Here is a 54,154-nt window from a genome sequence, read left to right as displayed (position 1 = left end):
TGACTGCTGTTGTAGTCCGCACTCGTCACGGCGTACGTCGTGCTGATGGCTCCATTATCCGCTTTGATGGCAACGCTGCTGTTCTTCTGAACAACAAGCAAGAGCCGATCGGCACCCGTATCTTTGGGCCAGTGACCCGTGAACTTCGTACTGAGAAGTTCATGAAGATCGTCTCGCTCGCCCCAGAAGTGCTGTAAGGAGATCCGACATGCAAAAGATTCGTCGTGACGACGAGATCATCGTGATCGCCGGCAAAGACAAAGGTAAGCGCGGTAAGGTGCTTAAGGTTCTCGCCAATAACCGTCTGGTTATCGGTGGTCTGAACCTGGTCAAGCGTCATACCAAGCCTAACCCGATGTCGGGCGTGCAGGGCGGTATCGTCGAGAAAGAAGCTCCGCTGGACGCTTCTAACGTCGCCATCTTCAATGGCGAAACCAACAAGGCTGACCGCGTTGGTTTCAAAGTAGAAGACGGTAAGAAAATTCGTGTCTTCAAGTCGACCCAAAAAGCGGTTGATGCTTGAACACTGCTAGGTAGATTAGACCATGGCACGACTACAAGAGATTTACCGGAAGGAAATCGCCCCTAAGCTTAAGGAAGAACTTAAGCTCGGGAACGTGATGGAAGTTCCGCGCGTCACCAAAATCACCCTGAACATGGGTCTGGGCGAAGCGATCGGCGACAAAAAAGTCATCGAGCACGCTGTTGCTGACCTGGAAAAGATCACCGGTCAAAAAGTCGTTGTGACTTACGCTCGGAAATCCATCGCTGGCTTTAAAGTCCGTGAAGGTTGGCCGATCGGCGTCAAAGTGACTCTGCGCCGTGAGCGTATGTACGAATTCCTGGATCGTCTGCTGTCGATCTCCCTGCCTCGGGTCCGCGACTTCCGCGGCCTGAATGCCAAGTCCTTCGATGGTCGTGGTAACTACAGCATGGGCGTGAAAGAGCAGATCATCTTCCCGGAAATCGACTACGACAAGATCGATGCTCTCCGCGGTCTGGACATCACCCTGACCACCACTGCCAAGAACGATGATGAAGGCCGCGCTCTGCTGCGTGCGTTCAAATTCCCGTTCCGCAACTGATTGGAGTAGGACCATGGCCAAGATGAGCATGAAAAACCGCGAGCTGAAGCGTCAGCTCACGGTTGCCAAGTACGCCAAGAAGCGTGCAGCACTGAAAGCAATCATCGTTGATCTGAACGCAAGTCCAGAAGCGCGTTGGGAAGCTACAGTTGCTCTGCAGAAGCAGCCACGTGACGCAAGCGCTTCGCGCATGCGTAACCGCTGCCGCCTGACCGGTCGTCCACACGGCGTTTACCGCAAGTTCGGCCTCGGCCGTAACAAACTGCGTGAAGCGGCAATGCGTGGTGACGTACCAGGTCTGGTTAAAGCCAGCTGGTAAGTACTTTCAACGTCCAGGTGGTCGGAATCGCAAGATACTGACCGCCGGTGACCTTGAATCTGGATCAAGCCCCTTTTGGGGCTTGTTTCATTTCTGGAGTATGTCTAAAATACGCGGCTCGCCTGAGCCCGTGTTTTTTGTGCTCGGAGATTCTCGGCGACATATGTAGCCGCAAGGCTAATTTTTTTGTATTAGGAGCGTCTAGCCCATGAGTATGCAGGACCCGTTAGCGGACATGCTAACTCGTATCCGTAATGCCCAGATGGCTGAAAAGTCCGTCGTAAGCATGCCATCTTCCAAGTTGAAGGTAGCTGTTGCCAAAGTCCTGAAAGACGAAGGCTACATTGCGGGTTATCAGATCAGCAGCGAAATCAAACCACTGCTGTCCATCGAGCTGAAGTACTTCGAAGGCCGTTCGGTCATCGAGGAAGTGAAGCGCGTTAGCCGTCCAGGCCTGCGTCAGTACAAGTCCGCTGAAGATCTGCCGAAAGTTCGTGGCGGTCTGGGCGTGTCTATCGTCTCCACCAACAAAGGTGTGATGACGGATCGTGCTGCGCGCGCTGCCGGTGTCGGCGGCGAAGTTCTTTGCACTGTGTTCTAAGGGGGGATAAGCATGTCTCGCGTCGCTAAGAACCCCGTTAAGCTGCCAGCCGGTGTCGAAGTCAAATTCGCAGGCCAACAGCTTTCGGTGAAGGGTGCCAAGGGTACTCTTGAACTGAACATCCATTCGTCCGTTGAGATCGTTGAAGAAGCTGGTGAGCTGCGTTTCGCTGCTCGCAATGGCGATCAACAAACTCGCGCAATGGCCGGTACCACGCGTGCGTTGGTAAACAACATGGTCCAAGGCGTAAGCCAAGGCTTCGAGCGTAAGCTCCAGCTGGTCGGTGTTGGTTACAAAGCGCAAGCAAAAGGCACGGTTTTGAACCTTGCCCTTGGCTTCTCGCACCCAGTGGATTACGAACTGCCAGCGGGCATCACTGCTGAGACTCCTAGCCAGACCGATATCCTGATCAAGGGCATCGACAAGCAGCTGGTAGGTCAAGTGGCCGCTGAGATCCGCGACTTCCGTCCACCAGAGCCGTACAAAGGCAAAGGTGTGCGCTACGCGGACGAAGTCGTCCGTCGTAAAGAAGCCAAGAAGAAGTAGGGCATAGCAAATGACCGACAAAAAAGTTACTCGACTGCGTCGCGCTCGCAAAGCACGCCTGAAAATGCACGAACTCGAAGTCGTGCGTCTCTGCGTGTTCCGCTCGTCGCAGCACATCTACGCCCAGGTCATCTCGGCCGACGGCAACAAAGTCCTGGCAAGCGCCTCGACTTTGGATAAAGAACTGCGTGATGGTGCCACTGGCAACATCGACGCGGCCACAAAGGTTGGCCAGCTGGTCGCTACGCGTGCTAAGGCCGCTGGCGTCTCGCAAGTGGCTTTCGACCGCTCTGGCTTCAAGTACCACGGCCGCGTGAAAGCGCTGGCTGATGCTGCTCGTGAAGCTGGGCTGGAGTTCTAAGTTATGTCAAATAACGACCAAAAGCGCGACGAAGGCTACATTGAGAAGCTGGTTCAAGTTAACCGCGTAGCCAAAACCGTTAAAGGCGGCCGTATCTTCACTTTCACCGCGTTGACCGTGGTGGGTGATGGTAAAGGGCGTGTTGGCTTCGGCCGTGGCAAGTCACGTGAAGTGCCTGCCGCGATCCAGAAGGCAATGGAAGCTGCTCGTCGCAACATGATCCAAGTTGATCTGAACGGCACCACTCTGCAGTACGCAATGAAGTCCGCTCACGGCGCTTCGAAGGTGTACATGCAGCCTGCTTCTGAAGGTACCGGTATCATCGCTGGCGGCGCTATGCGTGCTGTCCTCGAAGTTGCTGGCGTTCAGAACGTTCTGGCCAAGTGCTATGGCTCGACTAACCCGGTAAACGTGGTTCACGCCACTTTCAAGGGTCTGAAGGCTATGCAATCTCCTGAGTCCATCGCTGCCAAGCGTGGTCTGACTGTCAAGGAGATCTTCTGATCATGGCTACCGTTAAAGTAACGCTGATCAAAAGCATGACCGGCCGCATCCCTAACCACAAATTGTGCGTTAAAGGTTTGGGTCTGCGTCGCATCGGTCACACTGTAGAAGTCCAGGATACTCCCGAGAATCGCGGGATGATCAACAAGGCTTACTACATGCTGCGTGTAGAGGGTTAATCGATGAAACTCAATGATCTGAGTCCAGCGCCGGGTTCCCGTCGCGAAAAGCATCGTCCGGGCCGTGGTATCGGTAGTGGTTTGGGTAAGACCGGTGGCCGTGGCCACAAGGGTCAAACCTCCCGCTCCGGTGGCACCATTGCTCCAGGCTTTGAAGGCGGTCAACAGCCGCTGCATCGTCGCCTGCCTAAGTTCGGTTTCGTATCCCTGAAAGCCATGGATCGCGCAGAAGTGCGTCTGTCCGAGCTGGCTAAAGTGGAAGGCGACATCGTTACTGTGCAGACCCTGAAAGATGCCAACGTGATCAACGTCAACGTACAGCGTGTGAAAATCATGCTGTCCGGTGAAGTGACTCGCGCTGTCACTATCGGCAAGGGAATCGGCGCCACCAAAGGTGCGCGTTCGGCTATCGAAGCAGCTGGCGGCAAGTTCGAGGAATAAATGGCTAAGCAAGGTGCTCTCTCAGCGCTCGGCAAAGGCGGTATGTCTGAACTTTGGGCTCGTCTGCGTTTTCTGTTCCTGGCGATTATCGTCTACCGAATAGGCGCACACATCCCGGTTCCAGGTATCAACCCGGACCGACTCGCAGACCTGTTTCGACAGAATGAGGGGACCATTCTTAGCTTGTTCAACATGTTTTCCGGCGGCGCGCTGGAGCGCATGAGCATCTTTGCACTGGGGATCATGCCGTACATTTCGGCATCGATCATCATGCAACTGATGACAGCCGTCAGCCCGCAGCTGGAGCAGTTGAAGAAGGAAGGTGAAGCTGGCCGTCGCAAGATTAGCCAGTACACCCGCTACGGCACTGTCGTCCTCGCCCTGGTTCAAGCTATCGGCATGTCCGTTGGCCTGGCGGGGCAGGGCGTTGCGTTCACTGGTGACTTTGGCTTCCATTTCGTCGCGGTATCCACGTTTGTGGCTGGTGCGATGTTCATGATGTGGCTGGGTGAGCAGATTACTGAGCGTGGTGTTGGCAACGGTATCTCGATGTTGATTTTCGCAGGTATCGTCGCCGGTCTTCCGAGAGCAATCGGGCAGTCTTTCGAGTCTGCGCGTCAGGGTGATATCAATATCTTCGCCTTGGTTGCCATCGGTTTGCTGGCAGTAGCGATTATCGGTTTTGTGGTGTTCATTGAGCGTGGCCAGCGTCGTATTGCTGTTCACTACGCCAAGCGTCAGCAGGGCCGTAAGGTCTTCGCTGCGCAGACCAGCCACTTGCCGCTGAAAGTGAATATGGCCGGTGTTATTCCGGCAATTTTCGCGAGCAGCATCTTGCTGTTTCCGGCTTCGTTGGGTACCTGGTTTGGTCAGTCTGAAAATATGGGCTGGCTGCAGGACCTCTCTCAGTCGATCGCTCCTGGTCAGCCGTTGAATATTCTGCTGTTTAGTGCAGGGATTATTTTCTTCTGCTTCTTCTATACGGCGTTGATGTTCAATCCGAAAGACGTAGCGGAAAACCTGAAGAAGTCCGGTGCCTTTATTCCGGGCATCCGTCCAGGTGAGCAGTCGGCACGCTACATTGATGGCGTTCTGACTCGTTTGACCCTGTTCGGTGCTCTATATATGACGGCCGTGTGCTTGTTGCCCCAGTTCCTGGTGGTTGCAGCAAACGTTCCGTTCTACCTTGGCGGGACCTCGTTGCTGATCGTGGTCGTGGTTGTGATGGACTTCATGTCCCAAGTACAATCGCACCTCGTTTCGCACCAGTACGAATCCCTGATGAAGAAAGCCAACCTGAAGGGCTACGGCAGCGGCATGTTGCGCTGAGTACCCCATAAGGTTCGAGGAGTTGGTGATGAAAGTTCGTGCATCGGTGAAAAAGCTGTGCCGTAACTGCAAGATTATTCGCCGCGAAGGTGTTGTTCGAGTAATTTGCAGCGCGGAACCGCGTCACAAACAGCGCCAAGGCTGAGTGTGATCCGCTTGAAGCCCGGCAGCTAGTGCGCTGCCGGGTTGATTATTTGTTATTACAGCGATATTATCTCGCGCCCTATTTCTTGGCTTCCGGGGCGTAGGTAGCTGTCAATTGGAGTCCCACTGAATGGCCCGTATTGCAGGCGTTAACATTCCAGATAACAAGCACACTGTTATCTCGCTGACCTACATCTATGGTGTTGGTCGCACTACTGCGCAGAAAATTTGCGCAGTTGCTGGGGTAAACCCAGCCGCTAAGATCAAGGATCTGAGCGACGAGCAGATTGAACAGCTGCGTGGCGAAGTGGCGAAGTTCACCACTGAAGGTGACCTGCGTCGCGAAATCAACATGAAAATCAAGCGTTTGATGGACCTCGGTTGCTATCGCGGTCTGCGTCATCGTCGTGGTCTTCCAGTACGCGGTCAGCGTACCAAGACTAACGCGCGTACCCGTAAAGGTCCGCGTAAGCCGATCCGCAAGTAATCGCCCCAGCGAATCGACAGGAAAATTATCATGGCAAAACCTGCTGCTCGTCCTCGTAAAAAAGTTAAAAAGACAGTGGTTGATGGCATCGCCCACATCCATGCATCTTTTAACAACACAATCGTGACCATCACCGACCGTCAAGGTAACGCGCTTTCTTGGGCTACCTCCGGTGGTTCGGGTTTCCGCGGTTCCCGCAAGTCCACCCCGTTTGCTGCTCAAGTAGCTGCTGAACGTGCTGGTCAAGCTGCGCTGGAATACGGCCTGAAAAACCTCGACGTTAACGTCAAGGGTCCAGGTCCAGGTCGTGAGTCTGCTGTCCGTGCTTTGAACGGCTGTGGCTATAAGATCGCCAGCATCACCGACGTGACGCCAATCCCGCACAACGGGTGCCGTCCGCCGAAGAAGCGCCGCGTGTAATCCAGGAGATTGTAAAGAATGGCTCGTTACATTGGTCCAAAATGCAAACTCGCTCGTCGCGAAGGCACCGATCTCTTCCTGAAGAGCGGCGTGCGCGCGATCGAATCGAAGTGCAACATTGAAGCAGCACCTGGTATCCACGGCCAACGCCGCGGTCGCCAGTCCGACTACGGCACCCAACTGCGTGAAAAGCAGAAGGTCCGTCGTATCTACGGCGTTCTCGAGCGTCAGTTCAGCGGCTACTACAAAGAAGCTGCTGGCAAGAAAGGTGCAACCGGTGAAAACCTGCTGCAACTGCTCGAATGCCGTCTGGACAACGTTGTATACCGTATGGGCTTCGGTTCGACTCGTGCCGAATCCCGTCAGCTGGTATCGCACAAGTCGATCAGCGTTAACGGTCAGACCGTAAACGTTCCGTCCTACCAGGTTCGTGCTGGTGACGTGGTCGCAGTTCGCGAGAAAGCAAAAAACCAACTTCGCATTGTCCAAGCTCTCGATCTGTGTGCCCAACGTGGCCGCGTAGAATGGGTAGAAGTAGACACTGAGAAGAAGTCGGGCGTTTTCAAGAACGTTCCTGCTCGCAGTGATCTGTCCGCCGACATCAACGAAAGCCTGATTGTCGAGCTCTACTCCAAGTAAGGGCTAGAAAATAGGTGCATCCATGCAGATTTCGGTAAATGAGTTCCTGACACCCCGCCACATTGATGTGCAGGTTGTCAGTCCAACCCGCGCCAAAATTACTCTCGAGCCTCTCGAGCGTGGTTTTGGCCACACCCTGGGCAACGCGCTGCGCCGCATCCTGTTGTCCTCAATGCCCGGCTGTGCAGTAGTCGAGGCCGAGATTGACGGTGTGCTCCACGAGTACAGCGCCATCGAAGGTGTACAGGAAGACGTAATTGAAATCCTGTTGAACCTTAAAGGTCTGGCTATCAAGCTGCACGGCCGTGACGAAGTTACGCTGACCTTGTCGAAGAAGGGTTCGGGGGTGGTTACCGCTGCCGATATTCAGCTGGATCATGATGTCGAGATCGTTAACCCCGATCACGTAATCGCTAACCTGGCGTCTAACGGCGCCCTGAACATGAAGCTCACTGTAGCTCGTGGTCGTGGTTATGAACCGGCCGACTCGCGTCAGAGCGATGAAGACGAAAGCCGCAGCATTGGTCGCTTGCAGCTTGACTCTTCGTTCAGCCCGGTTCGCCGTATCGCATACGTGGTGGAAAACGCCCGTGTCGAGCAGCGTACTAACCTGGACAAGCTGGTTATTGATCTGGAAACCAACGGTACCCTGGATCCTGAAGAGGCTATCCGCCGCGCTGCAACCATTCTGCAACAGCAGTTGGCTGCGTTCGTCGACCTCAAAGGTGACAGCGAACCAGTGGTAATCGAGCAGGAAGACGAGATCGATCCGATCCTGCTTCGCCCGGTTGACGATCTGGAACTGACTGTACGTTCGGCTAACTGCCTTAAGGCGGAAAACATTTACTACATCGGTGACCTGATCCAGCGCACCGAAGTAGAACTGTTGAAGACTCCGAACCTGGGCAAGAAATCCTTGACTGAAATCAAGGACGTTCTGGCCTCCCGCGGTCTGTCCCTCGGCATGCGCCTCGACAACTGGCCGCCTGCAAGTCTTAAGAAGGACGACAAGGCGACTGCCTGATCGTCGTAATCACCGAACGTGAGTTTGGTAAGGAATGAACCATGCGTCATCGTAAAAGTGGTCGTCACCTGAGCCGTACCAGCTCGCACCGCAAGGCCATGTTCCAAAACATGGCGGTGTCGCTGTTCGAGCACGAGCTGATCAAAACTACACTGCCGAAAGCTAAAGAACTGCGTCGCGTTGCTGAGCCGCTGATCACTTTGGCCAAGACAGACAGCCTGGCTAACCGCCGTCTGGCTTTCGACCGTACTCGTTCGAAAGCTATCGTTGGTAAGCTCTTCAACGACCTGGGCAAGCGTTACGCTACCCGTGAGGGTGGCTACCTGCGCATCCTCAAGTGCGGTTTCCGCGCTGGCGACAACGCGCCTATGGCGTACGTCGAGTTGGTTGATCGTGCTACTGCCGGCGAAGCTGTAAGCGCCGAGTAAGACGACAAGCTGCAACGAAGAACCGGGCCTAGTGCCCGGTTTTTTGTGCGCGTAACAAAAGCGCAACTTATACAAGCTTCCATAGGCCGGGCGCTGCACTATAGCGAACGGAGTGTTGTTAGTTATTCTCTATCGATGCCTGCAATTTAATGAATTTGTAGGCGTGGTGTTGATGATCAATACTCCCTCCAAGCCGATTAGCCGGCAGTTCCAAGTCCGACCTGAGGAAGATTGAGCATGAGCCAGAATAAAGTCCTTACCACCGCCAGCGGTGCTCCCGTTGCGGATAACCAGAACTCCCGTTCCGCGGGCCCTCGTGGTCCGTTGTTACTCGACGATTTCCACCTGATCGAGAAGCTCGCTCACTTCAACCGTGAAAACATCCCTGAGCGTCGCGTGCACGCCAAAGGATCGGGCGCCTACGGTACGTTCACAGTCACCCGGGACATCACCCAATACACCAGCGCCAAGCTGTTCGAATCTGTTGGCAAGCAAACGCCGACATTCCTGCGATTCTCCACTGTAGGCGGTGAGCGCGGTTCTGCTGACACTGAACGTGATCCACGTGGCTTTGCCCTGAAGTTCTATACCGAAGAGGGTAACTGGGACATCGTGGGTAACAACACTCCCGTGTTCTTTATTCGTGATCCGCTGAAATTCCCGGATTTTATCCACACCCAGAAACGCCTGCCGCAGAGCAACCTGAAAAGCGCGCAGATGATGTGGGACTTCTGGTCGCACTCACCAGAGGCGCTGCATCAGGTCACCATTCTGTTTTCGGACCGTGGCATCCCGGACGGCTATCGCCACATGCATGGTTTCGGCAGCCACACTTACAGTCTGATCAATGCCCAGGGTGAGCGTCATTGGGTGAAGTGGCACTACAAGACTAAGCAAGGCATCAAGAACCTGGCGCCGGCCGAGGCCGCCCGCTTGGCGGGAACCGATCCTGATTACGCCCAGCGTGATCTGTTTGGTGCAATCGAGCGCGGTGACTTCCCCAAGTGGCGCGTGTGCATCCAGATCATGACCGAGGCACAGGCGAACGCCCATTACGAGAACCCGTTTGACGTGACCAAGACCTGGTCGCAAAAAGAATTCCCGTTGATTGAAGTGGGTGAGTTGGAGCTCAATCGTAATCCGCAGAACTACTTCGCCGAAGTCGAGCAGGCCGCATTTGGCCCAAGCAACATGGTCCCAGGCGTTGGCCTGTCGCCGGACCGTATGCTGCAAGGTCGGGTTTTTGCCTACGCCGATGCGCACCGCTACCGTGTGGGCACCAACCACCAGCAACTGCCGGTGAACGCACCACGTAGCCCGGTTAACAGCTACCAGCGTGACGGCTCCATGGCTTTCGGTAGTAACGGCGGTGCGGCTCCGAACTACGAGCCAAACAGCTATGCCGATGCGCCCAAGCAAGCCCCGCAGTATGCAGAGCCAGCATTGACCCTGAGCGGCGCGGCTGATCGCTACGATCATCGCGAAGATACGGACTACTACAGCCACGCCGGTGCGCTGTTCCGTCTGATGAATGATGAGCAGAAAGCCCTGCTCACCAATAACATCGCGGGCGCTATGGCTGGGGTTTCCAGCGATGTGGTCCAGCGTCAACTGCAGCACTTCTATAAGGCCGACCCGGCTTATGGAGAAGCAATCGCAAAGGCACTGGGTGTATCGCTTAACTGACTCTAAACGATAAGCAGAACCGCCCTCATTTGGGCGGTTTTTGCGTTATTTCAGCTACTTTTCTCCGGAAATCTTCACTTTTCTGCCGTTTGTCCCGTGACCTTCAAGTCAGCATGGTTCAAACTACAGTCTTTCAAGCAGGGAGATGTAGGGCGATGCAAGGTCACCCCGACGTAATCGATTACCTCAACACGTTGCTGACGGGCGAACTGGCAGCTCGTGACCAATATTTCATCCATTCGCGTATGTACGAAGACTGGGGCTTTACCGAGCTCTACGAGCGTATCAACCACGAAATGGAAGAAGAGGCACAGCACGCTGATGCCCTGATGCGCCGCATTCTGATGCTCGAAGGCACGCCGCGTATGCGTCCTGATGATCTGGACGTGGGTACCACAGTGCCTGACATGCTCGCTGCCGATCTTCGCCTTGAGTACAAGGTCCGTGCTGCACTCTGTAAGGGCATCGAGCTTTGTGAGCAGCACAACGACTATGTCACCCGGGAAATACTGCGGGTGCAGTTGAATGACACCGAAGAAGATCACACCTACTGGCTGGAAAAGCAGTTGGGCCTGATCAAGCTGATCGGCCTGGAGAATTACCTGCAATCGCAGTTCTGATTCCCGGCTATAAAAAAGCCCCTGTCACCGCAAAGTGGCAGGGGCTTTTTATTGGACGATGAAAAGATCAGGCCCGATCGCGTTCCAGCAATGGTTTCAGGTAGTAACCGGTGTGCGACTGCGGCATTTCGGAAACCTGCTCTGGCGTGCCCACTGCGATGATCTGGCCACCCTTCGAACCACCTTCCGGCCCCAGGTCTACCAACCAGTCGGCCGTCTTGATCACATCAAGGTTGTGCTCAATCACCACCACGGTATTGCCGTGGTCCCGCAAGCGGTGAAGTACGTCCAGCAACTGCTGGATATCCGCGAAGTGCAGGCCAGTGGTCGGCTCATCGAGGATGTACAAGGTTTTGCCGGTATCACGCTTGGACAGCTCGCGAGACAGCTTGACCCGCTGCGCTTCACCACCCGACAGCGTGGTCGCTGATTGCCCCAGCTTGATGTACGACAGGCCTACATCCATCAGCGTCTGCAGCTTGCGCGCCAACGCCGGCACCGCGTCGAAGAACTCGCGAGCTTCCTCGATTGTCATCTCCAGGGTTTCATGGATGCTCTTGCCCTTGTACTTGATCTCCAGGGTCTCGCGGTTGTAGCGCTTGCTCTTGCACACATCGCACGGCACGTAGATGTCGGGCAGGAAGTGCATCTCCACCTTGATCAGGCCGTCGCCCTGGCAGGCTTCGCAGCGCCCACCCTTGACGTTGAACGAGAACCGGCCCGGCCCATAACCTCGTGAGCGCGACTCGGGTACGCCAGCGAACAGCTCGCGGATAGGCGTAAACAGCCCGGTGTAGGTGGCTGGGTTGGAACGCGGTGTGCGTCCAATCGGGCTCTGGTCGATGTCGACGACCTTGTCCAGATGCTCCAGGCCTTTGATGCTGTCGTGGGCCGCAGCTTCCAGAGTGGTCGCGCCGTTCAGGGCGGTGGCACTCAGTGGGAACAAGGTGTTGTTGATCAGCGTCGACTTGCCCGAACCGGAAACACCGGTCACGCAGGTCAGCAGGCCCAGCGGAATCTCCAGGTCGACATTGCGCAGGTTGTTCCCGCGCGCGCCCTTGAGGTGCAGAGCCATCTTTTTGTTGCGCGGCGTACGCTTGGCGGGCACTTCGATCTTCACCCGGCCAGACAGGTACTTGCCGGTCAACGAGTCCGGATGTGCCATCACTTCGGCAGGCGTGCCCTCGGCAACGATATGGCCACCATGCACACCCGCGCCGGGGCCGATATCGACCACGTAGTCCGCCAGGCGGATAGCGTCTTCATCATGCTCGACCACGATCACGGTATTGCCGATATCGCGCAGGTGTTTCAGCGTGCCCAGCAGGCGGTCGTTATCCCGTTGGTGCAAGCCAATCGACGGCTCATCGAGGATATACAGCACGCCCACAAGGCCCGCGCCAATCTGGCTGGCCAGACGGATTCGCTGTGCTTCACCGCCCGACAAGGTATCGGCGCTACGGTCCAGCGACAGGTAATCCAGGCCAACGTTGACCAGGAACTGCAGACGCTCGCGAATTTCCTTGAGGATCTTGTCGGCAATTTCCCCGCGTCGCCCGGTGAGCTTGAGTACGCCAAAGTATTCACACGCATCGCCGATTGGCAGGTTGGTTACTGCTGGCAGGGTCTTTTCGCCTACCCACACGTGACGTGCCTCACGACGCAGGCGGGTGCCACGGCAATCCGGGCAAGGCTGAGTACTGAGGAATTTTGCCAGTTCTTCACGCACGCTTGCCGATTCGGTCTCGCGGTAGCGACGCTCCAGGTTCGGCACGATGCCTTCGAACGGGTGCGAGCGCTTGACGATGTCGCCACGGTCGTTCAGGTACTTGAAGTCGACATTCTGCGAACCGCTGCCATGCAGAATGACCTTCTGCTGGTCTGCCGGCAGCTGGTTGAACGGCACTTCCAGGCTGAACTTGTAGTGCGAGGCCAATGACCCGAGCATCTGGAAATAGTAGACGTTACGCCTGTCCCATCCGCGTATCGCCCCCTCGGCCAGGGTCAGGTCACCATTGACCAGGCGCTTGATATCGAAAAACTGCTTCACACCCAGGCCGTCGCAAGTCGGGCAGGCGCCGGCCGGGTTGTTGAAGGAAAACAGCTTGGGTTCCAGCTCACTGATGGCATGGCCACAGATCGGGCAGGCGAAGCGCGCGGAGAAGATGATCTCTTCGCCCGGCTCGTCGTCCATCGGCGCTACGAGGGCAATGCCATCGGCCAGCTTCAGCGCGGTTTCGAACGATTCCGCCAAACGCTGCTGCAAGTCGGCGCGCACCTTGAATCGGTCGACCACCACATCAATGGAGTGCTTTTTCTGCTTGTCCAGCTTCGGCGCTTCGTCCAGCTCATAGAGCTTGCCGTTGATGCGCGCCCGCACGAAGCCCTGGGCACGCAGTTCTTCGAAGACCGACAGGTGTTCACCCTTGCGCTCGCGAATGACGGGCGCCAGCAGCATCAGCTTGGCGCCCTCTGGCTGGGCCAGTACCAGGTCGACCATCTGGCTGACGGTCTGGGCTTCCAGGGGAATATCGTGGTCCGGGCAGCGCGGAATGCCCACGCGCGCATACAGCAGGCGCAGATAGTCGTAGATTTCGGTAATGGTACCCACGGTGGAGCGCGGGTTGTGGGACGTGGATTTCTGCTCGATGGAAATAGCCGGCGACAGGCCTTCAATGGTGTCGACATCGGGCTTTTCCATCATCGACAGGAACTGCCGGGCGTAGGCCGACAGGGATTCCACATAGCGACGCTGACCTTCGGCATACAGCGTGTCGAACGCCAGGGACGATTTGCCGGAGCCGGACAAGCCGGTGATGACGATCAGTTTGTCCCGGGGCAGGGTCAGGTCGATGTTCTTCAGGTTGTGGGTTCTAGCCCCACGAATCAGGATCTTGTCCAAGATGGCCTCGCACGGCGGGCGTAAATGATGCCGGAGTATACGGCTAAAGACTGGATGAATATACACTGTCAAAACGCCGCTTGCAGCCTTACATGAAAGCTGCGCGGCAAAGCGCCGCATATACCCTCTCAATCGATGGGACTGGTAGAATCGCCGCCGGTTCACACGAGGTTTTTCCATGCACGATCCCCACAGCGAACGCATGAGTAGCGGCGAGACCCGAGCGGCAAGCGGTCTGGCCCTGGTGTTCGCCTTCCGTATGCTGGGCATGTTTATGGTGTTGCCGGTGCTGGCCACCTATGGGATGGATCTCGCAGGGGCGACCCCCGCCTTGATCGGCCTGGCGATTGGCGCCTATGGCCTGACCCAGGCAATTTTCCAGATTCCGTTCGGGATTATTTCCGACCGCATTGGCCGTCGCCCGGTGATCTATCTCGGGCTGATCGTATTCGCCCTTGGCAGTGTGCTAGCGGCCCAGTCCGATTCGATCTGGGGCGTGATCGCCGGACGCATCCTGCAGGGCGCCGGTGCGATTTCCGCCGCCGTGATGGCGCTGCTGTCGGACCTGACCCGCGAACAACACCGCACCAAGGCCATGGCGATGATCGGCATGACCATCGGCCTGTCTTTTGCCGTGGCAATGGTGGTCGGCCCCTTACTCACGCGCGCGTTCGGCTTGCATGGGCTATTCCTGGCCACGGGCGGCATGGCGTTGTTCGGCATCCTGATCGTGGCTTTTATGGTGCCGCGCTCCACCGGCACCCTGCAGCATCGTGAATCGGGCGTCGCACGCAAGGCGTTGCTGCCGACGCTCAAGCACCCGGACCTGCTGCGCCTGGATTTAGGTATCTTCGTATTACACGCCATGCTGATGTGCAGCTTCGTCGCCTTGCCCCTGGCCCTGGTGGAAAAAGCCGGCCTGCCCAAGGAACAGCACTGGTGGGTCTACCTCACTGCGCTGTTGATTTCGTTCTTCGCCATGATCCCGTTCATCATCTATGGCGAGAAGAAACGCAAAATGAAACGAGTTTTACTCGGCGCCGTCGCGACATTGATGCTCACTGAACTATTCTTCTGGCAGTTCGGCGACAGCCTGCGAGCATTGGTGATTGGTACGGTGGTGTTTTTCACCGCCTTCAACCTGCTCGAAGCGTCGTTGCCGTCACTGATCAGTAAAGTTTCACCGGCAGGCGGTAAGGGCACGGCCATGGGGGTGTATTCCACCAGCCAGTTCCTGGGTTCTGCGTTGGGCGGCATCATGGGCGGCTGGATGTTCCAGCATGGCGGTTTGTCGGTTGTGTTCCTCGGATGCGCCGGGCTGGCTGCACTTTGGCTGGTCTTTGCTGTTACCATGCGCGAACCTCCCTACGTCACCAGTCTGCGTTTGCCGCTATCGCCCGAGGCGATCCGCGAAGCCGGCCTGGTAGAGCGCCTGAAGGCTGTCGTAGGGGTAACGGATGCAGTCGTGGTCGCTGAAGAGGCGGCCATTTACATCAAATTGGACACCGAATTATTGGATCGCGCGACGCTCGAGCAACTGGTCAACCCAGTGCCGACAGCGCGCCCAGCCTAGGAGAACGTTATGGCCCGTGGGGTTAACAAAGTCATATTGGTCGGTACTTGCGGCCAGGATCCCGAAGTTCGCTACTTGCCTAACGGTAACGCCGTGACCAACCTGAGCCTGGCGACCAGCGAACAGTGGACCGACAAGCAGACCGGCCAGAAGGTCGAGAAGACCGAATGGCACCGCGTGTCGATGTTCGGCAAGGTCGCAGAGATCGCCGGTGAATACCTGCGCAAAGGTTCGCAGGTCTACATCGAAGGCAAACTGCAAACCCGTGAGTGGGAAAAAGACGGCATCAAGCGTTACACCACCGAAATCGTGGTCGACATGCAAGGCACCATGCAACTGCTGGGCGGCCGTCCACAGGGCGACCAACAGGGCCAGGGCGGCATGTCCAACTCGGCACCGCGCCCACAGCAGTCGCGTCCGCAGCCAAGCCAGCAGCCACAGCGTGAGTCGCGCCCAGCACCACAACAGGCTGCTCCGCAACCGGCTCCGGATTTCGACAGCTTTGATGACGATATCCCGTTCTAAGGTCCAAGACCGACCCTGAACAAACAAAACCCCCGATAGCGAAAGCATCGGGGTTTTTTTATGGGCGATGAACAGGCGTCGGTGCACGCGCTGCCTTTTTGCAGGCAGCACACCAACCCCAGCATTTGTTCTCATGGCTCACAAGATTTAGGCTGTCGCCACCTCTAAGAAAGAAGGAAGGCTGTGATGACCTGGTCCGCCAAGCAGTACACGATGTTCGAACAGCAGCGCACTCGCCCTGTCCGTGACCTGATTGCGGCAATTCCCAACACCGACGTGGGCACCGCAGTCGACCTGGGGTGCGGGCCGGGAAACTCCACCGAAGTGCTGGCCGAGCGTTTCCCCCAAGCGCACGTCACTGGCATGGACAGCTCCGATGACATGTTGGTAGACGCCCGCAAGCGCCTGCCCAGGTTGAACTTCGAGCTGGCAGATATCGGCGCCTGGCATCCTGCGCAACGCTTGGATGTGATTCTGGCCAATGCCTCGCTGCAATGGCTGCCCGACCACGCCACGCTCTACCCGCACTTGGTCCACCAACTGAACCCAGGCGGTACGCTGGCGGTGCAAACCCCGGACAACCTTGACGAGCCCGCCCATCGCCTGGCCCGTGAAGTTGCGGCCGATGGCCCGTGGTCGGCGAAGATAGGGGCGGTCAAACACAATGAGCGGCACACCGCCAGTTACTACTACGAACTGTTGAGCAAGTATTGCAGTACCGTGGATGTATGGCGCACCACCTATCACCACCCGTTGGCGGACCACACGGCGGTGGTGGAGTGGTTCAAGGCTTCGGCATTGCGGCCTTTTCTTGCGCCGTTGACCGACGATGAAAAAGCCGCCTTCCTGCAGCAATACCAGGCGCGAATTACCCAGGCTTATCCCGCCCTGGCCGATGGCACGGTGTTGTTGCCCTTTCCGCGCCTGTTCATCATCGCCACACGCTAAAGCGATCGGCCTGATTGGCGGTCACGCGGCCGCTGCTTGGGCCTTCAAATATTCCTCTGCCGACACCACACCCGCATAGCCAAAGGCCAGGGAGGCCATGTACGCCCCGTGCACCTGCGCCGCCGGAATCACCTGCCCGTTGAATTCCTGGTCGCGGGTCGCGCAGGCATCATGGATCACCGTAACCTTGTAGCCCAGGTCCGCCGCCGCCCGTACCACGGCGTCAATGCACATATGGCTCATGCTGCCTACCACCACCACGTCGGTGATGCTGCGCTGTTCCAGCAGTTCGCGCAGGTTGGTTTGGCGAAACGCATTCACGAAGTGTTTGAGCACCACCGGTTCCTCGCCCTCGTTGAGCACCTTGGCATGCAAGTGCGCGCCTTCGGAGCCCGGTGTGAAGAACGGTGCGTCGTCGCCAGCGAACTCATGCCGTACATGAATCACCGCATCGCCTGCTTGTCGAAACGCCTGTAGCACCTGCGCTGCCTTGTCCGCTGCGGCTTCCACGCCGTCGAGCGGCCACTTGCCCTGGGGGAAGTAGTCGTTCTGGATATCGATTAGGATGAGCGCCTGCTTGGCCATGTGTGTTGCCTCGTGATGGGTTGATGGGCCTAGTATCTTAGCTGGCGATCACGCCGAGAATTGGCCGCACCGACAATAACAGGGGGAAAACTGACAATGGCCGCGCAACGCAGCACTGTCGAGCTGGGTGTGTTGATCTACCAAGGTGCGCAACTCGCCGCAGTCCACGGGCTGACTGACCTGTTCGGGGTCGCTAACCGCATCGCCGCCGAGCATGACTCTGCGCAACTGCCGCTGCTGCGGGTCAGCCACTGGCAGGTAGATGCCCACGGCACGCCCGCGCGCACGTTCGACAGCCACCCAGGCCCCGAGCAACCGATGATGGCCGTGTTGGTGCCGCCCTCGATTGCAGAATTCACCGAAGACCAGGCGCCGCCTGCGCTGCTGGAATGGCTGCGCCTGCAACATGCGGGCGGCACCGTGCTGGGCGGCGTGTGCATCGGCTCGATCATGCTGGCGCGCAGCGGCCTGTTGGATGGCCGCAGTGCCACCACCCACTGGTCCTCCGCGAAGTCTTTTGCGGCCTGTTACCCGGCGGTGCGACTGGAAGCGGATAAACCTATTGTCGATGACGGCGACCTGATCACCTCCGCTGGGCTGATGGCCTGGTCGGAACTGGGCCTGCGCCTGGTCGACCGGCTGATGGGCCCGAGCGTGGCGGCCGATACGGCGCGTTTTCTGGTGATCGAACACAGCGCCAGCGCCAGCCAATGTGGGAGTAACTTTGCGCCGCTTCTCAGGCACGGTGATGGTGCGGTCCTCAAGGTCCAGCATTGGCTGCAAGCCAGTGGCGCGGTGGACGTGTCCGTGGCAGCGATGGCGCAGGAGGCGAACCTGGAAGAGCGCACCTTTCTACGGCGCTTTCGCAACGCCACCGGATTGAAACCCACCGAGTACTGCCAACACCTGCGGGTCGGCAAGGCGCGGCAGATGCTGGAGTTCACCAACGGCACCATCGATCACATTGCCTGGACCGTGGGCTATCAAGACCCCGGTGCCTTTCGTACCATTTTCAAGAAAATCACCGGCCTGTCCCCCAGCGATTACCGCAACCGCTTTGGGGTTTGAATCGTGCAGAACGCCGCAGGGTTCGCCCCGGGTCGTGCAGAATAAAACAGGCTAACGGCCATCACTTTTTGCGCAACTGATTGATTTAACAACTATCCGCTCAATCACAGCGTTGGCCTGATCCATGCAACCTCATTGCTACACAAAGGTTGATGGAAAAGGGGACCGCATGACCCCCATAAGTCGCAAGAAGTTGGTGGTCGCCCACTCCATGCGAGAGGGGGCGCCCCTGCATGAAATCGAAACCAACCGCGCCCTCGCACGCTGGCTGGCGCAGATCCTGGGGCTCAAGTTCGGTGGCAGTTACGACCCGGCCCTGCATGCGGGTCGGGAATTGTATCTGCTGCCCACGCAAACCCTGGTCGGGCCAGCCCAAGCGCGCCAGCTCAATATCAAGGGGCCTGGCGATCTGTGGGGCGGCTATGTCGATCACGCTTTTATCTGCACCAAGGCCATCACGCATGGCCTGCTGAGTCCCGAGGCCAAGGCGCCCGAAGGCTGGTCGCCGACATTCTGCGAGCGCGTGCGTGACGTAGTGTTGGACGGGGTGAGTGTGTTCGCCCTTGAGGACGCGCGGCCTGCCGCGACCCGCTTGCTCTACAGTGGCCCGATTCGTCTGAAACCCGTGAACGCCTGTGCAGGGCGCGGGCAGGAAGTTATCCACAGCCTGGATGAGTTCGACGCGATAGTGGCGCGCCCGGAAGCGGCCCGAATGTTCAATGAAGGCGTGGTGCTGGAACAAGACCTGCACGCGGTGGTCACCCACAGCGTGGGCCAGAGTTTTATTGGCGATCACCTCATTAGCTACTGCGGCGAGCAGCACCTGACCCAAGACGGGCAGGGGGAAGAGGTCTACGGCGGTTCCGATCTGCTGGTCGTCCCCGGTGATTATGCTGCCCTGCTCAAACTGGATCTGCGTGAAGACGTGCGTGAGGCCATTGAACAGGCGCTGGTTTTCGACCGTGCTGCGGACGAAGCCTACCCAAGCTTCTTCGCCTCGCGCCGCAACTACGACATCGCCCAAGGCCTGGACAGCACAGGCCAGCGCCGCAGTGGTGTGCTCGAACAATCCTGGCGCATGGGCGGGGCCAGCAGCGCGGAAGTCGCGGCGTTGCAGAGTTTTATCAACCATCCGGGCCTTAAAGCCATCCGTGTGTCCTCGGTAGAAACCTATGTAGACCAAGCGCTGCCGGCGGATGCCATCGAGGTATACCGAGGCCCGGCCGAGAACAGCGACTTTCTACTCAAATATGTGACGGTCAAGACTTATGACGGCTAGAAGCGAGAGCATCACCATCGATATAGACGACGAGCAGATGAGCGGGACCTTCCTCAGTCCCAAGTCCAAAGTACCCGGTGTGTTGTTCGTGCACGGCTGGGGCGGCAGCCAGGAGCGCGACCTGGAGCGGGCCAAAGGTATCGCAGGCCTTGGGTGTGTGTGCCTGACCTTCGACCTGCGTGGCCATGCTGGCACCGGCATCCCTTTGTCGCGCGTCACCCGCGAAGACAACCTGCGCGACCTGCTGGCCGCCTACGACCGCCTGCTGTCCCACCCGGCTATCGACACCTCGGCGGTGGCAGTGGTGGGCACCAGTTATGGCGGCTACTTGGCAGCGATCCTCACCTCATTGCGCCCGGTACGTTGGCTGGCGCTGCGAGTGCCGGCGCTGTACCGCGATCAGGAATGGCTCAAGCCCAAGCGCGACTTGGATAAAGCCGACCTGATGGATTACCGCGGCACCCTCGTGCACGCCGAAACCAACCGTGCCCTGCATGCCTGCGCGCAATTTACCGGCGATGTGCTGATTGTCGAATCGGAAACCGACGACCATGTGCCTCACGCCACCATCATGAGTTACCGCGCGGCGTGCCAGCAAACCCACTCCCTGACCCACCGCATCATCGACGGCGCCGACCATTCCCTGAGCGACCCGGTGTCGCAACAGGCCTACACCTCGATCCTGGTGGACTGGATTACCGAGATGGTGGTGGGGGAGCGGTTGAGCATCATTCAGGCTCGATAGTCGTTGCCCTTGTGATCGCTTTCGCGGGCAAGCCCGGCTCCCACCTGGGAATGCATTCCCCTGTGGGAGCCGGGCTTGCCCGCGATAGCGATTCCACCGTCACCACCGTCTCATCAGGCAGTTTTCTTAACCCGCAACGCCTTGGCCTTGGCCTCCACCCCCAAATACATCACCAGTGCAATCAACAACGGGCAGATAAAATAAATCGCCCGGTACGCGATCAGCCCGGCCAGCAAACTCCCCCGCGACGCTTCATGCTGCAACAGCGCAATGAACACCGCCTCCAAAACCCCCAAGCCGGCGGGAATATGGGTGACCACCCCGGCAATTGCGCTGATCAACAGCACCCCCAGCACTAGGGGGTAATCCAGTTTGGCGGGCAACAAGGCAAATATCACCGCCGCCATCAACGACCAGTTCAACGCACCCAGGGCCAGTTGCAAACAGGCCATACGCAGCGACGGCAAGTTGATCTCGATACCGCGGATCGACCACGCGCGCTTTTTCGAAAACCGGCACGCCGCCAGGTAGCCCAGGCTCGCGAGCACCAACAACCCCCCGACCCCTTGCAAGGCGCCGCTGCTGAGCTTCCAGCCCGGCGGCAGGGTCACCAACCCGCTGCTGAACACCACCCCGGCCAACGCCATATAGCCGAACCAATTGGTGGCTAGGCTCAGGCCGAGGATCTTGGCGATATTGCTGGTGCTCACGCCCAGGCGTGAATACAGCCGATACCGCATGGCGATGCCACCGACCCAGGCGCTGAGGTTGAGGTTGAACGCGTAGCTGATGAAACCCACCGGCAATATCTGCTTCCAACGCAACGGCTGGCGAATGTAGGTGCGGCCGATCAAGTCGAAGCAGGCATAGACGATAAAACTGCACAGCGTCAGCGCGCCGGCGATGAACAATGTGCGCAGCTTGAACTCGCTCAGGGTCTGGAACACTTCGCTCCAGTCGATGCGCCGGGCCAGCAGGGTAAACAACACGATCAGCAGCACGAAGAACGCGATCGTCAGCGGTTTCTTCCAGCGCTTGAACCCAGAGGCTTGCGCTTGGGGGCGGGCTTCAGACGTCATGGGGCGTGGCCTCAAAAGGTTTCAAACGCGGTTTGTGGGCCGGTAACCAACTGGCCAGTACCGGGAAATGGCGCATCACATGAAACACCAGGAAACCCACGGTCAAGCGCCAGAGCCACAGGCGCGGCTTGCGCTTTTCCGGCATGGTCTGGCAATGATTTCGGGCGAGGGCTTCCAGGCGTTCGTAGAGCTGCTGATTGAAAGCCCGGTCGCGAATCAGCACATTGGCTTCCAGGTTTAATGCCAGGCTCAGTGGGTCCAGGTTGCTGGAGCCGACGGTGCTCCATTCGTCATCCACCAGCGCCACCTTGCCGTGCAGCGGGCGTTGGCAGTATTCGTGAATCACCACGCCATCCTTGAGCAAGTAGTCATAGAGCATGCGCGCGGCCAGTTTCGCCAACAGCACGTCGGGCTGGCCCTGCATGATCAACTGCACCTGCACGCCACGGCGCGCCGCGTTGCGGATCTCGCGAAGCAGGCGATAGCCGGGGAAGAAATACGCGTTGGCGATCACCACGCGCCGCCGAGCCTGGCTCAAGGCGTGGATATACGCCTCCTCGATATCGTCACGATGCTGAATGTTATCGCGATAAATCAGGCGCACCAGGCCGTCGCCTGGCTCGTTCGTCCAGGGCGAAGGCCGTTGCTGGCGCCGTCGCCAACCGCGACGGCTGCGCACCTGGCGGCCACTTTGGGCGAGGGCGAAATGGTGCAGGTCGGCCACGGCCGGGCCGATCACCTGTACTGAGTAATCCTGCTTGGCTTCGGGGCCGAAATCCGCCAAGTGGTCAGCAGAAAAATTGATCCCGCCGATAAACGCCACGCGGGCATCCACCACGACAATCTTGCGGTGCAGGCGGCGAAACCAGTTAGTGCGTATGCCGAAGGTCTTGGGCGCCGGGTCGAACATCTGCACCATCACCCCGGCTTCGGCCAACTCCCGCAGGAAGCCCGGGCTCAGCTCGCCGCAACCAAAACCGTCGAGGCTGACCACCACCTTTACCCCACGCTTGGCCGCCTCGATGAGGATGCTGTGCAGCTCAAAGCCGACCTTGTCTTCAAAGAGGATGAAGGTCTCCAGCAGGATCTCGCGCTCTGCCGCCCGCAAAGCCTCGAACACAGCGGGAAAGTACGCCTCGCCGTTCTCCAGCAACGCCACCTGGTTGCCGCTCTGCCAGCCGTAATCCAGATCCCGCGCTTTGCTGTCATCTGGCGGTTGGTCTGTGGCGATATGGTCTACCGCGACGTTCATAGCTCAACCTCCACCGACAGCGGCACATGGTCTGAGAGATGGGACCAAGGGCGAGTGGTGAGTACGCGCGGGTTGTGCACCGTCAAGTTACGCACATAAATGCGGTCCAGCGGCAGCAACGGCAGGCGTGCCGGGAAGGTGCGCGCCGGTTTGCCAAGGGTGTGCATGAACACTTCCTGCAAACCGCTTTCGCTCAGGTCGGCTTTTTGCCGCCAGTCGTTGAAATCGCCAGCGACCACCAACGGCGCATCGGCCGGAATCTCGCTGATACGTTGTTCCAGCAACCGCAATTGTTGTTGGCGATGCACCTCGCGCAAGCCCAGGTGGATGCAGATCGCGTGCACCTGCTGGCCGCTGCCCGGCAGGCGCAACACGCAATGCAGCAGGCCGCGGTTTTCATGGCCGCTTTGCGAAATGTCGAGGTTGTCGTAGCGGATGATCTGGAATTTCGACAGCAGTGCATTGCCATGGTCGCCATGGGGGTACACCGCATTGCGCCCATAGGCAAACTGCGGCCAGATGCTGTCGGCCAGGAACTCATACTGCGGCATTTTTGGCCAGTCGCTGTAGCGCTGGGGATGGCGTTCGTGAGTGCCATGGATCTCCTGCAAGAACACCATGTCGGCGCCCACGCTGCGCACCGCTTCACGCAGTTCGGGCAAAATGAAGCGGCGATTCAGTGCGGTGAAACCCTTGTGGATATTGACCGTCAGCACCGTGAAACGGGTGATGGCGGTGGTCGGCGGGGTGGGGATCAGCTCTGGATGCGTCATGGCAATACTCCTGGTTCCGGCAGTCGGCCAGGCTCGCTGAGCAGGTGTTCGTCCAGTCCGAAGCGTTGCAGCAATTGGCGTGCATCGAAGGGGGCGCGAACTTTGATGTCGTTGTCGAAAAAACAGAACACATCGCGCTGTTTACGCCTGCGGGGTGTGTGGTGCGGGTCGACCAGGTGTGCATCGGCAGGCTGCTTGCCCTGGGCCCAGCGTTCGATGCGGTCACCCCAGCGCTGGAGCGCTTCGGCGCTATAACCACTGGCGTATAACTGCTTGTCGCCGTGCAAGCGCAGGTACATGAAGTTGGCGGTCACGTCTTCCATGTACGGCCACTTGCCGGCGGTGTCCGCGACCACCAGCGCCACACCGTGCTTATCCAGCAGTTGGATGAACTCCGGCACGGCAAAACTCTTGTTGCGAATCTCCACGGCATGGCGCAAAGGTTTCTTGGCATAGGCCTTCATGCTCGCCTTGCCGTTCAGGCGTGGCTCATGCTGGCGGGCGAGGGCCGCCGCCTGTTGGGTATCGGTGGGTAATTGGGCCAGGAAGGTTTCGAACAGCGTGGCGTCAAATTTGAAGCTGGGCGGAAACTGCCAGAGGATGGGGCCGAGTTTTTCTTTGAGTTCCAGCACCCCGGAAGCGAAGAAATTCGCCATCGGCTTGTGCACGTCCCGCAGGCGCAGGATATGCGTGATGAAACGGGGCGCCTTGACACTGAACAGGAAACCTTCGGGCGTATCGGCATACCACTCGGCGTAGCGCTTGGGGGTTTGCAACGCATAGAACGAGCCGTTGATTTCGATGCTGTTGACGGCGCGTGACGCAAACTGCAACTCGCGTTTCTGGGTCAGCCCTTCGGGGTAAAAGTCCCCGCGCCAGGGCGTGTAGCGCCAGCCGGAAATGCCGATGTGAATCGCCGCCATGTGTGCTCCCGTGGATGGTGGGTGAGGTGACCTCCGTTATGGGATGACTGCGCTGTTTGGCTGAAAGTTTCCACATTCCTACAGGCGGTACAGGGGGTGAAATGTGGGAGGGGCATTGCAAACGCAGGGAACGATAAGGGCCCAAGCTCGTCAGTTCCTTACAGACCCTGCTGAAGGAGCTTGCTGTTTTGCTGAATCCAAAGACTGCATTACTGCTCGTCGCGCTGCTGCTCTGCGGCAATGGCGCCCTGCAAGCCGCGGCAACGGCGCCCGCTGCCGAAACGCCGGCCAAGCCGGAACTGCTGGTAGAAGGCGGGCTGCTCGGGGCCATCAGTTCAAGCATCGACGACGTGCAGAACAAGCTCGACCTCGACCAGAACCTCATCGACGCCTGGCGCCTGCGTGCTGATCGCGCCGCGGACGAAGTAGGGCGCCTGGTAGACCAGACAGCCGCACGCTCGCCGTGGAGCGTGGCGGGCGATTTCCTGCTGTTGTCTGGGGTGTGGGTCGGTGCCTTTGCGGTCTTGACGATACTTGGGCGCCTGGTTGTGCAACGCTCGAGCCGCCGCCCATTCCTCGCGCGGCGCCAACGGCTGCAAGGCTTGCTGGGCTATGTAGTTCCCTACACGATTCCAGCGCTGATCTGCCTGCCGCTGACCCTTTATGTCAGTCACTTTTTACCCACGTCTGTCGGCCGAGCCCTGGCACTGTGTTTTGCCTACGCCACCAGCAGTGGCATCTTTTCCACCTCGCTGTTGCTGTGCGTCATTGTCATGTTCAACGTCGGCCACAAGCGGCCTGCCGTGCAGATCATTCGTGACTATTGCCCCAAGCCTCTATTCCTGATCGGCTTTCTCGCGGCCCTCAGCGATGCACTGACCAGCCCGCAAATCGCTCGTCAGTTGGGCGGCAATATCACCAGCAGCATTGCCGTGTTTACCGGCCTGTTTGCCGCGGTCATCTTTGGCGTACTGGTGGTACGCCTGCGTCGGCCGGTGGCCCATTTGATCCGCAACCGGCCGTTGGCCCAGCGTCTCAAACATCCAGCATTGCAACAGTCGCTGCGGGTGTTTTCCGGGCTCTGGTACTGGCCGATTCTGTTGATGGTGCTGGTGTCGGCGGTCAACCTGATCGGTGCCGGTGACGACAACCAAGAGGCCCTGCGCTGCGCGTTGCTCACCACCTTGTTACTGATCGGCACGGTGTTTCTCAGCACCGTGCTGCAACACCTGTTCAAGTCCCGCAGCCAGGTATCGATCCAACGCAGCAGCGCCTACAAGGAACGCTTCCTGAGTTTGCTGCACGCGATTTTGCGTATCGTCATGGCCATCGCGTTTATCGAGATACTCGGGCGTATCTGGGGCGTTTCGCTGTTCGAATTCGCCCAGCGCAACTCGGTGGGCCGGGCCATCAGTGATTCCCTCAGCAGTATCGGCCTGATCCTGTTGGTGACATGGCTGTTCTGGGTGGTGCTCGACACCGCGATTCAGGAAGCCCTCAAACCACCGGTGAATAAACGCTCCAGTCGCCAGCCCAGCACCCGGGTCAAAACCATCCTGCCGCTGCTGCGCAATGCAGTGAAGATCATCCTGGTGGTGATCTGCGCGATTACCACCATGGCCAACCTGGGCATCAATGTCGCGCCTTTGCTGGCGGGCGCCGGGGTGGTGGGACTGGCGATCGGTTTCGGTTCCCAGCAATTGGTGCAGGACGTGATTACTGGCCTGTTCATCATTATCGAAGACACCCTGTCCATCGGCGATTGGGTGGTGCTCGACTCTGGTCACGCCGGCACCGTGGAGGGCCTGACCATCCGCACCCTGCGCCTGCGTGACGGCAAGGGGTTTGTGCATTCGGTGCCGTTCGGGCAGATCAAGGCGGTCACCAACCAGTCGCGTCAATTCGCCTACGCGTTCTTCTCGGTGCAGTTCACCTACGACACTGACGTAGACAAGGCCGTGGAGCTGATCCGCGAGGCCGGCCAGTCGATCCGCGACGATGTGTTCCTCAAGTACAACCTGCAAGGGCCGTTGGAGGTGTTCGGGGTGGACAAGATGGACCTCAATGGCGTGGTGCTCACCGCGCAGTTCCGCACGGTTTCGGGTGGCCAATACGCAGTCAGCCGGGCGTTTAATCAACGGTTGAAAAAGCTTGTGGATAACTGTGATGAGGTGCATTTTGCGCAAACTTATCCACAACAGGTGTTGTTGCCTAAGCGTGTGGCGCAGGAGCATGAGCAGGACGCGGTGGTGTTGACGGAGCAGCCCAGGTCTCAATCATGAGGCCCTCAAGGTCAGCGCCTGATCAACTTCTGCTGTACCGCGTGCTGATCCACCTCCAACAAAACCTGCTGCTTGCCCCCTACCATCACCGCCGCCGGCACCCCATCACGGTACACAACCCGGTTACCGCTTACCGCTGGCACCTTGGCTCCCGGCAACAGCGTGCCGACAAGATTCAACGGATCCGCCCCACACACCGCAATTAAACTCCCGTCATGGGGCCGTCGCCGCACCTCGCGCAGCAACGGTATCGCCTCCGGCAATGCAAACTGCTCTCCCGCCAACCCACTGACAAACCGCCCGCCACGGATCTCGCCTCGCGCCTCCAACCGATGGAAAGTGCGCAGCAACTCGCGCCAATTCGGTAACCAATCCGCCTCGCGCTCCAGCAGCCGCCAGAACACCACGCCATAGCGGCGCAGCAGGGTCATCGCCACATGCTCCAGGGTCTCGGCCGTATGCGCGCCGGCGGCGGTCGCCGAGCGGCGAACCAAGGCCCAACGCCCGGCGTCGTCCATACCGCCGACAAACGCCCCGCGCCCACGTCGACTGCTGCGCGCCTGGCGTTTGCTGGCGGGGGTGGTCAAGGCGCGCAGGCCGGCGAAGCTGTCAGCATTCACCAAGCCGGCGCCTACCAATTCCTGCAAGGCTGTCTCCAGCTCGCTGCGCAGCAAATGGGCCTCATGTACCAGTTCATCGAAAAACAGCGCGCCATGCTCGCGCAGAGGTGGACCTTCTGCGTCTTGGGCGACAAGGTGGTGCTGTCGGTAGGCTCGGTCAGCCCGCTCCACAACGCTACCTGGCTACGGGGGAGCAAAACCACCGGGGTGCTGCGCAACGCCATGGCGCCGGCCTTGTTGCTCAGGCGCGTCCAGACCAGCTTGCCGCTGCGGCACAGGTCATCGAGCCAGGTCGATGAGTAATCCTTGATGCGGGCGCTGAGCAGGTCTGTGTCCCAGGCTGACGTGGCGGCGGCATAGCCTTCGAACTGGCCGACGATTTGCGGCAACACGGCGCTGCCCTGGCCGCGTGTGCTGTCGGACAGGTGCTGCCAATCGAACAGAAAGCGCATGAAATCCTGCAATGCCACCGGCTCGATTTCCCGGCGCAGGCGCTTGACCGTGTAGCGATGAATGCGCGCCAGCAAATGACGTTCGCACCATTGTTCTTCACCCACGCCGGGGCTGAAGTGACCGCGCAGCACGTAGCCTTCTTGTTCCAGGCGTGCCAGGGCCTGGGTAAGCGCCACCACCGGTAATGCCAGGGGCGCTGCGATCTCGACCAGGGTCAGTGGGCCGAAACCACTGAGGCGCGCACGCAGCACTTCCACCAGCGCTTCATCAAAGGACCAGGGCTCATCGAACCCCGGCAGCAACGGCAGATCGTTGGGATACAGCGCCTGCAAACAATTCAAGCGCTCTACGGCGACCCACATTCCGTTGGGCAACTGATAGGCCCGCCCGGCCTTGCGCAGTGCCTGCAACCATTGGGCCCATTGCGGCGTAACTTCGCCCGCTGCGATGCACGCCAGGCTCATCAACGCTTCATGCATTTCATCCAGGCCATTGGGCGCCGGCCAGGCTTCTTCGCGTACACCGGCGATGGCGTCGGCATCCAGGGCGCCCAAGTCGTCAGTGCTCTGCGGGTCGCTCCAGCGGCGGTTGAGCACGGCCTGGGTGCGGCGCTCTTCCAGGGGGGCGTCGTCGAGGAAGGTATAGGGTTTAGCGCTGAGGATTTCTGCGGCCATGGGCGAGGGCGCGGGCAGGTCGCGGCTGATCAACCGCACGTCGCCGCGTTCCATACGCCGCAGCAGCGCCAGCCAGGCGTCGCTGTCCATGGCCTCGTGCAGGCAGTCGTCGAGGGTTTGCTCCACCAGCGGGTGGTGGGGGATTTCGCGTTCGCCGGCGAGGTTTTCCAGGCAGGCGATCTGGTCGGGAAATACGCTGGCGATCAGGTCTTCGCTCTTCATACGCTGGATCTGCGGCGCCACCTTGCGCCCGCCGGTATAACGCGGCAGCGCCAGGGCCACGCCGGCATTCCAGCGCCAGCGCACACCGAACAGTGGCGCATCCAGCACGGCCTGGATCAGGATGTGCTCGGCACTGTTGCTGTTGAGGTAACGCCACACCTCATCCAGCGCGAAGCTGTGACTGGTGGACAACGACAGCACGATGGCATTTTCACTGGCCGCCGCTTGCAGCTCGAAATTGAAGGTACGGCAAAAGCGCTTGCGCAAGGCCAGGCCCCAGGCGCGGTTGATGCGGCTGCCAAACGGCGTGTGGATGATCAGTTGGGTGCCGCCGGACGCATCGAAAAACCGTTCCATGATCAATGTGTCCTGGGACGGCAAGGCGCTCAGGGCCTGGCGCGACCGGGCGAGGTAATCCAACAGTTGGTCGGCGCTGGCGACATTGAGACCCAGGGTACCGGTAAGCCAGTCGAGGGCCGGTTGCAGGTCGCCGGGCGTGGCGCCGAGCAATCTGTCCAATTGCCCTTGCAAGCGGGCCACGGCCACCGATAACTCGTTGCTGCGCCCGGGGGCTTCACCCAACCAGAACGGAATGGTCGGGGGTTGGCCCTGGGCATCTTCGACCCGCACCTTGCCGGCTTCGACCCGTAGGATGCGATAGGAGGTATTGCCGAGCTGGAAGATATCCCCGGCGATGCTTTCCACCGCAAAGTCTTCGTTGACGCTGCCGATATTCAGGCTTTGCGGCTCCAGCAACACGCTGTAGTCGGCATTGTCGGGGATCGTGCCGCCGCTGGTTACCGCCGTGAGCCTGGCGCCACGGCGGCCGCGCAGGGTGTGGGCCACGGCGTCGCGGTGCAGGTAGGCGCTGCGCATGCCCTGGCGGCCGTTGTAGCCCTCGCTGAGCATCTGCAAAAGGGCCTGGTAGTGGCGTTCATCCAGTTCGGCGTAAGGCGCGGCGCGGTGGATAAGCGCCAGCAGCGCCTGTTCCGGCCATTCCTGGGCGCTGACCTCGGCGATGATCTGCTGGGCGAGTACATCGAGCGGTGCCACCGGAATATGCAAGGTATCCAGCTCGCCACGGCGCACGCAGTCGAGCAGCGCGGCGCACTCGATCAGGTCGTCGCGGGTGGTGGCAAACAGGCGCCCCTTGGGCGTGCCGCCGACCTGGTGCCCGGAACGGCCGACCCGTTGCAGGAAGCCGTTGATGGAACCGGGTGAGCCGATCTGGCACACCAGGTCCACTTCGCCGATATCAATCCCCAGCTCCAGGGACGCCGTGGCGATCAACACTTGCAGTTCGCCGGCCTTGAGGCGCTGTTCGGCGTCCAGGCGCATCTCTTTGGCCAGACTGCCGTGGTGAGCGGCCACGGCGGTCTTGCCCAGGCGCTCGCTCAAGTGCCGGGCCAGGCGTTCGGCCAGGCGCCGGGTGTTGACGAATACCAGGGTGGTGCGGTGTTCACGGGCCAATTGCGCGAGGCGATCGTAGACCAACTCCCACACGTCGTTGGCCATCACCGCCGAGAGCGGCACCGGCGGCACTTCGATCGCCAGGTCACGGGGGCGGGCGTGGCCGATATCCACAATGGCGCAATCACGTTTGGTGCCGACTAAAAAGCGCGCGACGGCTTCGATGGGTTTTTGCGTGGCCGACAAGCCGATACGGGTCAATGGCTCGGCACACAGCCCTTGCAGGCGCTCCAGGCTCAAGGCCAAGTGGCTGCCGCGCTTGCTAGCGGCGATGGCGTGGATCTCATCGACGATCACCGTACGTGTGCTGGCGAGCATGTGCCGGCCGGAATCCGAGCCGAGCAGCACGTAGAGCGATTCAGGAGTGGTTACCAGAATATGCGGTGCGCGTTTGCGCATCTGGGCGCGGTCTTTTTGCGGGGTGTCGCCGGTGCGCACAGCGGTGCGGATTACCAGCGGCGGCAGCCCCCGCTTCTCTAGATGTTCGGTAATGCCGGCCAGCGGGTTTTGCAGGTTAATCTGGATATCGTTGGATAGCGCCTTGAGCGGCGACACATACACCACCAGGGTTTGGTCCGGCAGTTCGCCGCCGTTGGCCAGGCCTTGGTGCACCAGGTCGTCTAGCACTGCCAGGAAGGCCGTCAGCGTCTTGCCGGAGCCGGTGGGCGCGGCGATCAGCGTCGAGCGGCGCTGGCGGATCAACGGCCACGCCTGGGCCTGGGCGTTGGTCGCCGAAGGAAAGGTACTACGGAACCAAGTGCTGACGGCGGGGTGAAAGCCGTGCAAACCCTTGTCCGTTGATTCGGGAAGGTTCATTCACCCTATATGCAACCGGCGGGGCCAAGTTGCAACCCCGCACTTTATCCGTGACGGTTGCGCTACAAACCCGCAAAATGCAACGATTCTGGCAACTACCTACGGCAAGGCGCACATGCCTGTCGTTAATAACCATCGTTCCAAACAGACCGGGCCTGCTCAATCTATGCGAATGCGCCTTATGTTACTGGGCGGCGGGAATGCCCTCGGGCAGGCGCTGATTCGCCTCGGTGCGGAGGAAGACATCGGTTTCCTCGCCCCCAAACCGCCCCAAGACGGCTGGGATGCCGCAAGCCTCACCCAATTGCTCGACGACACCCGTCCCGATGCGTTGATCAACCTCGCCTACTATTTCGACTGGTTCCAGGCCGAAGCCGTAAGCGAAACCCGCCTGGCCGGCCAGGAATTCGCCATCGAGCGCCTGGCCGAACTGTGCCAGCACCACAGCATCACCCTGCTGCAACCGTCCAGCTATCGTGTGTTCGATGGCTCCCGCGCCACGGCCTACAGCGAGAAAGACGAGCCGGTGCCCCTGGGCCTGCGCGGCCAGGCATTGTGGCGTATCGAACAAAGCGTGCGCGCTACGTGCCCGCAGCATGTGCTGCTGCGGTTTGGCTGGCTGCTCGATGACAGCGCCGACGGCACCCTCGGGCGTTTCCTGGCCCGGGCCGAGAAACCCGATGAGTTACTGATGGCGGACGACCGGCGCGGCAATCCGACGCCGGTGGACGATGCGGCGCGGGTGATCATCTCGGTGCTCAAGCAACTCGATTGCGCTGCGCCGCTGTGGGGCACCTACCACTACGCCGGCCACGAGGCGACTACCCCGTTGGCGCTGGGGCAGGCGATTCTGACTGAAGCGCGCAACTTCCATCCGTTGGCCATCGAGTCCCCCACCGCCCAGGCCCACGCGGCGCGGCCGGACGCGGCAGAAGAACCGCAGCATGCGGTGTTGGCCTGCAAGAAAATCCTGCATACCTTCGGCATCAAGCCCAGGGCATGGCGGGCAGGCTTGCCGGCGCTTCTGGATCGCTTCTACCGCCATAGCTGACACCCCAAAACCAAAAGTGGGAGGGGACTTATGTGGGAGCTGGCTTGCCTGCGATAGCATCACCTGGGTATCACTGATACACCAAGGTGTCTGCATCGCGGGCAAGCCCGGCTCCCACATAAGCCCCCTCCCACTTGGGTTATGCGGTGTGGCGTAAACGGGACTTAGAACTTGTAGCCGATACCCACCATGTAAACCATCGGGTCTACATCCACATTGACCTTGGCCCGAGTGCCTTGGCCCAACGCGTTGTTATCCACAGTCGCCTTGGTGCTGATGTCGATATAGCGCGCCTGGGCGTTGATCATCCACTTGTCGTTGATCATGTAGTCGGCGCCGATCTGTGCAGCCCAGCCCCAGGAGTTCTCGGCCTTGAAGTTGCTGAAGCCGGCCTGTTCGGCGCGGCTGCCCACGTGCTCGTCGTAGATCCAGGTGTAGTTGATACCGGCGCCCACATACGGCTGGAACGCGGACTTGTGGTCCAGCGGGTAGTACACGACGCTCAAGGTCGGCGGCAGGTGTTTCAGCGTGCCGAGCTTGCCGTTGGCGGCGCCGAGGGCGGTGTTCTTGATCTTCACGTCATGCTCGAACGGCGTGGCCGCAAGCAATTCGATGCCGACGTGGTCGGTGATCATGTAGGCGAAGTTCAAGCCCAATTGGGTGTCGCTGCTCATGGTCGCCTTGCCGCCCAGGTTGGTACCGGCCAATGGGCCCTGGTCAACCTTGACGCTGCTGCTGTCGGCCTTCGGGTTCACGGTAATTGCACCGGCGCGAACCAGAATATCGCCCGCCTGGTGAGCGTGGGCGACGGGGGCGACGAGGGCGAGCGCGAAGAGGGACGCGCCGAGCAGAGACTTGTTCATGGGAGCTCCAAAGGACGTTTAAAAGTTGTACGTCCAATGGTAAAGATCGTTCCGTTCGGTCTTTTGACTCAGCTCAATGAAAGGGTGATCAGTCACTTTCGGCACTGATCAAAACCTGTGGGAGCTTCAGTGTGTTGCTGGTGGGGGTTATTCCTCCAGCTCGTACATATAAATCTTCTGGGCATCCATCTGGTAACCGGCATCGGCCAATTCGCTGGACGATGGCTTGACCTGCATCGCGCCTTCGATCCAGTACGGTTGATACAGCTCATCGAGCTTCACCCCCACCTCGCTTTTCACATGCACGATCTGGTTCGACGGCGGTGGCGGCACATGGATACAGGCGCCGAAATACGGCACCAGCAGAAACTCCGTGGTGCGGCCTTCTTCGCTGACTTCCAGCGGCACGATATACCCCGGCAAGCGAATGTGCTGGCCGTCCAGGCTCTGCACTACCGGCGCGTTGGGCAGGTCCTGCTTGGCTGCGGGCGCGGCCTCGACGGACAAGGCATCGGCCATGTTCGACAGGTCGTGCAGCGGCTTCATATTGGGCACTTCCGGCGGCGCATCCGGCGGGATCATCTCCTGCCAGGACAAATCCTTGGGCTGTTCATCCGCCCACACCGGAACGGCCGTCAGCAGCAACAGGGCAAACAGGGCACGACGCATCGGAGCCTTCCTCATAAACGGATGGACAGGCCATCGGCCAAAGATTGTCGATAGGCGCGCCACGCGGGCACGCTGCCCATCAACAGGGCGGCTGCCAGAATACCGGCGAGCAACGTCCATTCATATTCGCTCGGCCACGACATCGGCAGGTCCAGGCCGTAGTTGGCCTGCAAATAACCCCGTGATGCGGCTATGCACAGGTACAGCAACCCCAGGCCCGCCAACACGCCAGACAAGGCCAGGGCGAAGGCTTCGAAGATCAGCAGCGTTGCGATGTGCCAAGGCCGCGCACCCACCGACCGCAGGATCGCCATCTCGCGGCGACGCTCGTTAAGGCTGGTGAGGATCGCCGTGAGCATGCCGATCAAACCGGTCAGCACCACAAACAGCGAAATCACGAACAAGGCTTTTTCGGCGGTGCCCATCATGCTCCACAGCTCTTGCAACGCCACGCCTGGCAGGATCGCCAGCATTGGCTCGCCACGGAATTCATTGATCTCTCTTTGCAAGGCAAAGGTGGAAATCTTGTTGTTCAGGCCGAGCATGAACGCGGTAATGGCTTGCGGCGTCAGGTCCATATTGCGCGCCTGGTCGGCACTGATGCGGCCTTTGCCCTGGGCCGGCACGCCGTTGTGCCAGTCGATATGGATCGCTTCCATGCCGCCGAGGCTGATATGCAGCGTGCGGTCCACCGGCGTGCCGGTACGCTTGAGAATGCCCACCACCGTAAACGGCTTGTCGTCATGCTTGACCAGGCTGACCACCGCCACGCCGTGGGCCAGCACCAGCTTGTCACCGAGCTTGTAATGCAGGGCGTCGGCCACTTCGGCGCCGAGCACCACTTCGAATGGGTCGGTGGCGAAGGCGCGGCCGCTGGCCAGCGCGAGGTTTTGCTTTCGCCCGTACTGGTAGTGCTCGAAATAGGATTCGTTGGTGCCCATCACCCGGTAGCCGCGATGGGAGTCGCCGAGGGAAATGGGAATCGCCCATTTCACTTGAGGGCTGGCGGCGAAGTGCTCGTAGCTGTCCCAACGGATGTTGTTGGTAGCGTTGCCGATGCGGAACACCGAGTACAGCAGCAGGTTGACCGAGCCGGAGCGGGCACCGACGATCAGGTCGGTACCGCTGATGGTGCTGGCGAAACTGTTGCGCGCCTCGACGCGCACACGCTCCACCGCGAGCAGCAAGCAGACGGAAAGCGCGATGGCAAACGCAGTGAGGATCGCGGTGAAGCGGCGGTTAGCCAGACTGGCCATGGCTAGACGGAACAGATACATCTCAAACCTCTGCGGGCATGGCGGCGCGATTGAGTTCGGCCAGCGACAGGTTGCGGTCGAACAGCGACGCCAGGCTCTGGTCATGGCTGACAAACAACAGGCTGGCGCCCGCTTCGCGGCATTCTGCGAACAGCAACTGCAGGAAGGCTTCGCGGGCGTCGTAGTCCAGGGCCGAGGTGGGCTCGTCGGCGATCACCAGTTCTGGCTGGCCGATCAGCGCTCGGGCAGCGGCCACTCGTTGTTGCTGGCCGATGGACAGCGAATCGGCACGGCGTTCCAGCAGGCTCGGGTCCTTCAAACCCAGGTGCGCTAGCAAGGCCGCGGCGGCCTGGTCGACACTGCCGTGGCGCTGTTTGGCCCGTTGCGCGCGCAGCTTGGAAAAGTGGCAAGGCAGCTCGACGTTTTCGCGTACCGACAGAAACGGCAGCAAGTTGAACTGCTGGAAGATATAACCAGTGTGGTCCACACGGAAACGGTCACGAGCGCCGGCCGAGAGTTCGGTCAACTCCTGGCCGAGCAGGCGGATGCTGCCTTGGCTGGGTTTCTGCACGCCTCCCAACAGCCCGAGCAAAGTGGTCTTGCCACTGCCGCTCGGGCCCTTGAGGAACAGGGTTTCGCCGGGTTCCAGGCGGAACGCGGGGATGTCCAGCAACCGCGGGTGCCCGGGCCAGTTGAAGCCCAGGTCGGACAGTTCGATTAACGCTTGAGTCATGGGAATTCAGTGTCGCCTGGTAGTCGAAAATGGCGCCGATCCACTGTGGGAGCTGGCTTGCCTGCGATGGCATCGCTACGGTGTGCCTGCTGCACCGCATCGCCTGTATCGCAGGCAAGCCAGCTCCCACAGGGACTGTGCTTTCAAGTCAGAACTTCAGGGTGGCGGCGGTGGCCGTCGCGTCAACACCTTGCTGACCGCTCGGGCCGATCAGTTGTACCTGAATTTTCTGGGTGGCGGGGAAGGTCTTGAACACTTGGCTCAAGTCCAGGTTGCCCAGGCCCGTCGGCGTGGCGCAGGTGAACTGGTAATGGGCGTGGATTTCACTGTGGTCGTGATCATGCTTGTGGGCGGCGGCGCCTTTGCCGTCGGTGGCGTGGTCATCGTCGTCATGCCCGGCTTCTGGTTTGTCACCGAACAACGGGCTGTTGAGTTCCTGGCTGCTGACCACGCAACCTGCGGCCTTGGGCAGGTTGAACAGTGCCGATGGATTTTCCAGTTGCTTGCGCACGGCGGCGACCTTGGCTTTGTCGGCGGCGCTGGTCGCTACATGTTCGAAACCCACCAGGTTCATGGCCGGGCTGTCCAGTTCCAGCTCCAGGGCCTGGCCGTCCAGTACGGCATTCAGGCGCCCGACGCCATGTTCATGGGCGCCGAGGCTGCCGTGCTCGTGGTCATGGTCTTCATGGGCATGAGCGACAGCCAGTGGCAGCAGGGCAAACGGCAAAGCAAGCAGCAAACGGCGCATGAGAGGGCTCCAGGATGAAAGTTTTGTTATGTGATCTTATAACAATTGATCCCAGAGTTTGACCGCCCGCTTGGTGTTGCGCAAGCTGCATGGGAGCATGCCCGTCAGAAAAATGCAGGAGTAAGGACGATGTTGCGAATTCGTGGAACCATCGGCGACCTGCCGGTGGACTTGACCCTGGAGCTGGACGACGGCGATTGGGCGCGATTGGGTGCCCAACTGCAGGCCACCCCAACGCCCAGCGCGCCCACTGCGGCTCCGGTCAAACAGAACGAGGATCTGTGGCAGAACGCCCAGGATTTGCTGCGCAAGGCCGGACAACTCAATGGTCTGGAATTGCTCGATCAACTCGAAGGCTTGGCTGGCGATGCCGGGGCGGGCAAGCGCCTGCTGGTGCGCCTGCGCCACAGCGCCAAGGTGAAGGTGAGCAGCGGCGGGGATACGCCGCTGTACAGTTGGATCGGTGATTAATACAACGCGGCAAACAACTTGCGGCGGTACACCGTGACCAGCGGGTGATCATTGCCCAGCAATTCGAACACTTGCAGCAAGGTCTTGTGGGGCAGGCCTTCGCTGTAGCTGCGATTGCGGATAAACAACTTGAGCAAACCTTCCAGCGCCGCGTCGTATTGCTGGCGCGCCAGTTGCTGGATCGCCAACTGATAGGCCGCTTCGTCATCCTGCGGGTTTTGCGCCAGGCGGCTTTTCAGCTCGGCAGCGTCCGGCAAATCCGCCGCCTGGCGCAGGAAGGTGATTTGCGCCTTGGCCCCGGCCAGGGCGGCCTTATGGTCGTCGCTCTTGACTGCGTCGAGCACGGCCTGGGCTTCACCCAGCTCACCGCGCTCGGCCAGGCAGCGTGCATAGAGGATCAGGGCGGCGGCGTTGGTATTGTCCTCGCCCAACAATTGCACCAGCAACGCTTCGGCCTCGCTGATGCGCCCTTCGCTGAACAGCGCCTGAGCCTGCTCCAACGGGTCCGCCGCAGCCGGCGGTGGCATTTGCACATGGGGCTCCAGCATCGCCCGCACGGCCGACTCCGGCTGTGCACCGGCAAAGCCGTCCACCGGTTGGCCATCCTTGAACAGCACCACCGTCGGCAGGCTTTGAATGCCAAAACGCGCCACGATGTCCTGTTCGGCTTCGCAGTCGATCTTGGCGAGCAGCAACTCACCCTGATAACTCTCGGCAATCTTCGCCAGCATTGGCATCAGTGCTTTGCAGGGTGCGCACCACTCGGCCCAGAAATCGACCAATACGGGCTTTTCGAAGGAGTTCTGGATAACGGCCTGATCGAAGTTGGCGGTGGTGACGTCGAAGATGTACGGCGTGGGCTCACTCATGGGGCGTCTCGAATAAAGCGGGAATGGGGGCAACTATAAGGGCTGGCGAGGTTGGCTGAAAGCATCGTGGTAGCTCCCACCTTGAAATGCATTCCCCTGTGGGAGCCGGCTTGCCCGCGATGGCCTCAAGCACGCCGCGAATGGTACAGGCTCACCTTGCGAAACTCCCACGGCTCGGCCAGGTCTGGCAGGGTCAAGGCCTCGAGGATCTCCAGCCGCTGGTAATCCGGATGCTGGAAATCCCGTACCCGCGAATCCGCCACCAGCGCTTCGCGGCCACGGGTGAGGAACTGATCCAGCAACGGCAGGTTGGCGCGGTCATAGAGCACGTCGGCCACCAGAATCAGGTCGAAGCGGTCGGCTTCGGCAAAAAAGTCTGCCGAATAACTCAGCGCCACCTGGTTGAGTTCGGCATTCGCACGGCAAGCGGCCAAGGCCAGTGGGTCCAGGTCGCAGGCCACCACCTCCAGGGCGCCAGCCTTGACGGCGGCGATCCCGGCTACGCCCGAACCTGCGCCGAAATCCAGCACGCGTTTGCCGGCGACCCACTCAGGATGCGCTGCCAGGTAACGCGCCAACGCCAGGCCGCTGGCCCAGCAAAAGCTCCAGTAGGGCGGCTCATGCAGGATACGCCGGGTTTCTTCCTGGCTGAAGGCACGGTCCATGTTGTCGGCGTCCAGCAACCACAACGACAACGCGGTACCCGGCAACGGGCAGGGCACCAATTGCGCATCGCCAATCAACGCGCTCAAGGCGTGTTGCAGGCCCAGCGGTGGCGTCATGGCGCCTTGACGAGTTGCAGGGGGCCGGTGCTCTGGGTGATCGCCTGGGTGACGCGCACGGCAGGCAGATGCAGGATCAGCTGGCCGGACTGGCTGGCGCGGCCGCGCAATTCCACGCGGGCACCGGCCGGGAAGGCTTCAGGGTTGAAGCGCAGGCGGAAGGCCAAGGGCTTGCCGTTGCCGCTCAGTACGCTGCTGGCGAGCAGTTGCTGCGGGCGCGAACGGTCGTCGATCACCAAGAGCGCCATCTCGACTTCGGCACCGGCGGGCACGTTGGTCAGGCTGCCGCTGATTTCGCGCTGATAGGCGGGCAGGGGGCCGAGGTCTTCAATGCCCGGCACTTTTTTCTCTTGCGCCGGTGTTGGTTGAGGCGCGGCCGGCTTGGGGGCTTCGCTGCTGCAGGCGACCAGAAAACTGAACAGGCTGAGTAGAACGAGTGGTCGTAACTGCATGTACGGCTCCAGAAAGGACAAAATCCGTGGCTTAAAAATATGAAACATATAAGCCTGCCTATATACCGTAAAGGCTATGGCTTGTCTTGCCACAGGGATGCGCTACCATGGCCCTCCCATTTTTTGTTGCCTGCCAACCATGCACTGTCCCTTCTGCGGTGCCAACGACACCAAGGTCATCGACTCGCGTCTGGTCGCCGAGGGCGACCAAGTGCGTCGCCGGCGCGAATGCCTGGCCTGTGGTGAACGTTTCACCACCTTCGAAACCGCCGAACTGGTGTTGCCGCGTCTGATCAAGTCCGACGGCAGCCGCCAGCCTTTCGACGAAGAAAAACTGCGCGCCGGTATGCAGCGCGCCCTGGAAAAGCGCCCGGTGAGTGTCGAGCGCCTGGAAGCGGCGCTGGTGCATATCAAGCACAAGCTGCGGGCGACCGGCGAGCGCGAGGTCAAGAGCCTGGTAGTCGGTGAGCTGGTGATGGGCGAGCTGCAAAAACTCGACGAAGTCGCCTATATCCGTTTTGCCTCGGTGTATCGACGCTTCCAGGACCTCAATGAGTTCCGCGAAGAGATCGACCGCCTGGCCCGTGAGCCCTCCAAACAATGACATCTGAACAGGCTGTGCTCGACGCCCACTACATGGCCCGTGCCCTCGAATTGGCGCGCAAGGGCCTGTACACCACCCACCCCAATCCGCGGGTTGGCTGCGTGATCGTGCGTGACGGGCAGATTGTCGGCGAAGGCTGGCATGAGCGCACCGGCGAGCCCCATGCCGAGCCCAATGCCCTGCGCGCCGCTGGCGACAAGGCCCGTGGCGCGACGGTGTACGTGACCCTTGAACCGTGCAGCCATCATGGCCGTACGCCGCCCTGTGCCGATGCGCTGGTGACCGCCGGCGTCGCGCGGGTGGTGGCCGGCATGCAGGACCCGAACCCCGAAGTGGCTGGCCGAGGCATGCAACGCCTGGCCCAGGCCGGTATCGAGGTGCGTAGCGGTGTGCTGGAAACCGAAGCGCGGGCGCTTAACCCCGGCTTCCTCAAGCGCATGGAGCACGGTCTGCCGTTTGTGCGGGTCAAGCTGGCGATGAGCCTGGACGGCCGCACGGCGATGGCCAGCGGCGAAAGCCAATGGATCACCGGCCCCGCCGCCCGTGCTGCGGTGCAACGCTTGCGTGCCGAGGCCAGTGTGGTGTTGACCGGTGCCGACACGGTACTGGCCGACGGTGCCCGCTTGACCGTACGCGCCGCCGAACTGGGCCTGGACGACGCAACCACCGCCCTGGCCATGTCGCGCCCGCCGTTGCGCGTGCTGATCGATGGCCGCCTGCGGGTGCCGCTCAACGCACCGTTCTTCAAGGCCGGCCCGGCATTGGTCATCACCTGCGTCACCCCAGAGAACCAGTTCCCCCGTGGCCCCGAGTGCCTGGTAGTACCGGGCGTGGAAGGCCAGGTTGACCTGCGCTCGGCATTGGTCGCCCTGGCTGCCCGTGGCGTCAACGATGTGTTGGTGGAAGCCGGCCCAAGCCTGGCCGGCGCGTTTGCCCAACAAGGCCTGGTGGATGAATACGTGATATTCATCGCCGGCAAGTTCCTCGGCTCCGCTGCCCGCCCGTTGCTGGACTGGCCGCTTGATAAGTTGGCCGATGCTCCCCAACTCAAGATCACCGAAATGCGCGCTGTGGGCGACGACTGGCGAGTCACTGCCATCCCCGTCCCAGCAGTGAGCGTATAATTCCCGGTCTGCGCTTGAGCGTCAGCCCCCTCGTTTTCAGGAGAACGAAATGTTCACCGGCATTATCGAATCCATCGGCAGCATCCGTGCAATGACCCCCAAAGGCGGGGATGTCCGCCTGCTGGTTGAAACCGGCAAGCTGGACCTCGGCGACGTCAAGCTGGGCGACAGCATCGCCGTCAGCGGCGTGTGCCTGACCGTCATCGAGCTGCCGGGCAACGGCTTTGCTGCCGATGTCAGCCGGGAAACCCTGGACTGCACCGCGATGAACGATCTTGCGGCCGGCAGCCCGGTCAACCTGGAAAAAGCCCTGACGCCCACCACGCGCCTGGGCGGTCACCTGGTCAGCGGCCACGTCGACGGCGTCGGCGAAGTGGTGGCCCGCAGCGAGAACGCCCGCGCGGTGGAATTCCGCATCCGCGCGCCCAAAGAGCTGGCCAAGTACATCGCCCACAAAGGCTCGATCACCGTCGACGGCACCAGCCTGACCGTGAACGCCGTGAATGGCGCCGAATTTGAACTGACCATCATTCCCCACACCCTCAGCGAAACCATCATGGCCTCGTACCAGCCGGGTCGCCGGGTGAACCTGGAAGTGGACTTGCTTGCCCGTTACCTGGAGCGCCTGTTGCTGGGCGAAAAGGCCGCAGAGCCTGCATCAGGCAACATCACCGAAAGTTTTCTGGCCGCTAACGGCTACCTGAAATCCTGACCAAGGGGGTGCCGCGTGGCGCTCAATAGCATCGAAGAACTGGTTGAAGACATCCGCCAAGGCAAGATGGTCATCCTCATGGATGACGAAGATCGCGAGAACGAAGGCGATATCATCATGGCCGCCGAAGCGTGCAAGCCCGAGCACATCAACTTCATGGCCAAGCACGCCCGTGGGCTGATCTGCATGCCCATGAGCCGCGAACGCTGCGAATTGCTCAAGCTGCCGTTGATGGCACCGCGCAATGGCTCGGGTTTCGGCACCAAGTTCACCGTATCCATTGAAGCCACCACGGGCGTCACCACCGGCATTTCCGCCGCTGACCGCGCCCGCACCGTGCAAGCCGCCGCCGCGAAAGACGCCAAGGCCGAAGACATCGTCAGCCCCGGCCACATCTTCCCGCTGATGGCCCAACCGGGCGGTACCCTGGCCCGTGCCGGCCACACCGAAGCCGCCTGCGACCTGGCGCGCATGGCCGGTTTCGAGCCAAGCGGGGTGATCTGCGAAGTGATGAACGACGATGGCACCATGGCCCGTCGTACTGAACTCGAAGCCTTTGCCGCCGAGCACAACCTCAAGATCGGCACCATCGCCGACCTGATTCACTACCGCATGATCCACGAACGTACCGTTCAGCGGATTGCCGAGCAGCCCCTGGACAGCGAACTGGGCCAATTCAATTTGGTGACCTACCGTGATTCAGTGGAAGGCGATGTGCACATGGCCCTGACCCTGGGCAACATTTGCGCCGAAGAACCGACCCTGGTACGCGTACATAACATGGACCCACTGCGTGACCTGTTGATGGTCAAGCAGCCCGGTCGCTGGAGCCTGCGCGCCGCCATGGCTGCGGTTTCCGAGGCTGGCAGCGGTGTGGTGCTGTTGCTCGGCCACCCGCTGGACGGTGATGTATTGCTGGCGCATATCCGCGAAACCGCTGACGCCGTGCCGGTGAAAAAACCGACCACCTACAGCATCGTCGGTGCCGGTTCGCAGATCCTGCGCGACCTGGGTGTGCGCAAAATGCGCCTGATGAGCGCACCGATGAAATTTAATGCGATATCCGGATTCGACCTGGAAGTTGTAGAATACGTGCCCTCCGAATAAAGGCCGGCGATTTTTGCCCCTTGTTCGCGGTTAAATCATCACTGAGGGACGCACTTTTCGCGTCCCGGCTCTTTAAGAGATTTGTCGAATGACCCTGAAGACCATCGAAGGTACCTTCATCGCCCCCAAAGGCCGCTATGCCCTGGTGGTTGGCCGCTTCAACAGCTTCGTGGTTGAGAGCCTGGTAAGCGGTGCGGTTGACGCCCTGGTTCGCCACGGTGTGAGCGAGAGCGATATCACCCTTATCCGCGCGCCTGGCGCCTTCGAAATTCCACTGGTTGCGCAAAAAGTTGCTCAGCAGGGTGAATACGCGGCGATCATCGCCCTGGGCGCGGTCATTCGTGGCGGCACTCCGCACTTCGAATACGTGGCCGGCGAATGCACCAAGGGCCTGGCCCAGGTGTCCATGGAATTCGGCGTGCCAGTCGCTTTCGGCGTACTGACCGTTGATTCCATCGAGCAAGCCATCGAGCGTTCCGGCACCAAAGCCGGTAACAAAGGCGCTGAAGCTGCCTTGTCCGCCCTGGAAATGGTCAGCCTGCTGTCGCAGTTGGAGGCCAAGTGATTTCCGACGAAAGCGATCAGTTCAACCCTCAGGACCCGCGTCCTGCCGATGCCGGCAAACCGTCCAAGAGCGAGAAGCGCCGCAAGGCGCGTCAACTCGCGACCCAGGCGCTGTACCAGCGTCACCTGGCGGGCGCTTCGCTGAACGAAATCGAGGCACAGTTTCGCGTCGATAACGATTTCACCTTCGCCGACCAGAGCTACTTCCACGACATCCTGCACGGCGTGCACGCCAACCTGACCGAGATCGACACAGCCCTGGCGCCATGCCTGGACCTGACCATCGAAGAGCTCGACCCGGTTGAGCTGTGCGTGATGCGCCTGTCTACCTGGGAGTTGCTCAAGCGCGTTGACGTGCCGTACCGCGTCGTGATCAACGAAGGCATCGAGCTGGCGAAAGTCTACGGTTCGACCGACGGCCACAAGTTCGTCAACGGCGTGCTCGACAAGCTGGCCCCGCGCCTGCGTGAAGCCGAAGTGAAGGAACACAAGCGCTAATCTGCGCTTGATTCCTCAATGGGTGAGTTTGAGCTGATCCGCACATACTTCGCCGCCGCGCCCTGTGCGCAAGGTGGCGAAGGCATTGCCCTGGGGATCGGCGACGACTGCGCCTTGCTGGCGCTTCCCGCCGGGGAGCAACTGGCAGTCTCCACCGATACGCTGGTGGCTGGCGTGCATTTTGCCGACCCCTGTGACCCGTTCCTGCTCGGCCAGCGCTCGCTGGCCGTGGCGGTGAGCGACCTGGCCGCCATGGGCGCCCACCCCCTCGCCTTTACCCTTGCCCTGACCACGCCGAGCGTCGAAGCCGATTGGCTGCAACGCTATGCCCAAGGTTTGAATGCCATGGCGCAAAACTGCGGCGTGGGCCTGGTGGGCGGCGATACCACCCGTGGGCCGCTGAGCCTGACCCTGACCGTGTTCGGCCGCGTGCCGGCTGGCCAGGCCTTGACGCGCAGCGGTGCACAGCCGGGCGACCTGCTGTGTGTCGGCGGCGAGTTAGGCAATGCCGCTGGCGCGTTGCCGCTGGTATTGGGGCAACGCACGGCTGACGCGGCAATCGCCGAGCCGCTGCTGGCGCATTACTGGTCGCCGCAACCGCAGTTGGCCCTGGGGCTTGCGCTGCGGGGCAAGGCGACAGCGGCGATGGATATCTCCGATGGGCTGTTGGCCGACTGTGGGCATATCGCCAAGGCGTCAGCGGTGCGCCTGGTGGTTGAGCGCCACCGGTTGCCGTTGTCCGAGGCCTTGCTGGCGTTTGTTGGTGAAGACCAGGCTCACGTGGCGGCGTTGAGTGGGGGCGACGACTATGTGCTGGCGTTCACCTTGCCACCGTCCGAGTTAGCGCCGTTGCAGGCGGATGGCTGGCCGGTGCATGTGGTCGGCCGGGTCGAAGCGGGGCAGGGCGTAACGCTGCTCGACGTCCACGGCCAGGACATCACCCCGGCTGTGCGCGGCTACCAGCATTTTCGCCAGGCGCCCTAAGCCGGCGGTCTGCGCTACCCTTTATACGATTATCCCAAGTAAGAGGCCGTGACTATGGCTGCATGCCGCTGGCTGCTGATCGTGCTGTGTACCTTCGCTTCCCTGGCCCAGGCGGACACTCCCATGCCCGGCAAAATCGTGCTGGCCAGTGAGGAGTGGAACGACTACACCAACAAAGATGGCAGCGGCCTGGCCTGGGACCTGTTGCGCCAAGTCTTTGAACCGGCTGGCATCACCGTGCACATCCGCAGCGTACCCTATACCCGCTCGGTCGGCCTGGCCCAGCGTGGTGAGGTGGATGGTTGTGTCGGCACCTATCGCGATGAGGCCAGCGGTGTGTTGTACCCCCGCAGGAACTTCGACGCCGATCATGTCTACGCCCTCGGGTTGGCCACTGCGCCGACACCGACCCTGGCGACCTTGGGCAACTATCGCCTGGCCTGGGTGCGCGGCTATAAATACGAGGAATACCTGCCCACCGTGCGCCGCTTCAACCAGATCGAGCGGCGCAGCGGCATTCTGCCGATGCTACAACACGGCCGTGCCGATTTTTATATCGACGCCCTCACCGAAGCCAAATACGTGCTCAGCCAGGCGCAAGACCCGGCGCTGTTCAAACTCACCCATATTGCTGAACTGCCGCTCTACGTAGGCTTTGCCGACACAGCGCGCGGCAGGGCATTGATGGCCATGTATGACCAGCGTTTGGGCATCCTGGTCCAGACCGGTGAGCTGAAAGCGATTTTCGAACGCTGGAAACAGCCGTATCCGTTCTGACGCCCATAGAACTGACTCAAAGGCCAATCGAACCTATTGATCTTTATCAGCGATAATTCAGCTTAAGCGTCTGTAGGAACGTGCTGTTACAATGCCCGCCTCTGTGAAATCTGAAATCAGGAGCACACGGTGCCCGTCGTTTTCGTCGCCGCTTCCAAGCTGCCTACCCCTTTTGCCACGTTCACCATGAACGGCTTTCTTGAAGAAGCCACCGGGCGCGAGCACGTTGTGCTCAGCCTCGGCGACATCACGGATGGCGCGCCGGTGCTGGGGCGTGTGCATTCCGAGTGCCTGACCGGCGATGCGCTGTTCAGCCAGCGCTGTGACTGCGGCTCGCAACTGGAGGCTGCACTGCAAGCCATCGCCCGTGAAGGCCGTGGCGTGTTGCTGTACTTGCGTCAGGAAGGCCGCGGCATTGGCCTGTTGAACAAGATCCGCGCCTACGAACTGCAAGACGGCGGCGCCGACACCGTCGAGGCCAACGAGCGCCTGGGCTTTGCTGCCGACCAGCGCGACTACGCCATCTGCCTGCCGATGCTCGAGCACCTGGGGGTCAAATCCCTGCGCCTGATGACCAACAACCCCCGCAAGGTCAAAGCCTTGACCGAGATGGGCATCACCGTGGCCGAGCGCGTGCCGCTGCACACCGGGCACAACCCGCACAACAAGCTCTACCTGGCCACCAAAGCCAGCAAGCTCGATCACATGATGGGCAACGAGCACCAGGGCGAGGTCGACCGCGCGTGACCCGTGGCCAGGTGAAACGGCGACTGTCCTTCAACTGGTGGCAGTACCTGGCCCTGGCATTGCTGCCGTTGTTCGTGATCAACCTGCTGTTTGGCCGGGCTGAATCCTTGTTGCCCGTCTTGGCCATGCCGTTCTTCATCGCCGGCGTGGCCTCGATGTTTCTCAGCCTGCGTTATTTTCACGCCTACAAACACGCGCTGATCGCCACCTCCAAAGCCCTTGATACTGCTCAAGAGCCGGCAGCCTGGATCACCCTGGCGGCGCGTCGGCGCACGGCGTTGCTGGTTGCAGCGTTACCGGCCTGGATTGGCGCGCTGGCGGTGTTCGTCGGCCTGGAGGCGGTGCCGCTGTTTCTGTTGGCGCTGTCGACGCTGGTGTTGTTCTATCTCTATCGCATACCGCGTCAGTTGGGATGAAGCGCTATTGGCTGGCGCTGCTGCTGATATTCAGTGCCCAGGGCTGGCCGGTCGAGCGGGTTGTCAGCCTGGCGCCGTCGCTGTCTGAAATCGTGCTTGAACTGGGCGCCGAGGACTTGCTGGTCGGCGTGCTTGATGGTGGTGACCGCCCGGCGGCGTTGGCGAAGGTGCCCTCGGTCGGGCACTACGGCCAGTTGGACATGGAGCGCCTGCTCAGCCTCAAGCCCGACCTGATCCTGCTCTGGCCTGGCAGCGTCGGCCCGGCCCAGCGCGAGCAGCTCCAACGATTGAATATCCCGGTGTACGTCGCCGAACCCCACAGCCTTGAACAACTGACCGCGCAGGTGCAGGCCATTGCCGAGCAATTGGGCCGCGCCGAGGCCGGGCACCAGCGCGCGGCACAATTGCGCCAGCGCTTGGCCGAGTTGCGCCAGCGCTACCAGCGGGCCGAGCCGCTGCGAGTGTTCTACCAAGTGTGGAACCAGCCGCTGTACACCGTGGGCGGTGGGCAGATCATCAGCGATGCCCTCAGCGTGTGCGGGGCGCGCAATGTGTTCGATGACCTGAAGTTGCCGGCGCCGCAGGTGAATATCGAATCGGTGCTGGCGCGAGACCCCGAGGTGATCCTGGTGGGGGATCAGGCTCAGAGGGAGGCCTGGACGGCATGGCCGGCGATGGCGGCTCGGGTGCGGTTAGTGCCGGACAAGGGCCTTGAGCGGCCCAGCGGGCAGATGTTGGAGGCGGTGGGGCGGTTGTGCCAGGTGATTGCGCCGAACCTGTGACAACGCTATCGCAGGCAAGCCAGCTCCCACAGGGGAATGCATTTCAATTGTGGGAGCTGGCTTGCCTGCGATGACGCCGGATCAGGCTACTTAGAGCTCAGGTGTCCACGTCACCCCGAACATCCACACCCGACCTTCTTCACGATAATTCTGGTTTTCCCCGAGGTAGCTGTACTTCGCCCGTGCATAAGACTTGTCCAGCGCGTTATCCACCTTCAGCGACAACGACACCTCCCGGTTCAACGCCCAACTACTGCGCAGCCCCAACAAGGCATAACCGCCCAGACGGTTGCGGTTGGCTTCATCGTCGTAGCTGCTGCTGATCGCTTGCCAGCTGGCGCCGAGACCGAGTTGATCAAATTGCCGGTCCAGATCCAGGTTCACCGTTCGCCGTGCGCGACGTGCCAGGGTGTGGCCGCTGTCACGGTCACGCGGGTCGATAAGCGACAGGCCCAGGTTGCCCTGCCAGCCAAACAGTTCTTGCTTGAGCGCCGCTTCAAAGCCGTTGATCCGCGCCGACGCCACGTTTTGCGGCTTGCCGGCGTCAAGGATGATCGCGTCGCTCAGGTCGGTGCGATACAGCGAGGCTTCCAGGCGTGTGCTGTCGGTCAGTTGGCTGCGCCATTGCAGCTCGTAGCTCTTTGATGTCTCGGGCTGCAGGTTGGGGTTGCTGTATTGCGTGTCGGGGTAATAGAGGTCGTTGAAGGTTGGCGCACGAAAGCCTTCGCTGTAGCTCAAGAGCAAGTCATTGTCGGGGTTGACCGGCAAGGTCAGGGTGCCGCTCCAACTGTTCTGGCCGCCGAACTGCTGGTTCTGGTCACGGCGCAGGCCCAGTTCGGTGGAAAACCATTGGCTTTGGAAGCGGTGCTGCACGAAGGCCGCCCGGTTCCAGCGGCTGTTCTCGGTAAAGGTGGTGGAACCGTGGAAACGGTCTTCATACCAGTCGCCACCGACGATCAGGCTGTTTTGCTCATCCAGGATCAGGTCGTTCTGCCAATTGACCGAGTCGCGGTAGGTGTTGAATGCGCTGTAATCATCGCTGAGGGTATCGCGCTTGGTGTCGCGGTTTTCACTGTGGCCCAGCTCCAGGCGCGACTGCCAGCTGTCATTGAGCTTGGCATCGACATAGCCGCTGGCGCTGCTCACGGTGTAGTCGGTGTAGGGTTTCTGGCCGAGGCTCTGCCCGGTGGCGCCGTCGTAGCGGCCATAACTGTTGTCGTACTGCGACTTGCCACGGTTATCCAGCAGATTGAAGCCCACCTCCAGCTCATCACTGAACGAGTGGCTGAGGTTCAGGCTGATGGACTGGTTGCGGTAGGCATCATGGTCGCCGTCACTGGGGAACGACGCGTGGCTCGCGTTGATGCCGGCGGTTTCATCCAGGCTCGCGCCCAGGTTGAAGCGCGTGTGTTCATCGCCGCCTGACAGGCCCAGGCTGCGTTCCCAGGTCTGGTTGCTGCCAAAGCCAAGTTTCAGGCGCGGCTGCAAGCCTTGCTCGGCATTGCGCCGGGTGAACACCTGAATCACCCCGCCAATCGCATCGCTGCCGTAAATGACCGAACGTGAACCGCGCAGCACTTCCACCCGTTCAATCTGATCGACGTTGAGGTATTGCAAGCCGCTGTCGCCGGAGGTGGTGTTGGCGATGCGTTGGCCGTCCACCAGCACCAGGCTCTGCGCCGACTTGGTGCCGCGAATGAAAATCCCCGGCAAACTGCCACGCCCACCGGTCGGCGCAACTTGCACGCCCGGCACGCGGCTGAGCAGGTCGGTGACGCTGGTGGGTTGCAGGCGGTCGATGTCGGCGCGGGTGAAGACGGTGTTGGCGGCGCTGCTGTCATTACGCGCCTGGACTTGGCGGTTGGCGCTGATGACCACGTCGGAGAGCTTCAGGGCCTGGTCGCGGGTGTCGGCGAGCAGGTCGGCGCAGGGAAGCAGTAGCAGGGCAAGGCACAGGCGTTTCATGGGCTGTCCATAGCATTCGAAGGTCATGCAAAACCACTGTGGGAGCTGGCTTGCCTGCGATAGCGGTGTATCTGACACATTGTTAGCGAATGTGCCGCCGTCATCGCAGGCAACCAGCTCCCACAGTTGGGGCTGATTACAGATTCAGTAGCGCCAGGCGCTCGCGCACGGACGCCTCGATACCCGCTTCATCCAGCCCGCATTCAGCCAGCATCTGCGCCGGCTTGGCGTGTTCGACGTATACATCTGGCAAGCCCAGGTGCAGCACCGACTTGAGGATGTTCTCCCGCGCCAGGAACTCACTGACCGCCGCACCGGCGCCGCCCATGATGGCGTTCTCTTCGACGGTCACCAGCAGCTCATGGCTGGCGGCAATTTCGCGTACCAACGCTTCATCCAGTGGCTTGACGAACCGCATGTCGACCACGGTGGCGTCGATCTTCTCGGCGACTTTCAAGGCTTCAGCCAGTTGCACGCCAAACACCAGGAACGCAGTTTTGCTGCCTTGGCGACGCACGATGCCTTTACCGATTTCGATCGGCTCCAGGTCTTTTTCGATCACGGCGTTCGGGCCGGTGCCGCGCGGGTACCGCACAGCGGCCGGGCCGTTGTACAGGTGGCCGGTGCTGAGCATCTTGCGCAGTTCGTTCTCGTCGCTCGGGGTCATCACCAGCATGCCGGGGATGCAGCGCAGGTACGACAGGTCGAAACTGCCCGCATGGGTCGGGCCGTCTTCGCCCACCAGGCCGGCACGGTCGATGGCGAACAGCACGTCGAGGTTCTGCACCGCCACATCGTGAACCAATTGGTCATAACCGCGTTGCAGGAAGGTGGAGTAGATCGCCACCACCGGCTTGGCGCCTTCGCAGGCCATGCCGGCCGCGAAGGTCACGGCGTGTTGCTCGGCAATCGCCACGTCGAAGTAACGCAGCGGGAAACGCTCGCTGAACGCCACCAGGTCGGAGCCTTCCTTCATCGCCGGGGTAACACCCACCAGACGCGGGTCGGCGGCGGCCATGTCGCATAGCCATTCGCCAAACACCCCGGAATACTTCGGCCCGCTGGCCTTTTTCGGCGCGGCGGCGGGAGCGTCCAGGGGTTCGAGCTTAGTGATCGCGTGGTAACCAATCGGGTCGACTTCCGCCGGAGCGAAACCTTTGCCTTTCTTGGTGACGATATGCAGGAACTGCGGGCCCTTGAGGTCGCGCATGTTGCGCAACGTCGCGATCAGGGTCGGCAGGTCGTGGCCGTCGATAGGGCCGATGTAGTTCCAGCCCAGCTCTTCGAACAGGGTGCCGGGTACCAGCATGCCCTTGGCATACTCTTCGGTGCGGCGCGCAATTTCCCATGCGCCAGGCAGACGCGACAGCACTTTCTTGCTGCCTTCGCGCATGCTGGCGTAGGTACGGCTGGAGAGGATCTTCGCCAGATAATTGGACAGGCCACCCACGTTGCGCGAAATCGACATGTCGTTGTCGTTTAGGATCACCAACATGTTGGCGTCCACTTCCGGCGCATGGTTCAGCGCTTCGAAGGCCATGCCGGCGGTCAGCGCGCCATCACCAATCACCGCAATCGCCTTGCGCTCACTGCCTTGCAGGCGGGCGGCAATCGCCATGCCCAGTGCTGCACTGATGGACGTGCTGGAGTGGCCGACGCCAAAGGTGTCGTACTCGCTCTCGGCACGGCGTGGGAAGGCGGCCAGGCCGTCCTTCTGGCGCAGGCTGGCCATGCGCTCGCGACGGCCGGTGAGGATTTTATGCGGATACGCCTGGTGGCCCACGTCCCACACCAGCCGGTCGTCCGGGGTGTCGAACACGTAATGCAAGGCGATGGTCAGCTCGATCACGCCCAGCCCGGCGCCAAAATGCCCACCGGTCTGGCCGACCGTGTAGAGCAATTCCAGGCGCAGCTCATCGGCCAGGGTTTCCAGCTCGGCTTCACCCAGTCGACGCAGGCCGTCCGGCGTGGCAGCACGGTCGAGCAGGGGCGTAGACGGGCGTTTGCGGGGAATCTCTTGAAACGTCGTGGGCATCAGGCGAATCGTTATAGGTATAGAAGAGGCGGCAGTTTACCTCAAGCCGTGCAAACTGCCCACGCAGAGGGCCGAACTTGGCCGATATGCAGCGCAAATGGCCGCGGCTGTCAGTGGCGACGTTCGACGATATACCGCGCCAGGTCACGCAGTGGCTCGGCCGCCGCGTCGAAAGGTCGCAGGGCATCCAGAGCCTGGTCACGCAGCTCGATGGCATACGTCTTGGCGGCTTGCAGCCCCAGCAAGGCAGGATAAGTCGGCTTGTCACGTGCGATATCGGCGCCCTGGCGTTTACCGAGGGTGGCGGTGTCGCTTTCCACGTCGAGGATATCGTCCTGTACCTGGAAGGCCAGGCCGACAGCACGAGAATAGGTCTGCAGCGCCGCTAATTGCTCGGCGTCGGCACGGCCACTGGCCAGGGCGCCCAGTTGCACGGCGGCCTCAATCAGCGCACCGGTCTTGTGGCGATGCATGTGTTCGAGGGCTTTTTGATCGAGCTTGAGGCTGACCGAGCCCATGTCGATGGCCTGCCCGCCGACCATTCCAGCCGGGCCCGCTGCATGGGCCAGGGCGGTGACCATGCGCAAGCGGATCTCGGCGTTGACGCTGCTTAGCGTCGGGTCCAGCAATGCGCTGAACGCCAGGCTCTGCAAGCCATCTCCGGCCAGAATTGCATAGGCCTCATCGAAGGCTTTGTGGGTGGTGGGCTGGCCGCGACGCAAATCATCATCGTCCATTGCCGGCAAGTCGTCATGCACCAGGGAATAGGCGTGGATCAACTCGACCGCACAGGCCGCACCATTCGCCTCGGCTGCCGGCGCCCCGAGAGCTTCGCAGGCGGCATAGGCCAGCAACGGGCGCACCCGCTTGCCGCCATTCATCACGCTGTAGCGCATGGCTTCATAGAGGCGCGTCATTTCCGGGCTTGGCGCAACAAACAGGGGCTCCAGCGCGGCATTCACCCGGGCTTGGCTACTGGCTTGGTATGCGCTGATCATTCCGGCTGTTCCGCATCGAAAGGCTCTTCGGCCAACTCCCCGTCACGCTCCAGCAACACCTGGACCTTCTGCTCCGCCTGCGCCAACGCGCTCTGACAGTCGCGGGTCAGGCCGATGCCTTGCTCAAACGCTGTCAACGAGTCTTCCAGCGACAACTCGCCGTTCTCCAGACGCTCGACCAGGGCTTGCAGGTCGGCGAGGGATTGTTCGAAATCGAGTGCAACTTTTTTGCGGGCCATGGCGGCAATTCCGGTAGACGGTAAACCGGCGCGACACTAGCAGACATGGGGGGATTGGGGCAAATGAGTAGGGGGCTACTCCTAAGGGGGATTGACGTGATAACGCGTACTGCGGCCGCCCCCGCGGAGGCGCACCAGGCAGTTTTTTCCAGTAGGTCGGCCAGGATTCAGCGTGGGTGATTCATAGGCATGCCTGGGGGGGAGCCGAATAGACGGGTTATTCGGCTCATTTGGTGAGCCGATTGCGCGAGCTATTTCGCATTTCAGTGAAAACAGGCGTCGATTCTTTCGACTTTTAGTTTGATAAAATGGTCGTTGCATTCGGGGTGGTCGTAATGTAGACCCTCGACATTAAGAGATGTGAAAGACGTTAATATTTCATTGTGCAGGTCTCCGTAGAGTACATAGGAATAACCGTGATTTGTATGTTTTATCAGTGTTTTAATTTTGTCGATTCGCGCAATTTCGTAGTTTTCGGAAAGATTTAATGTTAGCTCTACGTCATAGGTCTTACCCACTTCAAGTTCATAGGGGCAATAGCTGGCGAAGCAGTTTATGGTCGTTCCTTCGATGATGAGGGTCACGTCTTCTTCTATATGCTCGTTGAGCGCTACGACTTTTGCTTTTTTATAATTAATGGTTGTAAGGTCTGATGGTTTTGTCAGTGGCGTCGCCATTTATCATCCTCCAGAAGTCTTTCCCACTTTTGGTATGTAAGGTGGTTATGTTGCCATCTGCATTCGTACCCGCGAATGCAAATTTCGCTTGGCCCGTTCTATTCGTTCCCATGAGTAAAACATATCCTGTTGTCGATTTGCTTTTGTAGAGGTAATTGACAGGAATGCCTTCGTTCACGACATGTCGTGCCGTGAGTAAATATTCATTGGGGGTCTCTACTCCGAATTCTGGCCCATGCTTTTCGTAATGCTCGTTTAGTTTTTGCTTGTTGGCAAACTCCGTTGGACGGATTGTTACGGTTGGCTGGTTTGGTTCGCCTGTATTTACCTTAGCTGTATCTGCCGGCTCTTCAACGTCTGCTTGCGATTTGCATCCGTCCTCCCCAGGACACTTACTTAAGCCTAGCGGATCCACCCACCCTGTCGGATTGGGCACGTACTGGTAGCCATTGACCCCACCCGCCAACTTCACCGGATCCGGCGTCAGGTAGCGACCAACATCCGGATTGTAGTAGCGATGGCGGTTGTAGTGCAGCCCGCTTTCCTGATCGAAGTATTGACCCTGGAAACGCAGTGGGTTGTCGATTTTGCCCACGTCGAGCCGGGCGATCTGGCCGTAGGCGCGGTAGTGGGCGGACCAGACGATTTCGCCTGCGGTGTCGGTGAGTTCTTGTGGGGTGCCGAGGTGGTCGAGTTGGTAGTGGTAGGGCGTTGTGACTTTTGGGCCGAAGCCTTCCAGCAGTGCCAGTGGGTGGAAGCTGCCGGGCTCGTAGATGTAGCTGCGATGACAATCCGCATGATGCTCGGCAATCAACTTGTCGCCTTGCCAGAAAAACTCTGTGGTCTTGCCACCTACGGTCTTGCTGATACGCCGCCCAAAGGGGTCATAGCGGTAACTGGCGGTTTCGCCGTTGGGCTTCGTCACGCTGATCAGCCGGTGCTGGCAGTCGTAGCGATATGCAGTGACGAGCTGATGGCCCTTGCCGCGTCGTTCGCGGATGAGGTTGCCGAAGGCGTCATAGTCATAGT

59 protein-coding genes and 1 pseudogene (1 of these 60 cut by a window edge) are annotated in these 54,154 nt (G+C 60.4%); 39 read left to right on the top strand and 21 right to left on the bottom strand.

From position 1 onward, the window contains the following. From rplN to bfr, 19 genes are all read left to right on the top strand, one after another. Positions 1-197, top strand: the 3' portion of a protein-coding gene (gene rplN, locus AC4PS6_RS12925; protein ID WP_002555479.1) for a 50S ribosomal protein L14. The gene continues 172 nt to the left of window position 1, outside the view; only the last 197 of its 369 coding nucleotides appear in the window; its start codon lies off the left edge, out of view; the stop codon is at positions 195-197. Between the two features lie 11 nt (positions 198-208). Then, a complete protein-coding gene (rplX, locus tag AC4PS6_RS12920) occupies positions 209-523 on the top strand; it encodes a 50S ribosomal protein L24 (protein WP_003176416.1) in 315 nt (104 codons plus the stop codon). A gap of 22 nt (positions 524-545) precedes the next feature. Beyond that, on the top strand, positions 546-1,085 hold the full coding sequence (gene rplE / locus AC4PS6_RS12915; RefSeq protein ID WP_003194642.1) for a 50S ribosomal protein L5: 540 nt from the start codon (positions 546-548) through the stop codon (positions 1,083-1,085). A gap of 13 nt (positions 1,086-1,098) precedes the next feature. Beyond that, the gene (gene rpsN / locus AC4PS6_RS12910; RefSeq protein WP_003176414.1) at positions 1,099-1,404 is read left to right on the top strand and encodes a 30S ribosomal protein S14; all 306 of its coding nucleotides are present in this window, start codon (positions 1,099-1,101) and stop codon (positions 1,402-1,404) included. 208 nt (positions 1,405-1,612) lie between these two features. Beyond that, positions 1,613-2,005: a 30S ribosomal protein S8 gene (rpsH, locus tag AC4PS6_RS12905; protein ID WP_003176413.1), complete on the top strand. Its 393-nt coding sequence runs from the start codon at positions 1,613-1,615 to the stop codon at positions 2,003-2,005. Between the two features lie 12 nt (positions 2,006-2,017). After that, the gene (rplF, locus tag AC4PS6_RS12900) at positions 2,018-2,551 is read left to right on the top strand and encodes a 50S ribosomal protein L6 (RefSeq protein ID WP_003194640.1); all 534 of its coding nucleotides are present in this window, start codon (positions 2,018-2,020) and stop codon (positions 2,549-2,551) included. Between the two features lie 10 nt (positions 2,552-2,561). Then, a complete protein-coding gene (gene rplR / locus AC4PS6_RS12895; protein WP_003186037.1) occupies positions 2,562-2,912 on the top strand; it encodes a 50S ribosomal protein L18 in 351 nt (116 codons plus the stop codon). Positions 2,913-2,915: 3 nt separating this feature from the next. Beyond that, the gene (rpsE, locus tag AC4PS6_RS12890; protein ID WP_003176409.1) at positions 2,916-3,416 is read left to right on the top strand and encodes a 30S ribosomal protein S5; all 501 of its coding nucleotides are present in this window, start codon (positions 2,916-2,918) and stop codon (positions 3,414-3,416) included. Positions 3,417-3,418: 2 nt separating this feature from the next. Then, complete coding sequence (gene rpmD / locus AC4PS6_RS12885; RefSeq protein ID WP_003176408.1) at positions 3,419-3,595, top strand: 50S ribosomal protein L30; 177 nt, start codon at positions 3,419-3,421, stop codon at positions 3,593-3,595. Positions 3,596-3,598: 3 nt separating this feature from the next. Continuing rightward, on the top strand, positions 3,599-4,036 hold the full coding sequence (rplO, locus tag AC4PS6_RS12880; RefSeq protein WP_003176407.1) for a 50S ribosomal protein L15: 438 nt from the start codon (positions 3,599-3,601) through the stop codon (positions 4,034-4,036). Continuing rightward, positions 4,037-5,365, top strand: coding sequence for a preprotein translocase subunit SecY (gene secY / locus AC4PS6_RS12875; protein WP_003194637.1), 1,329 nt, complete (start codon positions 4,037-4,039; stop codon positions 5,363-5,365). Positions 5,366-5,393: 28 nt separating this feature from the next. Next, positions 5,394-5,510, top strand: coding sequence for a 50S ribosomal protein L36 (gene rpmJ, locus AC4PS6_RS12870; protein WP_002555468.1), 117 nt, complete (start codon positions 5,394-5,396; stop codon positions 5,508-5,510). Positions 5,511-5,639: 129 nt separating this feature from the next. Continuing rightward, positions 5,640-5,996, top strand: coding sequence for a 30S ribosomal protein S13 (rpsM, locus tag AC4PS6_RS12865; protein WP_003194635.1), 357 nt, complete (start codon positions 5,640-5,642; stop codon positions 5,994-5,996). A gap of 30 nt (positions 5,997-6,026) precedes the next feature. Beyond that, entirely contained in the window at positions 6,027-6,416 is a 390-nt protein-coding gene (rpsK, locus tag AC4PS6_RS12860) for a 30S ribosomal protein S11 (RefSeq protein WP_002555466.1), read from the top strand. Positions 6,417-6,434: 18 nt separating this feature from the next. Continuing rightward, positions 6,435-7,055 carry a 30S ribosomal protein S4 gene (gene rpsD, locus AC4PS6_RS12855; protein ID WP_003176404.1) on the top strand — a complete coding sequence of 207 codons (621 nt, stop codon included), beginning with the start codon at positions 6,435-6,437 and terminating at the stop codon, positions 7,053-7,055. Between the two features lie 22 nt (positions 7,056-7,077). Continuing rightward, on the top strand, positions 7,078-8,079 hold the full coding sequence (locus tag AC4PS6_RS12850; protein ID WP_003176403.1) for a DNA-directed RNA polymerase subunit alpha: 1,002 nt from the start codon (positions 7,078-7,080) through the stop codon (positions 8,077-8,079). Between the two features lie 41 nt (positions 8,080-8,120). Then, positions 8,121-8,507, top strand: coding sequence for a 50S ribosomal protein L17 (gene rplQ / locus AC4PS6_RS12845; protein ID WP_003176402.1), 387 nt, complete (start codon positions 8,121-8,123; stop codon positions 8,505-8,507). A 237-nt stretch (positions 8,508-8,744) separates the two neighbouring features. Next, on the top strand, positions 8,745-10,193 hold the full coding sequence (locus tag AC4PS6_RS12840) for a catalase (RefSeq protein WP_166406268.1): 1,449 nt from the start codon (positions 8,745-8,747) through the stop codon (positions 10,191-10,193). A 155-nt stretch (positions 10,194-10,348) separates the two neighbouring features. Next, entirely contained in the window at positions 10,349-10,813 is a 465-nt protein-coding gene (gene bfr, locus AC4PS6_RS12835) for a bacterioferritin (RefSeq protein ID WP_003176400.1), read from the top strand. Positions 10,814-10,880: 67 nt separating this feature from the next. Here the strand turns inward: bfr and uvrA are convergent, their stop codons facing one another. Beyond that, positions 10,881-13,715 (bottom strand): excinuclease ABC subunit UvrA, encoded by a 2,835-nt coding sequence (gene uvrA, locus AC4PS6_RS12830; RefSeq protein WP_014720150.1) that lies wholly within the window; start codon positions 13,713-13,715, stop codon positions 10,881-10,883. Positions 13,716-13,893: 178 nt separating this feature from the next. On the opposite strand from uvrA, the gene AC4PS6_RS12825 reads away from it, so the two are divergent. From AC4PS6_RS12825 to tam, 3 genes are all read left to right on the top strand, one after another. Then, positions 13,894-15,288 (top strand): MFS transporter, encoded by a 1,395-nt coding sequence (locus tag AC4PS6_RS12825; RefSeq protein ID WP_014720149.1) that lies wholly within the window; start codon positions 13,894-13,896, stop codon positions 15,286-15,288. Positions 15,289-15,297: 9 nt separating this feature from the next. Continuing rightward, positions 15,298-15,813 (top strand): single-stranded DNA-binding protein, encoded by a 516-nt coding sequence (locus AC4PS6_RS12820; protein WP_003232445.1) that lies wholly within the window; start codon positions 15,298-15,300, stop codon positions 15,811-15,813. Positions 15,814-15,999: 186 nt separating this feature from the next. Further along, positions 16,000-16,761, top strand: a complete 762-nt coding sequence (gene tam, locus AC4PS6_RS12815) for a trans-aconitate 2-methyltransferase (RefSeq protein WP_020302450.1) — start codon at positions 16,000-16,002, stop codon at positions 16,759-16,761. 21 nt (positions 16,762-16,782) lie between these two features. Here tam and AC4PS6_RS12810 read toward each other — a convergent pair whose 3' ends face one another. After that, positions 16,783-17,346 carry a cysteine hydrolase family protein gene (locus tag AC4PS6_RS12810; RefSeq protein WP_014720147.1) on the bottom strand — a complete coding sequence of 188 codons (564 nt, stop codon included), beginning with the start codon at positions 17,344-17,346 and terminating at the stop codon, positions 16,783-16,785. Positions 17,347-17,442: 96 nt separating this feature from the next. Here AC4PS6_RS12810 and AC4PS6_RS12805 point away from each other — a divergent pair, with 96 nt between their 5' ends. The 3 genes from AC4PS6_RS12805 (at position 17,443) to AC4PS6_RS12795 (ending at position 20,438) form a co-directional block, all read left to right on the top strand. Beyond that, entirely contained in the window at positions 17,443-18,414 is a 972-nt protein-coding gene (locus tag AC4PS6_RS12805) for a GlxA family transcriptional regulator (protein ID WP_336827408.1), read from the top strand. Positions 18,415-18,583: 169 nt separating this feature from the next. Then, positions 18,584-19,693, top strand: coding sequence for a DUF3182 family protein (locus AC4PS6_RS12800; RefSeq protein WP_336827407.1), 1,110 nt, complete (start codon positions 18,584-18,586; stop codon positions 19,691-19,693). Continuing rightward, positions 19,683-20,438: an alpha/beta hydrolase family protein gene (locus tag AC4PS6_RS12795; RefSeq protein ID WP_019818878.1), complete on the top strand. Its 756-nt coding sequence runs from the start codon at positions 19,683-19,685 to the stop codon at positions 20,436-20,438. Before AC4PS6_RS12800 ends, AC4PS6_RS12795 begins: the two co-directional genes overlap by 11 nt. A gap of 113 nt (positions 20,439-20,551) precedes the next feature. Here the strand turns inward: AC4PS6_RS12795 and AC4PS6_RS12790 are convergent, their stop codons facing one another. Genes AC4PS6_RS12790 through AC4PS6_RS12775 form a run of 4 tightly spaced genes read right to left on the bottom strand, consistent with a single transcriptional unit; the run spans position 20,552 to position 24,465 of the window. Further along, on the bottom strand, positions 20,552-21,517 hold the full coding sequence (locus tag AC4PS6_RS12790) for a lysylphosphatidylglycerol synthase domain-containing protein (protein ID WP_014720143.1): 966 nt from the start codon (positions 21,515-21,517) through the stop codon (positions 20,552-20,554). After that, positions 21,507-22,769, bottom strand: a complete 1,263-nt coding sequence (gene clsB / locus AC4PS6_RS12785) for a cardiolipin synthase ClsB (protein WP_020302445.1) — start codon at positions 22,767-22,769, stop codon at positions 21,507-21,509. Before clsB ends, AC4PS6_RS12790 begins: the two co-directional genes overlap by 11 nt. Then, positions 22,766-23,542 carry an endonuclease/exonuclease/phosphatase family protein gene (locus AC4PS6_RS12780; RefSeq protein ID WP_014720141.1) on the bottom strand — a complete coding sequence of 259 codons (777 nt, stop codon included), beginning with the start codon at positions 23,540-23,542 and terminating at the stop codon, positions 22,766-22,768. The genes clsB and AC4PS6_RS12780 overlap by 4 nt, the downstream gene beginning before the upstream one ends. Continuing rightward, positions 23,539-24,465, bottom strand: a complete 927-nt coding sequence (locus AC4PS6_RS12775) for a DUF72 domain-containing protein (RefSeq protein ID WP_336827406.1) — start codon at positions 24,463-24,465, stop codon at positions 23,539-23,541. The genes AC4PS6_RS12780 and AC4PS6_RS12775 overlap by 4 nt, the downstream gene beginning before the upstream one ends. A gap of 188 nt (positions 24,466-24,653) precedes the next feature. Here AC4PS6_RS12775 and AC4PS6_RS12770 point away from each other — a divergent pair, with 188 nt between their 5' ends. Further along, positions 24,654-26,747: a mechanosensitive ion channel family protein gene (locus AC4PS6_RS12770; protein ID WP_032904137.1), complete on the top strand. Its 2,094-nt coding sequence runs from the start codon at positions 24,654-24,656 to the stop codon at positions 26,745-26,747. An 11-nt stretch (positions 26,748-26,758) separates the two neighbouring features. On the opposite strand, the pseudogene AC4PS6_RS12765 reads toward AC4PS6_RS12770, so the two are convergent. Further along, positions 26,759-31,002 (bottom strand): annotated as a pseudogene (locus tag AC4PS6_RS12765) (Lhr family helicase). 166 nt (positions 31,003-31,168) lie between these two features. On the opposite strand from AC4PS6_RS12765, the gene AC4PS6_RS12760 reads away from it, so the two are divergent. Beyond that, positions 31,169-32,053 (top strand): sugar nucleotide-binding protein, encoded by an 885-nt coding sequence (locus AC4PS6_RS12760; RefSeq protein WP_074059154.1) that lies wholly within the window; start codon positions 31,169-31,171, stop codon positions 32,051-32,053. A gap of 164 nt (positions 32,054-32,217) precedes the next feature. On the opposite strand, the gene AC4PS6_RS12755 is transcribed toward AC4PS6_RS12760, so the two are convergent. From AC4PS6_RS12755 to AC4PS6_RS12735, 5 genes are all read right to left on the bottom strand, one after another. After that, on the bottom strand, positions 32,218-32,916 hold the full coding sequence (locus tag AC4PS6_RS12755) for an OmpW/AlkL family protein (RefSeq protein ID WP_014720136.1): 699 nt from the start codon (positions 32,914-32,916) through the stop codon (positions 32,218-32,220). A 147-nt stretch (positions 32,917-33,063) separates the two neighbouring features. Continuing rightward, positions 33,064-33,585 carry a DUF3299 domain-containing protein gene (locus AC4PS6_RS12750; RefSeq protein WP_020302441.1) on the bottom strand — a complete coding sequence of 174 codons (522 nt, stop codon included), beginning with the start codon at positions 33,583-33,585 and terminating at the stop codon, positions 33,064-33,066. A gap of 11 nt (positions 33,586-33,596) precedes the next feature. Then, the gene (locus AC4PS6_RS12745) at positions 33,597-34,862 is read right to left on the bottom strand and encodes an ABC transporter permease (protein ID WP_014720134.1); all 1,266 of its coding nucleotides are present in this window, start codon (positions 34,860-34,862) and stop codon (positions 33,597-33,599) included. Between the two features lies 1 nt (position 34,863). After that, positions 34,864-35,574, bottom strand: coding sequence for an ABC transporter ATP-binding protein (locus AC4PS6_RS12740; RefSeq protein WP_034125931.1), 711 nt, complete (start codon positions 35,572-35,574; stop codon positions 34,864-34,866). Positions 35,575-35,722: 148 nt separating this feature from the next. Then, positions 35,723-36,322 carry a DUF2796 domain-containing protein gene (locus AC4PS6_RS12735; RefSeq protein ID WP_060766676.1) on the bottom strand — a complete coding sequence of 200 codons (600 nt, stop codon included), beginning with the start codon at positions 36,320-36,322 and terminating at the stop codon, positions 35,723-35,725. A 129-nt stretch (positions 36,323-36,451) separates the two neighbouring features. Between AC4PS6_RS12735 and AC4PS6_RS12730 the strand changes: the two genes are divergently transcribed. Further along, the gene (locus tag AC4PS6_RS12730) at positions 36,452-36,793 is read left to right on the top strand and encodes a hypothetical protein (RefSeq protein WP_003194591.1); all 342 of its coding nucleotides are present in this window, start codon (positions 36,452-36,454) and stop codon (positions 36,791-36,793) included. Here the strand turns inward: AC4PS6_RS12730 and trxA are convergent. The 3 genes from trxA to AC4PS6_RS12715 all read right to left on the bottom strand — a co-directional run bounded on the left by trxA (position 36,790) and on the right by AC4PS6_RS12715 (position 38,896). Beyond that, positions 36,790-37,662, bottom strand: coding sequence for a thioredoxin (gene trxA, locus AC4PS6_RS12725; protein ID WP_019818859.1), 873 nt, complete (start codon positions 37,660-37,662; stop codon positions 36,790-36,792). The two genes, AC4PS6_RS12730 and trxA, sit on opposite strands and share 4 nt — an antisense overlap. A 125-nt stretch (positions 37,663-37,787) precedes the next feature. Further along, entirely contained in the window at positions 37,788-38,444 is a 657-nt protein-coding gene (locus tag AC4PS6_RS12720; RefSeq protein ID WP_014720130.1) for a class I SAM-dependent methyltransferase, read from the bottom strand. Beyond that, complete coding sequence (locus AC4PS6_RS12715) at positions 38,441-38,896, bottom strand: YbaY family lipoprotein (RefSeq protein ID WP_003194586.1); 456 nt, start codon at positions 38,894-38,896, stop codon at positions 38,441-38,443. Before AC4PS6_RS12715 ends, AC4PS6_RS12720 begins: the two co-directional genes overlap by 4 nt. A 139-nt stretch (positions 38,897-39,035) precedes the next feature. Between AC4PS6_RS12715 and nrdR the strand changes: the two genes are divergently transcribed. The 11 genes from nrdR (at position 39,036) to AC4PS6_RS12660 (ending at position 47,211) form a co-directional block, all read left to right on the top strand. Continuing rightward, positions 39,036-39,500, top strand: a complete 465-nt coding sequence (gene nrdR / locus AC4PS6_RS12710) for a transcriptional regulator NrdR (RefSeq protein WP_019818855.1) — start codon at positions 39,036-39,038, stop codon at positions 39,498-39,500. Next, positions 39,497-40,624 carry a bifunctional diaminohydroxyphosphoribosylaminopyrimidine deaminase/5-amino-6-(5-phosphoribosylamino)uracil reductase RibD gene (gene ribD, locus AC4PS6_RS12705; protein ID WP_019818853.1) on the top strand — a complete coding sequence of 376 codons (1,128 nt, stop codon included), beginning with the start codon at positions 39,497-39,499 and terminating at the stop codon, positions 40,622-40,624. Before nrdR ends, ribD begins: the two co-directional genes overlap by 4 nt. Positions 40,625-40,673: 49 nt before the next feature. Next, entirely contained in the window at positions 40,674-41,336 is a 663-nt protein-coding gene (locus AC4PS6_RS12700) for a riboflavin synthase (RefSeq protein ID WP_014720128.1), read from the top strand. A 15-nt stretch (positions 41,337-41,351) separates the two neighbouring features. Beyond that, entirely contained in the window at positions 41,352-42,443 is a 1,092-nt protein-coding gene (gene ribBA / locus AC4PS6_RS12695) for a bifunctional 3,4-dihydroxy-2-butanone-4-phosphate synthase/GTP cyclohydrolase II (RefSeq protein WP_003194579.1), read from the top strand. Positions 42,444-42,531: 88 nt separating this feature from the next. After that, positions 42,532-43,008, top strand: a complete 477-nt coding sequence (ribH, locus tag AC4PS6_RS12690) for a 6,7-dimethyl-8-ribityllumazine synthase (protein WP_003194576.1) — start codon at positions 42,532-42,534, stop codon at positions 43,006-43,008. After that, on the top strand, positions 43,005-43,505 hold the full coding sequence (gene nusB / locus AC4PS6_RS12685) for a transcription antitermination factor NusB (protein ID WP_014720126.1): 501 nt from the start codon (positions 43,005-43,007) through the stop codon (positions 43,503-43,505). Before ribH ends, nusB begins: the two co-directional genes overlap by 4 nt. Before the next feature lie 18 nt (positions 43,506-43,523). Continuing rightward, the gene (thiL, locus tag AC4PS6_RS12680) at positions 43,524-44,489 is read left to right on the top strand and encodes a thiamine-phosphate kinase (protein WP_019818852.1); all 966 of its coding nucleotides are present in this window, start codon (positions 43,524-43,526) and stop codon (positions 44,487-44,489) included. 54 nt (positions 44,490-44,543) lie between these two features. Then, positions 44,544-45,266: a substrate-binding periplasmic protein gene (locus AC4PS6_RS12675; protein ID WP_019818851.1), complete on the top strand. Its 723-nt coding sequence runs from the start codon at positions 44,544-44,546 to the stop codon at positions 45,264-45,266. 129 nt (positions 45,267-45,395) lie between these two features. Next, positions 45,396-46,013, top strand: coding sequence for a GTP cyclohydrolase II (gene ribA / locus AC4PS6_RS12670; protein ID WP_005791841.1), 618 nt, complete (start codon positions 45,396-45,398; stop codon positions 46,011-46,013). After that, a complete protein-coding gene (locus tag AC4PS6_RS12665; protein ID WP_014720123.1) occupies positions 46,010-46,429 on the top strand; it encodes a hypothetical protein in 420 nt (139 codons plus the stop codon). The genes ribA and AC4PS6_RS12665 overlap by 4 nt, the downstream gene beginning before the upstream one ends. Beyond that, on the top strand, positions 46,426-47,211 hold the full coding sequence (locus AC4PS6_RS12660) for a helical backbone metal receptor (RefSeq protein WP_198833770.1): 786 nt from the start codon (positions 46,426-46,428) through the stop codon (positions 47,209-47,211). Before AC4PS6_RS12665 ends, AC4PS6_RS12660 begins: the two co-directional genes overlap by 4 nt. 90 nt (positions 47,212-47,301) lie before the next feature. Here AC4PS6_RS12660 and AC4PS6_RS12655 read toward each other — a convergent pair whose 3' ends face one another. The 6 genes from AC4PS6_RS12655 to AC4PS6_RS12630 form a co-directional block, all read right to left on the bottom strand. Further along, on the bottom strand, positions 47,302-49,176 hold the full coding sequence (locus tag AC4PS6_RS12655) for a TonB-dependent receptor domain-containing protein (RefSeq protein WP_073452023.1): 1,875 nt from the start codon (positions 49,174-49,176) through the stop codon (positions 47,302-47,304). Positions 49,177-49,312: 136 nt separating this feature from the next. Further along, on the bottom strand, positions 49,313-51,211 hold the full coding sequence (gene dxs / locus AC4PS6_RS12650; RefSeq protein WP_014720120.1) for a 1-deoxy-D-xylulose-5-phosphate synthase: 1,899 nt from the start codon (positions 51,209-51,211) through the stop codon (positions 49,313-49,315). A gap of 110 nt (positions 51,212-51,321) precedes the next feature. Next, entirely contained in the window at positions 51,322-52,209 is an 888-nt protein-coding gene (ispA, locus tag AC4PS6_RS12645) for a (2E,6E)-farnesyl diphosphate synthase (RefSeq protein ID WP_336827403.1), read from the bottom strand. Then, positions 52,206-52,448, bottom strand: coding sequence for an exodeoxyribonuclease VII small subunit (locus tag AC4PS6_RS12640; RefSeq protein ID WP_003194556.1), 243 nt, complete (start codon positions 52,446-52,448; stop codon positions 52,206-52,208). Before AC4PS6_RS12640 ends, ispA begins: the two co-directional genes overlap by 4 nt. Before the next feature lie 263 nt (positions 52,449-52,711). Further along, positions 52,712-53,125, bottom strand: a complete 414-nt coding sequence (locus tag AC4PS6_RS12635; RefSeq protein WP_146051521.1) for a UCP019853 family protein — start codon at positions 53,123-53,125, stop codon at positions 52,712-52,714. Further along, positions 53,082-54,154: RHS repeat domain-containing protein (locus tag AC4PS6_RS12630; RefSeq protein WP_492180849.1), on the bottom strand; the 1,073-nt coding region annotated here is incomplete at its 5' end. The genes AC4PS6_RS12630 and AC4PS6_RS12635, both read right to left, overlap by 44 nt.

Source organism: Pseudomonas sp. DW-iso17, assembly GCF_058725345.1.
Note: the sequence above shows the minus strand (reverse complement) of the source record. Positions and strands in the feature narration are given on the sequence as shown.

What these genes read in the sequence shown, in the direction of transcription:
- rplX (WP_003176416.1), top strand. Translation starts at nt 209, where the DNA reads ATGCAAAAGATTCGTCGTGACGACGAGATCATCGTGATCGCCGGCAAA.
- rplE (WP_003194642.1), top strand. Translation starts at nt 546, where the DNA reads ATGGCACGACTACAAGAGATTTACCGGAAGGAAATCGCCCCTAAGCTT.
- rpsN (WP_003176414.1), top strand. Translation starts at nt 1,099, where the DNA reads ATGGCCAAGATGAGCATGAAAAACCGCGAGCTGAAGCGTCAGCTCACG.
- rpsH (WP_003176413.1), top strand. Translation starts at nt 1,613, where the DNA reads ATGAGTATGCAGGACCCGTTAGCGGACATGCTAACTCGTATCCGTAAT.
- rplF (WP_003194640.1), top strand. Translation starts at nt 2,018, where the DNA reads ATGTCTCGCGTCGCTAAGAACCCCGTTAAGCTGCCAGCCGGTGTCGAA.
- rplR (WP_003186037.1), top strand. Translation starts at nt 2,562, where the DNA reads ATGACCGACAAAAAAGTTACTCGACTGCGTCGCGCTCGCAAAGCACGC.
- rpsE (WP_003176409.1), top strand. Translation starts at nt 2,916, where the DNA reads ATGTCAAATAACGACCAAAAGCGCGACGAAGGCTACATTGAGAAGCTG.
- rpmD (WP_003176408.1), top strand. Translation starts at nt 3,419, where the DNA reads ATGGCTACCGTTAAAGTAACGCTGATCAAAAGCATGACCGGCCGCATC.
- rplO (WP_003176407.1), top strand. Translation starts at nt 3,599, where the DNA reads ATGAAACTCAATGATCTGAGTCCAGCGCCGGGTTCCCGTCGCGAAAAG.
- secY (WP_003194637.1), top strand. Translation starts at nt 4,037, where the DNA reads ATGGCTAAGCAAGGTGCTCTCTCAGCGCTCGGCAAAGGCGGTATGTCT.
- rpmJ (WP_002555468.1), top strand. Translation starts at nt 5,394, where the DNA reads ATGAAAGTTCGTGCATCGGTGAAAAAGCTGTGCCGTAACTGCAAGATT.
- rpsM (WP_003194635.1), top strand. Translation starts at nt 5,640, where the DNA reads ATGGCCCGTATTGCAGGCGTTAACATTCCAGATAACAAGCACACTGTT.
- rpsK (WP_002555466.1), top strand. Translation starts at nt 6,027, where the DNA reads ATGGCAAAACCTGCTGCTCGTCCTCGTAAAAAAGTTAAAAAGACAGTG.
- rpsD (WP_003176404.1), top strand. Translation starts at nt 6,435, where the DNA reads ATGGCTCGTTACATTGGTCCAAAATGCAAACTCGCTCGTCGCGAAGGC.
- AC4PS6_RS12850 (WP_003176403.1), top strand. Translation starts at nt 7,078, where the DNA reads ATGCAGATTTCGGTAAATGAGTTCCTGACACCCCGCCACATTGATGTG.
- rplQ (WP_003176402.1), top strand. Translation starts at nt 8,121, where the DNA reads ATGCGTCATCGTAAAAGTGGTCGTCACCTGAGCCGTACCAGCTCGCAC.
- AC4PS6_RS12840 (WP_166406268.1), top strand. Translation starts at nt 8,745, where the DNA reads ATGAGCCAGAATAAAGTCCTTACCACCGCCAGCGGTGCTCCCGTTGCG.
- bfr (WP_003176400.1), top strand. Translation starts at nt 10,349, where the DNA reads ATGCAAGGTCACCCCGACGTAATCGATTACCTCAACACGTTGCTGACG.
- AC4PS6_RS12825 (WP_014720149.1), top strand. Translation starts at nt 13,894, where the DNA reads ATGCACGATCCCCACAGCGAACGCATGAGTAGCGGCGAGACCCGAGCG.
- AC4PS6_RS12820 (WP_003232445.1), top strand. Translation starts at nt 15,298, where the DNA reads ATGGCCCGTGGGGTTAACAAAGTCATATTGGTCGGTACTTGCGGCCAG.
- tam (WP_020302450.1), top strand. Translation starts at nt 16,000, where the DNA reads ATGACCTGGTCCGCCAAGCAGTACACGATGTTCGAACAGCAGCGCACT.
- AC4PS6_RS12810 (WP_014720147.1), bottom strand. Translation starts at nt 17,346, where the DNA reads ATGGCCAAGCAGGCGCTCATCCTAATCGATATCCAGAACGACTACTTC.
- AC4PS6_RS12805 (WP_336827408.1), top strand. Translation starts at nt 17,443, where the DNA reads ATGGCCGCGCAACGCAGCACTGTCGAGCTGGGTGTGTTGATCTACCAA.
- AC4PS6_RS12800 (WP_336827407.1), top strand. Translation starts at nt 18,584, where the DNA reads ATGACCCCCATAAGTCGCAAGAAGTTGGTGGTCGCCCACTCCATGCGA.
- AC4PS6_RS12795 (WP_019818878.1), top strand. Translation starts at nt 19,683, where the DNA reads ATGACGGCTAGAAGCGAGAGCATCACCATCGATATAGACGACGAGCAG.
- AC4PS6_RS12790 (WP_014720143.1), bottom strand. Translation starts at nt 21,517, where the DNA reads ATGACGTCTGAAGCCCGCCCCCAAGCGCAAGCCTCTGGGTTCAAGCGC.
- clsB (WP_020302445.1), bottom strand. Translation starts at nt 22,769, where the DNA reads ATGAACGTCGCGGTAGACCATATCGCCACAGACCAACCGCCAGATGAC.
- AC4PS6_RS12780 (WP_014720141.1), bottom strand. Translation starts at nt 23,542, where the DNA reads ATGACGCATCCAGAGCTGATCCCCACCCCGCCGACCACCGCCATCACC.
- AC4PS6_RS12775 (WP_336827406.1), bottom strand. Translation starts at nt 24,465, where the DNA reads ATGGCGGCGATTCACATCGGCATTTCCGGCTGGCGCTACACGCCCTGG.
- AC4PS6_RS12760 (WP_074059154.1), top strand. Translation starts at nt 31,169, where the DNA reads ATGCGAATGCGCCTTATGTTACTGGGCGGCGGGAATGCCCTCGGGCAG.
- AC4PS6_RS12755 (WP_014720136.1), bottom strand. Translation starts at nt 32,916, where the DNA reads ATGAACAAGTCTCTGCTCGGCGCGTCCCTCTTCGCGCTCGCCCTCGTC.
- AC4PS6_RS12750 (WP_020302441.1), bottom strand. Translation starts at nt 33,585, where the DNA reads ATGCGTCGTGCCCTGTTTGCCCTGTTGCTGCTGACGGCCGTTCCGGTG.
- AC4PS6_RS12745 (WP_014720134.1), bottom strand. Translation starts at nt 34,862, where the DNA reads ATGTATCTGTTCCGTCTAGCCATGGCCAGTCTGGCTAACCGCCGCTTC.
- AC4PS6_RS12740 (WP_034125931.1), bottom strand. Translation starts at nt 35,574, where the DNA reads ATGACTCAAGCGTTAATCGAACTGTCCGACCTGGGCTTCAACTGGCCC.
- AC4PS6_RS12735 (WP_060766676.1), bottom strand. Translation starts at nt 36,322, where the DNA reads ATGCGCCGTTTGCTGCTTGCTTTGCCGTTTGCCCTGCTGCCACTGGCT.
- AC4PS6_RS12730 (WP_003194591.1), top strand. Translation starts at nt 36,452, where the DNA reads ATGTTGCGAATTCGTGGAACCATCGGCGACCTGCCGGTGGACTTGACC.
- trxA (WP_019818859.1), bottom strand. Translation starts at nt 37,662, where the DNA reads ATGAGTGAGCCCACGCCGTACATCTTCGACGTCACCACCGCCAACTTC.
- AC4PS6_RS12720 (WP_014720130.1), bottom strand. Translation starts at nt 38,444, where the DNA reads ATGACGCCACCGCTGGGCCTGCAACACGCCTTGAGCGCGTTGATTGGC.
- AC4PS6_RS12715 (WP_003194586.1), bottom strand. Translation starts at nt 38,896, where the DNA reads ATGCAGTTACGACCACTCGTTCTACTCAGCCTGTTCAGTTTTCTGGTC.
- nrdR (WP_019818855.1), top strand. Translation starts at nt 39,036, where the DNA reads ATGCACTGTCCCTTCTGCGGTGCCAACGACACCAAGGTCATCGACTCG.
- ribD (WP_019818853.1), top strand. Translation starts at nt 39,497, where the DNA reads ATGACATCTGAACAGGCTGTGCTCGACGCCCACTACATGGCCCGTGCC.
- AC4PS6_RS12700 (WP_014720128.1), top strand. Translation starts at nt 40,674, where the DNA reads ATGTTCACCGGCATTATCGAATCCATCGGCAGCATCCGTGCAATGACC.
- ribH (WP_003194576.1), top strand. Translation starts at nt 42,532, where the DNA reads ATGACCCTGAAGACCATCGAAGGTACCTTCATCGCCCCCAAAGGCCGC.
- thiL (WP_019818852.1), top strand. Translation starts at nt 43,524, where the DNA reads ATGGGTGAGTTTGAGCTGATCCGCACATACTTCGCCGCCGCGCCCTGT.
- AC4PS6_RS12675 (WP_019818851.1), top strand. Translation starts at nt 44,544, where the DNA reads ATGGCTGCATGCCGCTGGCTGCTGATCGTGCTGTGTACCTTCGCTTCC.
- AC4PS6_RS12660 (WP_198833770.1), top strand. Translation starts at nt 46,426, where the DNA reads ATGAAGCGCTATTGGCTGGCGCTGCTGCTGATATTCAGTGCCCAGGGC.
- AC4PS6_RS12655 (WP_073452023.1), bottom strand. Translation starts at nt 49,176, where the DNA reads ATGAAACGCCTGTGCCTTGCCCTGCTACTGCTTCCCTGCGCCGACCTG.
- dxs (WP_014720120.1), bottom strand. Translation starts at nt 51,211, where the DNA reads ATGCCCACGACGTTTCAAGAGATTCCCCGCAAACGCCCGTCTACGCCC.
- ispA (WP_336827403.1), bottom strand. Translation starts at nt 52,209, where the DNA reads ATGATCAGCGCATACCAAGCCAGTAGCCAAGCCCGGGTGAATGCCGCG.
- AC4PS6_RS12640 (WP_003194556.1), bottom strand. Translation starts at nt 52,448, where the DNA reads ATGGCCCGCAAAAAAGTTGCACTCGATTTCGAACAATCCCTCGCCGAC.
- AC4PS6_RS12635 (WP_146051521.1), bottom strand. Translation starts at nt 53,125, where the DNA reads ATGGCGACGCCACTGACAAAACCATCAGACCTTACAACCATTAATTAT.